Below are 57,461 nucleotides of genomic sequence, written 5' to 3'. Positions count from 1 at the left end.
AGCAGTTGAGCAACTTGGTGGCGATGTTGTCGGCATCGCTGGGTTGCTGCAGGCCGGGCAGCAGGATGATGAACTCGTCACCGCCCAGGCGTGCCACGGTGTCGATATCGCGCAGCTGCTCCTTGAGTCGCACGGCGATGCCCTTGAGCAAGAGGTCGCCGACCGGGTGACCGAGGCTGTCGTTGATGTGTTTGAAACGGTCCAGGTCGAGGAACAATACGGCGCCCTGGCCCCCGTTCTCTTTCTGGGTGTTGAGTGCGGTCAGCAAACGGCTCTCGAACAGCGTGCGGTTGGGCAGACCGGTCAGCGGGTCGTGGTGGGCCTGGTAGTCAAGCTTGGCCTGGGCGTGCTTGAGGCTGGAAATGTCGGCGAACACCGCCACGAAGTGGGTGATGAACTTGTCCCGGTTGCGCACGGCGCTGATGGTCAGCCAGCTCGGGTACAGCTCGCCGTTTTTGCGCCGGTTGGAAATCTCGCCCTGCCAATGCCCTTCGGCGGTCAATTGATGCCACATGGCGGCGTAGAACGCGCTGTCATGCAGCCCCGAGGCAAGCAGGCGCGGGGTATGGCCCAGCGCTTCGCTTTCGCTGTAACCGGTAATTTCTGTAAATGCACGGTTGACGGCGCTGATGTGCTGCTGGGTGTCGGTGATCAACACGCCTTCGGCGGTGCTCTCGAACACGGTCGCGGCCTGTTGCAGTTTTTCCTGCATCAGGTGGCGCTCGGTGATGTCCCGGGCGATGGTCAGCATGCAGTCTTCGTCGCCGATCGGCAGTGGACGACTGGACACTTCGCAGAGCCGGATCTGCCCGTCGCTGCGGCGGATATGGCAGCTGAAGTCGCGGACGAAGCCATCGCGGTGCAGCAGGTCGAGCATCTGTTTGCGTTCATTGAGGTTGACCCAGATCCCCAGGTCCAGGGCCGAGCGATCCACCGACATCGCGCTGTTGAACCCGGTGATGCGGCTGAAACCTTCGTTCACCTCCATCAGCAAGCCATCGCTCTGCCGGGATAGCAGCAAGCCGTCCGGTGAGGCGTGAAAGGCCTTGGCGAATTTCTCTTCGGAGGTCTGCAACTGCTGCTGGGTTTCCTTGAGCTGGGTGATATCGCGCACCACCACCACCAGCGCGGGGGTTGTATCGAGGTCGAACGGTTCGGCCGAGATCAGGCCGGTAAACACCTGGCCATTGCTGCGGCGAAAGGGCATTTCCAGGTTGCGGATGCTGCCGGCCTGCAAGCGCTGCAATAAACCCGGTCCAACACCGGGAATGCCCCAGATATTGAGATTTGTAGCCGTCTGGCCGATGACTTCTTCGGCGCTGAGGCCGATCTGTTCTTCGAACGCTTCGTTGACCTCCAGCAGGCAGCCGTCGGAGAGCCTGGCGATGACCAGGATGTCCGGGCATTGCTGGAACACCGAAGCAAATTTCTGCTCCGACAAACGCAGCGCTTCTTCGGTACGTTTCGTTTCGCTGATGTCGATCATCAGCCCGCGCATGACCGGTTCATGGCCGTGTTCGATCAGGCTGACGATATCGCGAACCCACAAACAGCGCCCGTCAGCGGTAATGACCCGGTAATCGAGGCTGTGATCACGTCCGGCCAACACTTCGTGATCGCAAAAATTTTGTGCGCGGGTGAGGTCGGCAGGGTGGATGATGTTGCGCCAGAAGCCCGGTATCAGCCAGTGAGACAGGGGATACCCGAGCAACTCCTCGGCATGTGGCGACACATAGCTGTAGGTAAAGTCACTCATCCGCGCTTCCCAGGCGATGGCCGACAGGCTCTCCACCAGTCCGCGGTAGTGATATTCGCTGCTGCGCAGTTCCTGTTCCAGATCGACCCGGCGGGCAATTTCCGAACTCAGGCGGCGGTTGATCCGGATCACCACGGCCAGCACGGTGATCAGCAAGAGTAATCCAGGCAGGCCATAGACCAGCAGATCGGACCAGAACGTCCGGTGATCGAGGACGTTGCCGACCCAATGCTCCTGAATGGCGCTGATCTCGGCCGGGGTCATGTCCGCGAGGACTTTGTCGAGGATGCCCACCAGCACCTTGTTGCCCGGCGGCACGCCCATCGCCAGTTGATAGCGATAGGGGGTTTCGCCGCTGACATACAGCCCGTCCAGCTTGAGCTGGCGCAGGCTCCAGACGCTGGAGGCGAGGTCGCCCACCACGGCATCCACCTCATCGGTCGCCAGTGCCTGCAACGCCGAGCTGACGTTGGGCATGGCTACCAGATTGAGATCGGGATTGTGGGTGCGCAACAGTTCATGGGGCGCGTAGTTTTCCACCACGGCGATTTTCAGGCCGTACAGTTCCTGGATTTTGCGCGGCTGAGGGCCGCCGACATGGGCCAGGATCACAATCGGGAAGTCCAGGTAAGGACGGGTGAACGACAGGAACGCCTGGCGTTCCGGGGTCGACATGATGCCGGGCAACAGGTCGATCTTGCCGTTTTTGGCCTGATCCAGCACCACCGTCCAGCTCACGGGCTCAATGGGTGTGAGCTTGATGGCCAGTCGCTTGCGGATCAGGTCGATATAGTCAGCCGCAAGGCCCTGGTAACGCCCCTGTTCGTCGCGGAACTCGAAGGGGGGCCACGATGCATCGACACCCAGGCGTAAATCCGGGTGGGCCGCAAGCCAGCTACGTTCTTCGTCGGTTAGAGTCAGCGCGCCAGCCGTTGCGGTCCAGGTCATCATCGACAGCAAAAAAAGCACGGTCGGCAGTCTGGGCATAACGGTCTCGTTATGGCTCTGGGAATGCTTCGAGTGTAGACGGGCAAATCGGCGGAAGGGGAGTCGCGGGGGATTTAATCTGCATAAAGCAAAACCCCCGGCCTGGGCCGGGGGTTTTGTGATCACTCGTCGAGGAAGGAGCGCAAATGCTCGCTTCTCGTCGGGTGGCGCAGCTTGCGCAGCGCCTTGGCTTCGATCTGACGAATCCGCTCACGGGTCACGTCGAACTGCTTACCCACCTCTTCGAGGGTGTGGTCGGTATTCATGTCGATACCGAAGCGCATGCGCAGTACCTTGGCTTCACGGGCAGTGAGGCCGGACAGCACTTCGCGAGTCGCTTCTTTCAGGCTCTCAACGGTTGCAACATCGATTGGCGACTGCATGGTCGAGTCTTCGATGAAGTCACCCAGATGGGAGTCTTCGTCATCACCGATCGGGGTTTCCATGGAGATCGGCTCTTTAGCGATCTTCAATACCTTGCGGATCTTGTCCTCAGGCATTTCCATGCGTTCGCCCAGCTCTTCCGGCGTCGGTTCACGACCCATTTCCTGCAACATCTGGCGGGAAATACGGTTGAGCTTGTTGATCGTCTCGATCATGTGCACCGGAATACGGATGGTGCGGGCCTGGTCGGCGATCGAGCGAGTGATCGCCTGACGGATCCACCAGGTGGCATAAGTCGAGAATTTGTAGCCGCGACGGTATTCGAACTTGTCTACCGCTTTCATCAAGCCGATGTTGCCTTCCTGGATCAGGTCGAGGAACTGCAGGCCACGGTTGGTGTACTTCTTGGCGATGGAGATCACCAGACGCAAGTTCGCTTCAACCATCTCTTTCTTCGCGCGGCGGGCCTTGGCCTCGCCGATCGACATGCGACGGTTGATGTCCTTGATCTCGGCGATGGTCAAACCGGTCTCGGTTTCCAGCGCGGTCAGCTTCTGCTGGCAACGAATGATGTCCGGTTGCAGGCGACCGATGGCTTCAGCGTATTTGCTTTTGCCTTTGGCCAGTGCATCGGTCCAGCTTTCGTCGATTTCATTGCCCGGGAACTGGCGCAGGAAATCGGCACGCGGCATGCGCGCATCACGAACGCAGAGCTGCATGATTGCACGCTCTTGCTGACGCAGACGATCCAGGGCGCTGCGAACACGCTCGACCAGGCCTTCGAATTGCTTCGGCACCAGCTTGATCGGCATGAACAGCTCGGCCAGGGCCAACAGCTCGGCAATCGCTGCCTTGTTGTGGCGACCGTGCTTTTTCAGGGCCTTGCGAGTGATTTCCATCTGATCGGCAACGGCGCCAAAGCGCTGGGCTGCGATGATCGGATCGGGACCGCTTTCGGCTTCTTCTTCGTCATCCGAGGCTTCGGCGTCTTCGTCGTCCGAGTCGTCATCCGCTTTCACGGCCTTCGCATCGATCGGCGGTGGCACTTCAGCCGCAGGTGGCGCAATGCCGTCGTCCGGGTCGATGTAACCGCTCAGGACGTCGGACAGGCGGCCACCTTCGGTGGTAACGCGAGTGTACTCGGAGAGAATATGGTCAACCGTGCCAGGGAAGTGCGCGATTGCGCTCATCACTTCACGGATGCCTTCTTCGATGCGCTTGGCGATTTCGATTTCGCCTTCACGAGTCAGAAGCTCGACCGTACCCATTTCACGCATGTACATGCGCACCGGGTCAGTGGTGCGACCGATATCGGTCTCCACCGCTGCCAACGCGGCGGCTGCTTCTTCCGCAGCGGCCTCGTCGGTATCGGCGTCGGCCAACATAAGGGCGTCCGCATCCGGAGCACTCTCGTGTACGGGGATCCCCATGTCGTTAATCATGCGGATGATGTCTTCCACCTGCTCTGGATCTGAAATATCCTCGGGCAGGTGGTCGTTGACCTCGGCGTAAGTCAGATACTTCTGCTCACGACCCAGTTTGATCAACTCAATAATACGAGACTGCTGTTGCGCTTTTCCGGACATAACACCCTATCCACTGAAGGTCTTGGCGGGCAAAAAACAAGCCGAGGATTATACCTGAGCTATGACCTCACGCGCCAGTTGAGGTCGGGTTTGATGCGGAAACATTCTGTTTTAAGAGGTCGCGCATCTGTTTTGCTATCTGGGTTTGCTCTTCAGCCGATAATCCCGGCTGCCTTGCTTTCTTGATGAGTTCGTCGAGGGTCTGCGTGTGCTGGCCCGCGGATAACCTAGTTATGGTGTCTAAAAACTGCTGTTCAAGGTTGTCGCCGTCAATTAGCCATTCCTTTTCTGCGAGTGCCCTCAACAGGCGTCCTTGCTCGGTACCGTGCCAACGGGCCATCAACTGAATAGAGTTTAGCTGAGGATTTTTCTGCACAGCCTCGATCAGGGCGATTAGTACCTGGGCGTAGGTGTTGCTCTCGTTGGCAAAATGATCGGCACTCTCGACCTTGCCGGCCAGTTGCGGGTAATGGATGAGCGTGCGCAATGCGATAAGCGTCGGCGCTTCTACCGCCACTGGCGTGCGTGGGGCATAGGGCTCGTCGCGATCACCGCGCTTGCCGTTCTTGCTCCAGGGTTTCTTGTCCCATTTCTTGCCGCCGGCACCGGGTTTCTTCGGCGTCCATTCCTGCTGGGGCGCATAGGCTTCCTGGGGTTGGTGGAAGTCGGCGTAATCCGGCATGGCGTCGTAATCCATGCCCGGGTCATAGGTTGGCGGCGCGTCCTGGGGCGCGCTGTGCACCAGCTGGCTGACCGCTTCACCGCTCAATCCGGTGATTTCCAGCAGGCGATGGCGCATCAGGGTGCGCAGGTTGGCACCCGGTACTTTGTCGATCAGCGGCGCGGCGAGGGTGGCCATGTGGGCCTTGCCTTCGAGCGAGCGCGGATCGGCTTCTTCAGTCAGTTGCTGGAAGAAATAATCCGCCAGTGGCTGTGCATGCTGATTGATCCGCGCGCGGAAGGCGTCGGTGCCTTCGGAGCGGATCAAGGTATCCGGGTCTTCGCCTTCGGGCAGAAACAGGAATCGAGCGCGGCGTCCGTCCTGCAGGCTCGACAGTGTCGCTTCCAGGGCGCGCCAGGCGGCATTTCGACCGGCCTGGTCGCCGTCGAAACAGAACAATACGCTGGGCACGACGCGGAACAGTCGCTTCAGGTGTTCTTCACTGGTGGCGGTGCCGAGGGTCGCGACAGCATTGCGCAGCCCTTGCTGGGCCAGGGCGATGACGTCCATGTAGCCTTCGACGACGATTATTTCGTCGAGGTTGCGATTATTCTTGCGGGCTTCATACAGGCCATAGAGTTCCTGGCCTTTGTGAAAAACCGGCGTTTCGGGCGAGTTCAGGTATTTCGGCTTGTCGTCCCCAAGCACCCGGCCGCCGAAGGCAATGATGCGTCCACGGCTATCGCGGATGGGGAACATCACGCGATCGCGAAAGCGATCGTAACGCTTGCCCGTTTCGGCGTTCTCGATCAGCAGGCCGGCATCGATCATGGCCTTTTGTTGCAGGGTGTCGCTGCTCAGGTGCTTGAACAGATTGTCCCAGCCAGGCGGAGCAAAGCCGAGGCCGAAGTCCCGGGCGATTTCGCCAGTCAGGCCGCGCCCTTTCAAGTAATCCACGGCAGCTTTTCGCGCCGGATGGCTTTTCAGGGCTTGACGGTAGAAGTCGGCGGCGGCGGTGAGCAGCGGGTACAGCGGCGAATCGGTCGGCTGTCGCGGCTTGTGCGAACGACCACTCTCTTCGCGAGGGATTTCCATGCCGGCGGCTTTGGCCAATTCTTCGACAGCCTGGGGGAAATCCAGGTTGTCGTGGTCCATGATGAAGCCGAGGGCATTGCCGCCCGCGCCGCAGCCGAAACAGTAATAGAACTGTTTGTCGGGGCTGACGCTGAAGGACGGGGTTTTCTCTTTGTGAAACGGGCAGCAGGCCGTGTGGTTCTTGCCGGCTTTTTTCAGTTGCAGGCGCGAGCTGACCACGTCGACGATGTCGGTGCGGTTCAGAAGGTCGTCAATAAAGCTCTGGGGAATTAGCCCGGCCATGGCGTTCTCGTCATCTGCGCTGAAAAGGGCCCAAAACGAAGGGCGGCCGAACGCGGGTCATTGTGAAGGGCGCGCAGGGTGTGCGGCTCGACCAGTGTCGTCTGCTTAATCGCTGTCGGGAAGTGTATCTGCCGAAAATCCACTGACGTTAGTGACAATCAGTATTCGACTATTTGAAAGTGTTGCGCTAAATCCGGGGGCGACCAGTCAATGATCTCGGAAAGCTCATCTTTGGCACGCAAGCGGTGCCTTGGGCTGATACTCGTGAGAGAAATCAGTGGGGTGTGCTCGTCAGTAGCCTTGAAAGGCTCGTCAGAAAAGACGTGCACCGCTGGCAAAAGAGCCAGGTCTGACGCGGTGAAGCAGATTTGTCTCGGTCGCGTCTGCGGCTTTGACAGTGAAGCATCAAGCGTTTTACGCAAATGCCATAAGCCCGGCTTGGAGCCGGGCTTGGCAGAAGCTTGCTACGATCGTCTGTGTATTAGTACAGACGAACGGCGCGGCGCTGTTCGCGCTGAACTTTCTTGGCGTGACGCTTAACAGCGGCTGCTGCTTTGCGCTTACGCTCAGAAGTTGGCTTCTCGTAAAATTCGCGGCTACGAACTTCAGCCAGTACACCGGCTTTTTCGCAGGAGCGCTTGAAACGACGCAGAGCTACGTCGAAGGGTTCGTTCTCTTTTACTTTGACGGCTGGCATCCAGAGCTACCTTCATTCATTACCGGGGTCAACATCCTCGCGGCAAAAGAGCACTTGAAGACGTCGGTTTTTAAGGGTTGCGGATGTTAACCCCTCATCGCTCGGAATGCAAAGCCTCTGATCGAAAACCGCTGGTCGGGGCATCACGCGACGACTATTATGCGCGCCTTCGAATTCAGCCTAAACAAGGCGCAAACCCATGCTAGTACTGGGATTAGAAACCTCCTGCGACGAAACCGGTGTCGCACTTTACGACAGTGAGCGCGGCCTGCTGGCCGACGCGCTGTTCAGTCAGATCGACCTGCATCGCGCCTATGGCGGTGTGGTGCCGGAACTGGCCTCGCGCGATCACGTCAAGCGCATGCTGCCCCTGATTCGTCAGGTGTTGGCGGAGGCCGGCTGCGTGCCGACCGAGATCGACGCGATCGCCTACACCGCGGGTCCTGGCCTTGTCGGGGCATTGTTGGTGGGTGCTTCCTGCGCCCAGGCGCTGGCCTTTGCCTGGGGCATTCCGGCGTTGGGCGTGCACCACATGGAAGGTCACTTGCTAGCGCCGATGCTGGAGTCGCAACCACCGGAATTCCCGTTCGTCGCTTTGTTGGTGTCCGGTGGTCATACACAGCTCGTACAGGTCGATGGAATCGGTCAATACACACTGTTGGGCGAGACCCTCGACGATGCCGCGGGCGAGGCGTTCGACAAGACCGCGAAGATGATGGGGCTCAATTATCCGGGTGGCCCGGAAATCGCTCGCCTGGCGGAGCAGGGCGTCGCAGGACGTTATACGTTCCCGCGTCCGATGTGCGACCGTCCTGGGCTGGCTTTCAGCTTCAGCGGCCTGAAAACCTTCGCCCTGAACACCTGGCAGCAGAGTGTCAGCGCCGGGGACGACAGCGAGCAAGCCCGTTGCGACATCTCGCTGGCGTTCCAGGAAGCCGTGGTGGAGACTTTGACCATCAAGTGCAAGCGTGCCCTCAAGGCCGCTGGCATGAAGCGATTGGTGATCGCCGGTGGCGTGAGTGCCAACAAGGCTTTGCGCACTTCACTGGAAAAGATGCTCGGCGACATGAGGGGCGATGTTTTTTATGCCCGCCCGCAGTTCTGTACCGATAATGGCGCAATGATCGCGTTTGCCGGTTGCCAGCGCTTGCAGGCCGGTCAGCACGAAAGCCTGGCAATCAGCGTGCAGGCACGCTGGCCGATGGAGCAGTTGTCGGCGCTGTAATGAGCGGTGCTCATGCCGGGCATTTAAAAATGCCGTTCGCGCCCTGCAAACAGGTCGCGTAGATTGCCGCGATGACGCCAGACGATCAAACCCGTAAGCGTGCTCATGGGCAGCAGTGCCGCCGGTTCCTGCCAGGCGAGCAGCGGCAGGGTCAGCGGCGTGGCAATGAGGGCGGCCAGCGAGCTGGTGCGTGTCAGGTAGAATGTCAGCAGCCAGGTGCAGACTGCCAGCAAAGCGGCAGGCGGATACAGGCCCAGCAACATGCCGGCCGCGGTGGCAACACCCTTGCCACCGCGAAAGCGGAAGTACAGCGGGAACAGGTGGCCGATGACGGCACTTACGCCGATCCAGGCCTGATCCTGCAACGAAAGACCTGCAACGCCGGCGATCAGGACCGGTAACAGGCCTTTGCAGAGATCGCCGAGCAAGGTCAGGATGGCGAGTTTCTTGCCGGCCAGGCGCAACATGTTGGTGGCGCCGGCATTGCCTGAACCACTCATTCGCGGGTCGGGATTACCCGTCAGGCGGCTGAGCAAAATGGCGAAGGACAGAGAGCCGAGCAGGTAGGCGAGGATCGCCAATAACCAAAACATGCTAACTATTCCGGGCGAGGACGCCCTGATTCTAACGGCGCAAAGCGCCCTTGTCGTGTAGCGGAGAAAAGTGCTTGGACAGAGTGTTTATCGAAGGCCTGGAAGTCGACACCGTGATCGGTGCCTACGACTGGGAGCGAGGCATCCGACAGTGCTTGCGTCTCGATCTGAGTTTCGCCTGGGATAATCGTCCGGCAGCCGCCGGCGACGACCTGACCCTGGCGCTCGATTACGCGAGCGTTTCGTCGCGTATCCAGGCCTTTGCCGAGCAGGCGCAGTATCAATTGGTCGAGACCTTTGCCGAGCGCCTGGTTGAAGTGCTGATGAGCGAATTCAAGATCACCTGGATGCGCCTCAAGCTGACCAAGCCGGGTGCGGTTCCTGCCGCTACAGGCGGCGTGGGCGTGGAGATCGAGCGCGGATGTCGCTGACTCAGGTGTACCTCGGGCTCGGTAGCAACATTGAGCGCGAATCCCATTTGCGGGCCGGCCTGGATGCCTTGGCCGGGTTTCTTGTGGATATCCATTGCTCGCCGGTTTTCGAAAGCCAGCCAGTGGGGATCAAGAGCGGACCGTTTTTCAATTTCGTGGTGTCGGCCTTCACCGATCTGCCTTTGATGGAGCTGGATCGCCGGCTGAAATTCATCGAGGCCGACAATGGTCGCTACGCGCCGGATCGCAAGGGATTGCCGCTGGACATCGATGTACTGCTGTTTGGCGATCTGGTGGGCAACTTCGATGGCTTGATCCTGCCGCGGGCGGAAATCCTGAAAAATGCCTTCGTGTTGTGGCCGTTATCGATGATTGCGCCAGATCGGGTGCATCCGGGGGTAGGAAAAAACTTTGCCACCCTTTGGAGTGAAGCGCGGATCGATCAGGTGTTGGCGCCGGTTGCGTTTGAATGGCGTGGGGAGCCATTGACCCCTTCGGGTTTGCTCTAGAACAAAGAATCGGCTCCTACAGGGATTAGAGGTGTTCAACCTGTAGGAGCTGCCGAAGGCTGCGATCTTTTGATTTCGTTTAGCTGTTTTCCTTATACGCCTTCAAGGCCTTGAGCCGCTCGCGCTTGATGGCCTCGCCCAACTCCGGCCCCTTGAACCCCTTCTCCAGCAATGGCTGAACCGCCACGCCACGCGCCGCATTGGCCGCTCCGCGTAAATAATCCGCTTGTGGATAACTGCGCTGCTCCAGGCCTTCGCGCCCACGGGCGTCCATCTCGCACGCCGCAATGAATTCCTCGAACCGCTGTGGTCGACGGTAAACGTCGAAGCGTTGCAGCAATTCGAGCAAAGTCGATGGCTTCAACTCCAGGGCGCGGTGACCGTGGGTGTGATATTCGCCCACCAGCAGCGCCAGTTCCTGGCAATCCCTGGGCGCCTTGAAGCGTTCGTTGACCGCTTTGATCAACTTGAGCCCCTTGAACTCGTGGGCAATGTGCCGTGGCCATTCCTCCTCCGGCGTCAGCCCTTTGCCCAGGTCATGCAGCAGGCAGGCCCAGCGCACTGTCAGCGGTTGTTTGTGCTGTGCCGCCTGTTTAAGCACGCTGAGGGTGTGTACGCCCGTGTCGATTTCCGGATGATGAACCTCCGGTTGCGGTACGCCGAACAGCGCATCGATCTCCGGCATCAGTACCTTGAGCGCGCCACACGCGCGCAGCACTTCAATGAACACCTGGGGCTGGTTTTCCATCAGTGCGCGACAAATCTCTTTCCAGCTCCGTTCCGCTGTCAGGGCTTCAAGTTCGCCTGATTCGCTGAGTTGGCGCATCAGCTCCAGTGTTTCCGGGGCAACCTGAAAACCTAACTCGGCATAGCGCGCAGCAAAGCGGGCAACACGCAGGACCCTGAGGGGATCTTCGGCAAATGCAGGGGAAACGTGACGAAGCACGCGTGCTTCGAGGTCGCGTTGTCCGTGGTAGGGGTCGGTCAGGTTCTGTTGATCGTCCTCCGCCATGGCGTTGATCGTCAGGTCGCGGCGGATCAGGTCTTCTTCGAGGGTGACTTCGGGGCTGGCGTGAAAAGTGAAACCACCGTAACCGCGTCCGCTTTTGCGTTCAGTTCTGGCGAGGGCGTACTCCTCACCGGTCTTGGGGTGAAGAAATACCGGGAAATCCGCGCCTACCGGGCGAAAGCCCTGGGCGAGCATCTCTTCAGTGGTGGCGCCGACCACGACCCGGTCGACGTCGGTGACAGGTATGCCTAGCAGGCGGTCGCGTACCGCACCGCCGACTTTATAGATCCGCATAAAAAACCTCCGTTAGCTCGACAGGATAACCGTTGCGTCGAGCTTTCGGAGGCGCTGACGGTATCAAAGATGGATGACGGCCAGGTCTAGCCGGCCGTAATCGCCTTCGCTGTGCTCGCTTCTGGGGGGTACATGATGGGTTTTCATCACCTGGTCTCCTTGCAGGGTCTCCAGGTGAATATCGAAGCCCCAGAGGCGGTGCAGGTGCTTGAGCACCTCCTCGGTGGATTCTCCCAGCGGTTTACGGTCGTGTTGCTGGTGGCGCAGGGTCAGAGAGCGATCGCCGCGGCGGTCGATGCTGTAGATCTGCACGTTGGGTTCGCGATTGCCCAGGTTGTACTGGGCTGCCAGGGTTTCACGGATGGTCCGGTAGCCGCCCTCGTCGTGAATGGCCGGCACCAGCAAGTCGTCTTTCTGGTCGTCATCAAGGATGCTGAACAGCTTCAGATCGCGGATCACTTTGGGTGACAGGTACTGCAGGATAAAACTTTCATCCTTGAAGCTGCTCATGGCGAACTTGATGGCCGCTAGCCAGTCGGTGCCGGCGATATCCGGGAACCAGCGATAGTCTTCTTCAGTGGGCTCCTCGCACATGCGCCGGATGTCGCGATACATGGCGAAACCCAGTGCGTACGGATTGATGCCGCTGTAGTAAGGGCTGTCAAAGCCGGGCTGGAACACCACGCTGGTGTGAGATGTCAGGAACTCCATCATGAAGCCATCGGTGACCAGGCCTTCGTCGTAGAGGTCGTTCATCAGGGTGTAGTGCCAGAATGTGGCCCAGCCCTCGTTCATCACCTGGGTCTGGCGCTGAGGATAAAAGTACTGGGCGATCTTGCGCACGATACGCACGATTTCCCGTTGCCAGGGCTCCAGCAGCGGCGCGTGTTTTTCGATGAAGTACAGGATGTTTTCCTGGGGTTCGGCGGGGAAGCGCGCGTTATCCTTGTCGCTGTACTTGTCCGCGCCCTTGGGAATGGTGCGCCACAGGTCATTGATCTGTTTCTGCAAGTGTTCTTCCCGGTCCTTTTGCCGACGACGCTCTTCTTCGGCGGAAATCGGATAGGGGCGTTTGTAACGGTCGACACCGTAGTTCATCAGGGCATGGCAGGAATCGAGCAGATCCTCGACCGCGTCGATGCCGTGACGCTCCTCGCACTGCATGATGTACTGCTTGGCGAAAACCAAATAATCGATGATCGAACTGGCGTCAGTCCAGGTGCGGAACAGGTAGTTGCCTTTGAAGAAGCTGTTGTGTCCGTAGCAGGCATGGGCCACGACCAGTGCCTGCATGCAGATGGTGTTTTCTTCCATCAGGTAGGCAATGCAGGGGTCAGAATTGATCACGATCTCGTAGGCCAGCCCCATCTGGCCGCGGGAGTATGACTTTTCGGTGCTAAGGAAGTGTTTGCCGTAGGACCAGTGGTGATAACCCAGCGGCATGCCGACAGAGGCGTAGGCATCCATCATCTGTTCGGCGGTGATCACTTCGATCTGGTTAGGGTAGGTATCGAGCGCGTAGCGAGCCGCGATACGACTGATTTCACGGTCGTAGGCCTGAATCAGCTCGAACGTCCACTCGGAGCCGGTGGAAATGGGTTGGCGCTTCTGCTCTTTGGCGGTCATGTCACTAACCTGCGCTGGAAGAGTTCACGGAAGACCGGGTAGATATCGCCGGCCGAGACCAATTGTTGCTGGGCAAAAGTGTCGGAAAAGGCTTCGGCGATGCGCTCGTATTCGAACCACAGGGCCTGGTGTTCGCGTGGCGTTATCTCAACATAAGTGTAGTACTGCACGAACGGCATGATCTGGTTGATCAGGATGTCGCGGCAGATCGGCGAGTCATCGTTCCAGTTATCGCCGTCGGAGGCCTGGGCGGCGTAGATGTTCCATTCGTTGGCGGGGTAGCGCTCGGCCATGATCTCCTGCATCAGTTTCAGGGCGCTGGAAACGATGGTCCCGCCGGTTTCGCGGGAGTAGAAAAACTCCTCTTCGTCCACTTCGCGGGCGCTGGTGTGGTGGCGAATGAATACGACGTCGATCTTGTCGTAGTTACGCTTGAGAAACAGATACAGCAAGATGAAGAAGCGCTTGGCGATATCCTTGGTGGCTTGGGTCATGGAGCCGGACACGTCCATCAGGCAAAACATCACTGCCTTCGAACTGGGGTTGGGTTGTTTGATCAGCAGGTTGTACTTCAGATCGAAAGTGTCGAGAAATGGCACGCGATGGATGCGTGCGCTGAGTTTCTCGATTTCTGCTTCGAGCGCCTGAATATCGCCGAAGTTGTCGGGTTCTTCCTGCTTCAATCGCAGGAGTTCTTCCTTGGCTTCGCGCAGTTTCGCCCGGCTGCTGCCGGACAGGGCGATACGCCGTGCATGGGCTGAACGCAGGGTGCGGATGATGTTGATCCGCGACGGGTTGCCCTCGTTGCTGATCCCGGCGCGAACAGTCTTGAAGGTGTCGGTGCCGGTCAGGTTGCGCTTGACCAGATTGGGCAGTTCGAGGTCTTCGAACATGAACTCGAGGAATTCTTCCTGGGTGATCTGGAAGACGAATTCGTCCATCCCTTCGCCCGAGTTGCCGGCCTTGCCAGGTCCCCTGCCTCCGCCGCCTCCGGGCGGACGGGCAATGTGCTCGCCGCTGGTGAACTCCTTGTTGCCCGGGTGCACGACGGTCTGCTTGCCGCCACGGCCGTGGTGAAGCACCGGTTCATCGATGTCCCGCCCGGGAATGCTGATTTGCTCGCCGTGTTCCATATCTGTGATGGAACGCCGGCTGACCGCCTCTTCGACAGCCTTTTTGATGTGATCACGGTAACGCCGCAGAAACCGCTGGCGGTTCACCGTGCTCTTGTTCTTGCCATTGAGACGTCGGTCGATCACATAGCTCATGACTGCTCCTTGGAAGCTGTCCTGAAAGGGGCAAGCGCTCAAGCAGCAGCGAACCACGTGCCAAGGGATAATCACGCTCCCCCGAGCGCTGAGGATACTGCCTGGACCTCGCTACCGACTTTCGAACACTTCCAGAGGCCTGTGTAGCAGAAAAAGCGTAAACAGGCCCCTGGCTGACGACAACCGGTCTGACCGGCAGCGGGTTATTGTGATTTTCTGACCCGCAGGTACCACTCGGAGAGCAGCCGTACCTGTTTGTCGGTGTAACCCCGCTCGACCATCCGTGTGACGAAGTCGTTGTGTTTTTGCTGGTCTTCTTTGCTGGCCTTGGCGTTGAAGCTGATGACCGGCAGCAGGTCTTCGGTGTTGGAGAACATTTTCTTCTCGATAACCACCCGCAGTTTTTCGTAGCTGAGCCAGGTCGGGTTCTTGCCGTTGTTGTTGGCACGGGCGCGCAGAACGAAGTTGACGATTTCGTTGCGGAAATCCTTCGGATTGCTGATACCGGCCGGTTTTTCGATTTTTTCCAGCTCCTCGTTCAGTGCCACGCGATTGAGGATTTCGCCGGTTTCCGGGTCGCGGTATTCCTGGTCCTGGATCCAGAAGTCGGCGTACAGCACATACCGATCGAAGATGTTCTGGCCATATTCGCTGTAAGACTCGAGGTAGGCGGTCTGGATCTCCTTGCCGATGAATTCGATATAACGCGGTGCCAGGTACTCCTTGAGGAAGCGCAAGTAGCGTTCGCGGGTCTCAGCCTGGAATTGTTCCTGTTCGATCTGTTGTTCCAGCACGTAGAGCAGGTGCACCGGGTTGGCGGCGATTTCGTGCGGGTCGAAGTTGAAAACCTTCGACAGGATCTTGAACGCGAAGCGGGTCGACAGACCATTCATGCCTTCGTCGACTCCGGCATTGTCACGGTATTCCTGGATCGACTTGGCCTTAGGATCGGTGTCCTTGAGGTTTTCGCCGTCGTACACGCGCATCTTGGAGTAGATGTTCGAGTTTTCCGGCTCTTTCAGGCGAGAGAGTACGGTGAACTGGGCAAGCATTTTCAAGGTGTCAGGTGCGCAATGGGCCTTGGCCAGTGAGCTGTTGAACAGCAGTTTGTCGTAGATCTTCACTTCGTCGCTGACCCGTAGGCAGTACGGCACTTTGACGATGTAGATCCGGTCGATAAACGCTTCGTTGTTCTTGTTGTTGCGGAAGGTATGCCATTCCGATTCGTTGGAGTGGGCCAGCAGGATACCGGTGAACGGGATCGCCCCCAGGCCTTCGGTACTGTTGTAGTTGCCTTCCTGGGTAGCGGTCAGCAGTGGGTGCAGCACCTTGATCGGCGCCTTGAACATTTCGACGAATTCCATCAGGCCCTGGTTGGCCCGGCACAGTGCACCCGAGTAGCTGTAGGCGTCGGCGTCGTTCTGCGGGAATTCTTCCAGTTTGCGAATATCGACCTTGCCCACCAGTGCCGAGATGTCCTGGTTGTTTTCATCGCCCGGTTCGGTTTTGGCCACGGCGATCTGGTTGAGGATCGACGGGTAAAGTTTCACCACGCGGAACTGGCTGATGTCGCCACCGAATTCAGCGAGGCGCTTGGTCGCCCAGGGCGACATGATGGTATTGAGGTAGCGCCGTGGAATACCGAAATCTTCTTCGAGGATCGCGCCATCTTCGGTGGCGTTGAACAGACCCAGGGGCGATTCGAAGACCGGCGAACCCTTGATTGCGTAAAAGGGCACTCTTTCCATCAGTTGCTTGAGTTTTTCGGCCAGGGACGATTTACCACCCCCGACGGGGCCGAGCAGGTAGAGGATCTGTTTCTTCTCTTCCAGACCCTGGGCCGCATGACGGAAATACGACACGATCTGGTCGATGCATTCTTCCATCCCGTGGAAGTCTTCAAAGGCCGGATAGCGGCGGATGACCTTGTTGGAGAAGATTCGCGACAGCCTCGAGTTGGTCGAGGTGTCGAGCAGCTCCGGTTCACCGATGGCCAGGAGCAAACGCTCGGCGGCGGAAACGTAGGCGCTACGGTCCTGTTTGCACAGTTCCAGGTACTCTTGCAGCGAGAGTTCTTCCTGGCGTGTGGACTCGAAACGTTGTTGGAAGTGGCTAAAGATACTCATGACGTCACCTCGCTCGATACGTGGAGCCGACGCCGGATCACTCAGTCGATGCTGGCAGCAACCGAACAGGCAGTCGCTGTTTACCCCCCAGAACTCTTTCGAAGCTCACTGCTGCGAAAGCTACTCCCGATGATCCGCGCGCCGGTGTACCGGCTCTCCCCTGTTTTGGATGGCCTGCGCTTAAGGATAGTTGGGAATTCGGGAGGTAAAGGCGAGATACGCAATTAGTTGTGGCAGACCGTTCGTCTGCCACCGCGCTAGCCCGCGCAACTCGGGGGGTTGCGCGTTACAAAAATATTATTCGGAGGTGCCTTGCGCTGTTTCTGAAGGAAAAGTCGTACGCCACAATTCAAAACCGCCATCCAGGCTGTAGACGTCGGAGAAGCCTTGGCTGATCAGGTAGGCGGCGGCGCTCTGGCTGGAGTTGCCGTGGTAGCAGACCACCACGATCGGTGCGTCAAGGTCGGCAGCGCGGATGAAGTCAGAGATCGAATGGTTGTCCAGATGCGTCGAACCGCTGATGTGCAGGGCGGCGTAGGTGGCCGGGTCGCGGATATCGACCACGACGGCGCCTTGTTCGCGCAAGGCATGTGCCTGTTCCGGGGGAATGCGTTTGAATTCGCTCATGGCGGGCTCCTGTGGCTCGGCTGAAAGCGCAGTCTAGCGCGGGGCGCTGACTGACGATGGTTCGGAAATTCGTGGGGCGACTGGTGGCTGGACGGCATGGCCGTGCTCATCGCATTGGCAGGACACGCGCTCGAAGGTGTCGACATTCATCAGGGTCAGGGCGCCGCCCCAGACGCAGCCGGTATCGAGGGCCGAAATACCCGGCTCAAGCACTTTGCCTTCCAGTGCTGCCCAGTGGCCAAAGATGATCTTCAGGCCCTTGGTCTTGCGGTCCTTGTGCTGGAACCAGGGCTTGTAACCCGGTGGCGCACTGTCCAGGCCTTCCTTGCTCTTGAGATCAAGCTTGCCTTCGGCGGTACAGAAACGCATCCGGGTGAAATAGTTGGTGATCACCCGCAAGCGAGTCACGCCTTTGAGGTCGCTGTCCCATTTGGCCGGATCGTTGCCGTACATGCCGTCGAGGTAGGGCGCAAACAGGTTGTCATCGCGCAGGGCTGCCTCGACCTCGGCGGCGCACTTCAGGGCTTTGCGCAGCGACCACTGTGGCGGAATGCCGGCATGGACCAGGGCGACATTACGTTGCTCGTCGTAATGCATGAGTTTTTGCTGTCGCAGCCATTCCAGCAACTCGGCGCGATCCGGTGCTTCGATGATCTCGCGCAGGGTGTCGGCTTTCTTCAGGCGTTCGATGTTCTGTCCGGCGGCCAGCAAGTGCAGGTCGTGATTGCCAAGTACGACAACCAGCGATTCGCGGATGCTATAGAGAAAACGCAAGGTATCGAGCGATTGCGGACCACGGTTGACCAGATCGCCGACCAGCCACAGGCGGTCCTTCACCGGATCGAACGCCACTTGCTTGAGCAGGCATTGCAGGGCTTGCAGGCAACCCTGCAGATCGCCGACGGCATACGTCGTCATTAGTGCAGGGCTCCGGGCACCGCCAGACGGAACGGCGCGATGATGGCATCGAAATGTTTTCCGTCGTCGGCGATCATCTGATAGCTGCCTTGCATGGTCCCCACCTTGGTGGTCATGACTGTGCCGCTGCTATAGGTGTGACTCTTGCCAGCCTCGATCAAGGGTTGCTGGCCAACCACGCCCGCCCCACGAACCTCTTCGACATGCCCGTCGCCATCGGTGATGACCCAGTGTCGTGACAACAGCTTGGCGGGTATCAGGCCATTATTTTGCACGGTGATGGTGTAGGCGAAGGCAAAGCGGTCTTGATCGGGTTGCGATTGTTCTGCCAGATAGCGGGTGACGACGCTGACGTCGACCTGATAACGAGGATCGGACATGCAAGAGGCCTTAAAAACGAAGCGGGACGCGGGGCGTAGCTGATGGAACTCAGTCTAGGCCAAGTACCGGGTAGTAAACCAGACATGGGCGCTGGTGTCCTACCCGATAACGCATCAGGCCTGTCAGGCGTCCGCAGGTTTTTGTAGGGATTGTTCGCTGAGCTTGTCAGCGAGGCGCACAAAGGCTGCCAGGTCGAGCTGCTCGGGACGTAGGCTGCCGTCGACGCCGGCGGCTTCGATTTCGGCGTTGCTCAGCAGCAGCTTGAGGGTGTTGCGTAACGTCTTGCGCCGCTGGTTGAAGGCTTCGCGCACGACGCGCTCCAGCAGTCGGTGGTCCTTGGCCGGGTGAGGCAGTACCGCGTGGGGCACCAGGCGCACGATGGCCGAGTCGACTTTCGGCGGCGGGTTGAACGCGCCCGGGCCGACGTTGAACAGATGATCGACGCGGCAGTGGTACTGAACCATGATCGACAAACGGCCCCAGTCACCACCACCAGGCCCTGCCGCCAGGCGCTCAACCACTTCTTTCTGCAGCATGAAATGCATGTCGCGAATCAGGTGGGCGTTGTGCAGCAGGTGGAAAATCAGCGGTGTAGAGATGTTGTAGGGCAGGTTGCCGACCACGCGCAGGCTGTTGGGCGCAGCGTTCAGGCTATTGAAGTCGAACTTCAGCGCATCACCCTGATGCAGGTTGAAGTTGCTCTTGTCGGCGAACTGCTGGTTGAGGATCGGAATCAGGTCTTTGTCCAGCTCGACCACGTCCAGCTGGGCGCCACTGCCGAGCAGGCCCTTGGTCAGCGCACCCTGGCCCGGGCCGATTTCCAGCATCCGGTCTTCGGGTTTGGCGTGGATGGAGCGCAGGATGCGGTCGATAACGCCGGCATCGTGCAGGAAGTTCTGGCCAAAGCGTTTGCGCGCCTTGTGTTGGTATTGCTCGGTCATAAACGGGTCTCGGCCATCTGATAGGCGGTTTCCAGGGCGACTTGCAGGCTGCCGGTGTCGATTTTGCCGCTGCCGGCCAGATCCAGGGCGGTGCCGTGGTCGACCGAAGTGCGGATGATCGGCAAGCCCAGTGTCACGTTGACTGCCGCGCCGAAACCTTTGTATTTCAGCACAGGCAAGCCCTGGTCGTGGTACATCGCCAGCACTGCGTCGCAGTGCTCCAGATATTTGGGGGTAAACAGCGTGTCGGCGGGCAGGGGGCCACGCAGGTCCATGCCTTCGCCGCGCAGGCGCTCTAATGTGGGTTCGATGATATCGATTTCTTCATGGCCCAGGTGTCCGCCTTCACCGGCGTGGGGATTGAGCCCGCAGACCAGGATGCGTGGCTGGGCAATGCCGAATTTTTCTTGCAGGTCTGTGTGCAGGATTCGGGTAACCCGCTCCAGGCGCTCCGGCGTGATCGCATCGGCAATCTCGCGCAGGGGCAGGTGGGTAGTCACCAGTGCCACGCGCAATCCGCGAGTGGCAAGCATCATGACCACTTGCATGGTATGGGTAAGGTCGGCGAGGAATTCCGTATGCCCGGAAAAGGCGATGCCGGATTCGTTGATCACGCCCTTGTGCACCGGGGCGGTGATCATGCCGGCGAAATGCCCGTCCAGGCAGCCCTGGCCGGCTCGGGTCAGGGTTTCCAGAACGAAAGCGGCATTGGCCTTGTCCAGTTGCCCGGCAACGACCCTGGCGTTCAGCGGTGTATCCCAGACATACAGGCTATTGGCGGGCGCGGGCGCGTCCGGCCAGTTATCCGGTGTGACCGCCAGCAAGTCGACAGCCACCCCCAGTTGCGCGGCCCGCTCAAGGAGCAGGTCGCGACTGGTAATCGCTATCAGGGGGTGTGGCTGGGCTTGCGAGGCGAGCAGCAGGCACAGGTCGGGACCTATGCCGGCTGGTTCGCCGGGTGTCAGCGCGAAACGTTTAGGTTTCACTGCGCTGCCTGGTCGGCGCCAGGGAGTTTGATTTCTACGTACGCTTCATCACGGATCTGACGCAGCCAGGTTTGCAGCTCTTCGTCGTACTTGCGATTGCGCAGTACGGTCATGGCTTGCTGCTCGCGAGCCTGAGTCGTGCTGTCGGTGGCGCGACGGCCGAGCACTTCCAGCACGTGCCAGCCATATTGCGTCTGGAACGGCTTGGACAGCTGACCTTGCGGGGTCTTGGCCATCACTTCGCGGAACTCCGGAACCAGTGCGTTCGGGTCGATCCAGTTCAGGTCGCCGCCGTTGAGGGCCGAGCCCGGGTCTTCCGAGAAACTCTTGGCCAGCTCGCCGAAATCTTCGCCTGCTTCAATGCGGGCATAGAGCGATTCAGCCAACGCCTTGGTCTTGGCTTCGTCGCGAATCGGGCTCGGCTTGACCAGAATGTGCCGTACATGCACTTCATCACGCACCTGAGCTTCACCGCCACGCTTGTCGGTGATCTTCAGGATGATGAAGCCGCCCGGTGTGCGCATGGGCTGGGTGATATCACCGACGGCCATGGTGCTCAGCAGGCGATCGAACGGAGGCGGCAGTTGAGCGGCTTTACGCCAGCCCATGTCACCACCTTCCAGTGCGGTTTCGCTGGCGGATTTGGCAATGGCCAACTGACCGAAGTCAGCGCCTTGCTTGAGTTGCTGGTAAACCGCGTCAGCCTGCTTGGCGGCATTCTGAATCGCGTCGGAATTGGCGCTTTCCGGCGTAGGAATCAGGATGTTGGACAGGCGGAACTCTTCAGACAGCTGCATCTTGCCAAGGTCAGACGCCAGGAAGTTCTTCACTTCCTGCTCGGACACCTGGATGCGCTCGGCCACACGGCGCTGACGCACACGGCTGATGACCATTTCGCGACGAATCTGATCACGCGCGTCGTCGTAAGACAGGCCGTCGCGGGTCAGGGCTGCGCGGAATTGCTCAACCGACATGTTGTTGCGCTGGGCGATAGTGCCGACAGCCTGGTTCAGCTCTTCATCGGTGATACGGATACCGGAACGCTCGCCGATCTGCAGTTGCAGGTTCTCGACGATCAGGCGCTCAAGCACCTGTTGCTCCAGCACGCTGGCCGGCGGTACCGCCGAGCCACGTTTGGCGATGGTTTGCTGAACTTCATGAACCCGTTGGTCCAGTTGACTCTGCATGACCACGTCGTTGTCGACGATGGCCACCACTTTATCGATGGACTGTACCGCGGCGCTGGCCGCGGTGCTCAGGAACAGCGCGCCCAGCATCAGCGGGCGCAGACAATCAGAAAGCTTGGTCTTCACGTTCACGATAACCTTGAATGCCCTTGTCTAGGAAACTCTCAACTTTGGAGCCAGTGAGGCCGCCGAGTCCCTTCAGAACAATTTGGAGGAAGACGCCATGGTCGCCTTTTTCGTTTTGCGGTGCTTCCTGGCTGAACTCTTCATAATCGACCCAGTAACGGTTGATCAGGCGCAGTTTCCAGCAGCAGTTGTCGTACTCGAAGCCACCGAAGGCCTCCAGTGTACGGTTGCGGTTGTAGTCGTACTGCCAGCGGCTGATGACATTCCATTGCGGCACGACCGGCCAGATCACCGAGAAGTCGTGCTGTTCGATCTTGTAGTAGTCCTTCACGTAGCCAGGCTGGCCTGGAACGCCATAGTCGCCGCCGCCCACCTGCCATTGACCGGTGTTCTGGTCGTAGCGAACCTGGTCATTACGATAGCGATAGCCGGCGTTGATGACCTTGTTCGGGTTGTCTTCAGGCTGGTAATGGAACATCGCGCTGCCCGAGCGAGGGCTGTGGCTGTCCGGGTCCCAGTTGTAGTCGGCAGTGGTGCGCCAATCGCGGTTCCAGCGATATTCGTATTCCAGCGCATAAGGCGACACATTGGCGTGCGCATCATCGCGGGTTTTTGCATCGATACCCGGCAACTGGACTTCGCGATCCTTGAAGTACAGGGCCTGGCCGACGCTGATGCGTTGACGCTCGAAACCGTCGTCTTCGATCCAGCGGCTGGTCACGCCCAGCGACAGCTTGTTCTCGTCACCGACACGGTCAGAGCCAGAGAAGCGGTTATCGCGGAACAGCGATGCATAGTTGAAGGTGTATTCGCTGGTGTCGAACACTGGAATGTCTTCCTGGTCCTTCTCGGGTACGTAGAGATAGAACAGGCGTGGTTCCAGGGTCTGGCGGTAGTTCTTGCCGAACCAGTTGGTATTGCGGTCGAAGTACAGGCCGCTGTCGATGCTGGCGATCGGCACACCACGGCTCTGACTGCTGCCGAAGGTGCCGTTGAGGCGGTCCTGTTCTGCGGTTTGTGCGGCAACCTGGCCTTTACCGATGCTGTCCAGGTCCAGATCGTACTGCGTGTACTGGTACTTGAGTTTTGGCTTCAGGAAGCCATAAGTCCATTCCAGCGGCAGGGCGACGGCGGGCGCCACGTTGAGACGATCACCGTTGGCGCGAGCCAGGCCTTGAACGTTGGTGTCGAGACGCGGGGAGACGTTACCGTCTTCATCGGTGAAGTTGCCGTTCTTCAGGTCCCGGTCGAACCGCACGATTTCGGTGTTGTAGGAGAAATCCAGACCGTTTGGGTGATACGGCAGCGCACCGTCGAAGGTGATCTGCGGCAGGCGGTCATATGGCGTGATGTTCGACACGGTCGCCAGCTGGTAGGCCTGGGCGTTCACGCGGGCGGTGTAGCTGTCGCCACGATAGGTAACGGAGCCCTGCTGGTTCACGTAGTCGGCGCTTTTCACACCGATCTGGTCAGTCTGCAGATCCTGGAAGTAATAAGGATCGCTGATCTTGGTGTAATCGACTTGCGTGAGTACGCGAGAGTCGAGACCACCTTTGTGCTGCCAGTTATACATGTAGCGGGTTTTTTCGTAATCGGTCTGCAGCTTGCGATCGTCGTCCTCGTCGTTGAGGTAGGCGGCGCCGAACTGACCTTCGCTGGATTGGGTCAGGTAGCGGAATTCGCCTTCCATCAACAGGCCGCGCTTGCTCATGTAGCGCGGGTACAACGTGGCATCGTAGTTCGGTGCCAGGTTGAAGTAATACGGCGTTACGAGCAGGAAGCCGGTATCGCTGCCGCTGCCGATGGTCGGCGGCAGGAAGCCGGACTGGCGACGGTCGTCGATCGGGAAATAGATGTACGGGGTATACAGGACCGGAATGTCCTTGACCCGCAAGGTCACGTTGGTCGCGGTACCGAAACCGGTCGCCGGGTTCAAGGTGATGTTGTTGCCCTTGAGCTGCCAGGCATTGCTGTTCGGCTCGCACGTGGTGTACGTACCATCCTTGAGGCGGATGATCGCGTTCTCGGCACGTTTGGCGTACAGCGCGTTACCGCGGATGCGGGATTTGTGCATCACGTATTCGGCGTTATCGACCTTGGCTTCACCGGTATCGAGCTGTACGTCCGCGTGGTCGCCCACGATCAGGGCACCGTTGTCACGAATGCGCACGTTGCCGGCCAGTTCGCCACGGTTCTCCGCCTGGTACAGGTTGGCTTCGTCGGCTTCGACCTGCATGCTGCCCTGGCGCATGACCACGTCACCGGCCAGGGTGGCTACTTGCTCATCCTGCTTGTAGCGGGACGCTTTCGCGCCGATAAAGGTAGGCGCGTCACTTTTACTCGTCTTGTCATTCATGCCAGGACGAATCGGTTCGATATAGGAACCAGAGCAGTAAGGACCGGTTTCGGCCAATTGAGCTGCAGTGAGTTGCTCGCGGGGAACCCAGTCGAGGTGACTGTAGTCTTCGCTACGCGACTTCAGGCCGCGGCCCTTGGACTCGGTAACGAGCACGGTCTTGGCACCGGTGTCTTCACTGGTGCCTTCCTGTGCCGCAGCCTCGCCGGTAGCGCTGACTGCACTGCCTTCATGGACGGGACGCGGTGGCAATGCAGCCGCCGGCGACTTGGGCGCACAGTCCCAGGCACCCGAAGCAGAGACTGAGCAGTCATACTGTTCCGCGGCGACCACGAAGGAAGTGGCTAGAGGTTGCAGGGCCAGCAAACTGCCGGTCACCAACAACGGAAATTTTTTACGAAACGCGGGGGATTTCAATGCCATCTTATTAGTCCGGGCTTCCTGCGTGCCATCTGCCCGCGGTGTGGGCCGCACGCCTCTCGATGGTCTGAAAAAGATGCTGGATAATAAAGCATGCCCCGCTTGACGGCTAGCGCCGTCGGAGACCCTTGCAATGCCTGACCAAGATGTACGTTTGCAACACCTGAAAGTTTGGCTCGATGAACAATTGGCGATCCTTTTTGCAGAACAGGCTTGGGGTGTCGTACCCCCGGCCACGTTGACCGCGGCCAGTAGTGACGCGAGTTTCCGGCGGTATTTTCGTTGGGAGGGCGGTGGTAGAAGTTTCGTCGTGATGGACGCGCCGCCGCCGCAGGAAAACTGCAAACCCTTCGTGGATATCGCTTTTTTGCTGGCGAAATCCGGAATAAATGTGCCAGGAATTTATGCCGAAGACCTGGAACGCGGTTTTCTTTTGCTCAATGACCTGGGCAACAAGACGTATCTGGACGTGATCGACAGCGAAAACGCCGATGATTTGTTCAGCGATGCCCTGGAGGCGCTGCTGGCTTTTCAGCAATTGCCTATGGTTGCACCCTTGCCGAGTTACGACGTGGCGCTGCTGCGTCGTGAGCTGGAATTGTTCCCGGATTGGTATGTGAAGCGTGAACTGGGTATCGAGTTCGACGCGGCACAGCAAGTGCTCTGGCAACAGGTCTGCGACCTGCTGATCGACAGCGCGCTGGCCCAGCCGAAAGTCCTGGTGCACCGTGACTACATGCCGCGCAACTTGATGCTCAGCGAGCCGAATCCCGGTGTGCTGGATTTCCAGGACGCCGTCTACGGCCCGGTGACCTATGACGTGACTTGCCTGTTCAAGGACGCTTTTCTCAGCTGGCCCGAAGAGCGTGTGCGCGGTTGGCTGGAACGCTACTGGCAACAGGCCGCTGCGTTGAATATTCCGGTGCAGCCGGATTTCGAAGACTTCCTGCGCGCCAGTGACTTGATGGGCGTGCAGCGTCACCTGAAAGTGATCGGTATTTTCGCGCGCATCTGTCATCGCGATGGCAAGCCGCGTTATCTGGGTGATGTGCCGCGCTTCTTTGCTTATATAGAAGCCGTGATCGCGCGCCGTCCCGAACTGGCTGAACTGGACGTGTTGCTGGCCACTCTGCGTGCTGGAGTGAAAGCATGAAGGCCATGATTCTGGCGGCAGGCAAAGGCGAGCGCATGCGCCCGCTGACCCTGACCACGCCAAAGCCGCTGGTTCGAGCGGGCGGGGTGCCGTTGATCGAGTATCACCTGCGTGCGCTGGCCGCCGCCGGGTTTACCGAGATCGTGATCAACCATGCCTGGCTTGGCCAGCAGATCGAAGATTATCTGGGCGACGGTTCGCGCTTTGGGGTGAGCATTGAGTATTCGGCGGAGGGAGAGCCGCTGGAAACCGGCGGCGGGATTTTCCGTGCGCTGCCGTTGCTGGGGGATGAAGCCTTTGTCGTGGTCAATGGGGACATCTGGACCGATTATGACTTCAGTGTGCTGCATCAGCCCATCGTCGGCCTGGCGCATCTGGTACTGGCCAACAACCCGGCCCATCACCCGTCCGGGGACTTCCAGCTGATCGACGGACAAGTCCGCGACGGTCAGGCGGACACCGCCAATCTGACGTACAGCGGCATCGCGGTACTGCATCCGCAACTGTTCGAAGGTTGCTCTGCCGGTGCGTTCAAGCTGGCACCGTTACTGCGTGCCGCGATGGCGAGCGGGCAGGTGTCCGGCGAACGTATGAACGGGCAGTGGGTCGATGTCGGTACTCACGAGCGCCTGGCCGAGGCTGAAGCATTGATTGAAGCGAGACGCTGACATGCTGTGGCCAGGGACTCTGATCGGAGCCGGAGCGGGCTTTGCCATTGCCAGCATTCCGGGGGCCATGCTCGGCGCCTTGTTGGGTCAGGCGCTGGATCGACGCCTGCATTTGCAGAGTTGGGCGCACCTGCGTGAAAAGCTCGGTGGTCGTCCGGTACTGCGCAATGATGAGTTGCTGTTCGTGCTGCTGGGACGGCTGGCCAAGTGCGACGGACGGGTAGTGGAAGGGCATATCCAGCAGGCGCGCCAGGAAATGAGTTCGCTGGAAATGAACGAACCGGCTCGTCGCCGGGCGATTGCCGCGTTCAATCGCGGTAAGTCAGGCAGTGACCGCCTGCGCGGTTATCTGCGTCGCCTGAGCCACCAGCCCCATGCGGCGGAAGGGGTGTTGCGTGCCTGTTGGCGGATGGTGTGGGCTGATGGCCGGGCGGGCAACAGTGAACGCGAGTTGATCGCGCAATGGGGCAAATGGCTGGGCTGGACGGCGCATCAGGTGCAGGCTTTGGCGTCTGACTATGAACCGCACAGGCGTCCACAGGTCAGCAGCGCGGTGACCTATCAGGACGCATTGCGACTGCTGGGAGTGTCTGCCACCAGTGAGCCGGCCCAGATCAAGCGCGCCTACCGGCGACTGCTCAGCCGTCATCATCCGGACAAGATTGCCGGCAGCGGGGCGACCGCGTTGCAAGTGCGTGAGGCTACCGAGCGGACACGGGAATTGCATAACGCCTACACGTTGATTCGTCAGCGGCGGGACTTTCGTTAGCAGGAAAGCGTTGTGTATTCCATGACGCCCTCTTCGCGAGCAAGCCCGTTCCCACATTTGATTTGTATACACCACAGGTCAAATGTGGGGGCGGGCTTGCTCGCGAATGGGAAGGCCCGGTCTTCTATCAATCCGTCGCATTCTGCGGATTCAGCCAACCCCGCACCCGACGCACCAGCTGCTCCTGTTGCGCCTTGGCATCACCCGGCAACGCCTTGAGCGAAACCTGGCTGAATGCCGGGCTTTTCAAGCGTTTGCTGGCCTGCATCCGGGCCAGCGCCGCGTTGCGGTCCAGCGGCTTGTCCATATAGAAGATGTCTGCGGTGGGCAACTTCAGGGTCGGCGCGAGTGCGTCCAGCGCCGGCTTCGCCTGGACGGGCGTCTGCGCAGCAATCATGACGAACCGTTCGACTTGCGACGGCTGTTTCTCGCTCAGATAGCGTGCAGCCCAATAAGCGCCGGTGCCATGGCCGAGTACGACGATTCGGCGAGCACTTTGCTCTTCGGCAAACGCGATGGCCGCATCGACGCGGGCGAAAATTCGCTCGGCATCGGCGTTGACCTGTTCTTCGCTGGTTTCCGCGACGGGCTTGTCAGCCACTTCGGCTTCTCCGCCGGCGACCTGTTCAATGGGCGCCGCAGTGGTCGAGTCCTTGCTGGCGGCTTCCGGTGCCTTCGGCGTTGGTGGCACCTCGACGACTCGTGGCGCAATGGCATCGCTTTGCACGTCCGGCAAGGTGATACTCAGGCTGCTCCACTCGGCGTTCGGCAAGTTACGCCGCAACGGACCGATTGCTTGCGGCCAGTCAGCGGTTTCGCCGGCGCCCGGGATGATAATCACCGCACCTTTCGGGTCGGCGGTATTGGCCGGTTTCCACAAAGCCAGGAAGGTATCGCTGCCCGCTTGCAGTGGTTGTTGCTCCTGGGCCGGGATTTTTCGTTCCAGTGCCGCCGCTTCTTCCTGACTACGCTCAGGCAAAGGCTGGCGTTCCAGCGGCTTTTCTTCAGCGGGTGCTTGGGGGGTAGCAGGTGCCGGTTCGTCAGCCTTGACGGAAAAAGCGCATGGCAAGAGCAGCGACAGGCACAATGCTGGCAGTGCCAGGCGGTAGACAAGGGGCATCGGTTATTCCAGGCCAGAAGTGATTCCGGCAGCCTAATGGGTTGGTCAGTGTTTGTCAGTGTGTGAGAGTTCGATGATGCGTTTTCGCTGCCTGTGGGTTATCGGCTGTTTGTGGTTTCCCTTGATGGGTTGGGCGGCGGCCGCGCCCCCGGCACACGTTGCGACCTTGTCGCCCAAGCAACAACAGTGGCTGGCACAGCAGAGCGAGTTGCGCGTCGGGCTGGTGTTGCAGGCGCCCTACGCGACATACGATCGTCGCTTGCAGCGTCTGTCCGGGGTCAATGTCGAGTTGATGAAGTGGTTGGCCAAGGCGCTCAAGGTCGAGCTGAGCTGGCGTAACTTTCCCGACCTTGAACAACTGGAGGCCGCGGCCCGCGCGGGTGAGATCGACCTTGCCCCGGGATTGAGCCAAACCCCCGGCGGCCTGCGCCTCTGGCAGTTTTCCGATCCGTACATGCGGGTGCCGCAACTGGTGGTCAGCGACCAGAAAAGCACCGGTGCGGTGGAACTGGAGAAGCTCGACGGCCAGACCCGCGTCGCCGTGCGCATGCCCAGCACCACCGCCGATTATCTGCGCGCAAACTTCCCGCACCTGAACCTCCAGGGCGTTCCGGTCGAACGTCAGGCGCTGCAATTGTTGTTGAGTCAGCAAGCCGCTTACGCCGTGGTCGACGAGGCGCAATTGGGTCGCCTTTCCGTCGAGCCGGAATTCGCCGGGCTGTTGGTGGTGGGGGATATTGGCTTGCCGCAACTGTTGCGGGTGGCCACCCGGCGTGACAAACCGGAGTTGGCCGGCATCGTCGAGAGCGCGCTGCGGGCGATCCCGGCCAAGGATCTGGAAGCGCTGCACAACCAATGGCTGCAACCCAAGTACCCACGGCTCACCGAGTCGCCGGGTTTTTGGCAAAACCTCTGCCTGCTGCTGGTGGTGCTGGCGCTGAGCAGCATGGCCATCGTGTTCTGGCAGCGCCGCCAACAGCACAATCTGGAGCAACGACTGACGGCCGCGCAGGAGGACATTGCCTTGCGCGTCGCCAGCGAAGAGGCGTTGCGACTGACCCAGTTTTCCATCGACCAGAGCACCGTCGGCATCCTTTGGGTCAACTGGGACAGTCACGTGCGCTACGCCAACCGCGCGGCCGAGACCATGCTCGGCTATCCCCCGGGCGGCATCATTGACCGGCCATTGATCGACTTCGAGCCCGGCCTGCACATGGACCGCTGGTTGAACCTGTGGAAGCGTGCCCGGGCCAGCGACGAGTCTCCGCAAAGTTTCGAAACCAATTGCCTGCGGGCCGATGGCAGCATCCTGCCAACGGATGTCTCGCTGAGCTTCCTGCGTTTCCGCGATGGCGAATACCTGGTGGTCTACCTCACCGACGTCACCGAGCGCCGTCGTGCCCTGGCCGCCTTGCAGGAAAGTGAAGCCCGCTTGCAAGGGATCGCGGCGAACGTGCCCGGCCTGGTCTTTCGCCTGGAGCGGGCACCGGTGACAGGGCAGATCGACTTTGCCTACATCAGTGAAGGCAGCGAAAGCCTGGTGGGTTACTCACCCGCAACCCTCGCTCATCGCGACAAAGGCTTGCGCAGCCTGGTGCACCCGGACGACAAGGCCAGCTATCACCACACCCAGGACCATGCGCTGGACACCGACAGTGACTGGTCCTGGCAAGGGCGGATTCTCACGCGCCAGGGCGAGCAGCGCTGGGCGGAAATCAAGGCGATTACCCGGCAACTCGAGGACGGTGCCTACGTCTGGGACGGCATTGTCTGGGACATCAGCGAGAGCAAGCGCATCGAACTGGAGTTGGCCAGCTCGCGGGAGCAGTTGCGGGAGTTGTCCGCGCACCTGGAGAGCGTGCGCGAGGAAGAAAAAGCGCGCATTGCCCGGGAAGTTCACGATGAGCTGGGTCAGATGTTGACCGTGCTCAAGCTGGAAACGTCCATGTGCGAACTGGCTTACGCGCAACTCGATCCCGGCCTGCACGAGCGCTTGAACAGCATGAAGCGCTTGATTGCCCAGCTGTTCCAGTTGGTGCGTGATGTGGCGACGGCCTTGCGCCCGCCGATCCTCGATGCCGGCATCGCCTCGGCCATCGAGTGGCAGGCTCGCCGCTTCGAGGCACGAACGCAGATTCCGTGCCTGGTGCAGGTGCCGGACAATTTGCCGGTGCTCAGTGATGCCAAGGCAATCGGCCTGTTTCGAATCCTTCAGGAAGCGCTGACCAATGTCATGCGTCACGCCCAGGCGCATACTGTTGAACTGACACTCGCCCTTGAAGGCGACGAGTTGTGCCTGACGGTGAGCGATGATGGCGTAGGATTTGTCGCAGCGGCTGGCAGGCCGACATCCTTTGGGCTGGTCGGCATGCGGGAGCGGGTGCTGATCATGGGCGGGCAGTTGTCGCTTGAAAGTGAGCTGGAAGAGGGCACGACACTGATCGTGCGCGTGCCGTTGGATGAGGAGAAGTAAGTGATCCGTGTACTGGTAGCCGAAGACCACACCATCGTTCGCGAAGGCATCAAGCAACTGATCGGCCTGGCCAAGGACCTGCTGGTGGTGGGGGAGGCGAGCAATGGCGAGCACCTGCTGGAGACCTTGCGGCATGTGCCCTGCGAAGTGGTGCTACTCGATATCTCCATGCCGGGGGTGAACGGTCTGGAGGCGATTCCACGTATTCGCGCACTGAACAACCCACCGGTGATCCTGGTGCTGTCGATGCATGACGAGGCGCAGATGGCCGCCCGGGCGTTGAAGGTCGGCGCGGCTGGCTACGCCACCAAGGACAGCGATCCGGCGCTGTTGTTGACGGCCATCCGACGGGTTGCCGCGGGTGGGCGCTACATCGACCCGGACCTGGCCGACCGCATGGTTTTCGAAGTCGGCCTGACGGATTCGCGACCGCTGCACTCGTTGCTCTCCGAGCGTGAGTTTTCTGTGTTCGAGCGCCTGGCCCAGGGCGCCAACGTCAACGATATTGCCCAGCAACTGGCGTTGAGCAGCAAGACCATCAGCACCCACAAGGCGCGGTTGATGCAGAAGCTCAACATCACCTCGCTGGCGGAGCTGGTGAAGTATGCGATGGAGCACAAACTCCTCTGAGTGCCACCGATCTGCCCTTGTGGGAGCGGGCTTGCTCGCGAAAGCAGTGTGTCAGGCCCGGATAGTTCGGCTGACACGCCGCTTTCGCGAGCAAGCCTGCTCCCACAGGTTTTGTTGTGACATGCCCATTTGCGACACATCCAAAGGTCGTGCTGGCGTGTTCTTGTGGCTTGTAGCTTGAAACTCGCAGCTGTCCCTATCCAATCCCGCCATCCTTGTAGGGCAATCCCTACCCCCAACCTTCCATCCGGCTGAGGCGATTCTCTCCTGCGTCCCGATTTGCGCAGGTTCCAGCGTCCACTAGGCTTAGTCCACAGCAGTCATCACAACAAAGGTGTGGGTATGAGCCAGGTCGATTCAAGTGCAGGGGCCAATGATGTTCTGGTCAGCTTTCGTGGAGTGCAGAAGAGCTACGACGGCGAGAACCTGATCGTCAAAGACCTCAACCTGGACATTCGCAAAGGCGAATTCCTCACCTTGCTCGGGCCGTCCGGCTCCGGCAAGACCACCAGCCTGATGATGCTCGCCGGTTTCGAAACACCGACCGCGGGTGAAATCCTGCTGGCCGGGCGTTCCATCAACAACGTGCCGCCGCACAAGCGCGACATCGGCATGGTGTTCCAGAACTACGCATTGTTCCCGCACATGACGGTTGCCGAGAACCTGGCGTTCCCGCTGACCGTGCGCGGCTTGAACAAGAGCGATGTCAGCGACAAGGTCAAAAAAGTCCTGAGCATGGTCCAGCTCGATGCCTTTGCTCAGCGTTACCCGGCACAACTGTCGGGCGGTCAGCAGCAGCGTGTGGCACTGGCCCGCGCTTTGGTGTTCGAGCCGCAACTGGTGCTGATGGACGAACCGCTCGGCGCGCTCGACAAGCAACTGCGTGAACACATGCAGATGGAAATCAAACACCTGCACCAGCGCCTGGGCGTGACCGTGGTCTACGTGACCCACGACCAGGGCGAAGCCTTGACCATGTCCGACCGTGTGGCGGTCTTCCATCAGGGCGAAATCCAGCAGATCGCGCCACCGCGCACGCTCTACGAAGAGCCAAAGAACACCTTCGTGGCCAACTTCATCGGCGAAAACAACCGTCTCAATGGCCGTCTGCACAGCCAGACCGGCGACCGCTGCATTGTCGAACTGGGTCGGGGTGAAAAAGTTGAAGCGCTGGCGGTGAATGTCGGCAAGACCGGCGAGCCGGTGACTTTGTCCATCCGCCCGGAGCGCGTGAGCCTCAATGGTTCCAGCGAGTCTTGCAGCAACCGCTTCTCGGGACGGGTGGCGGAATTCATCTATCTGGGCGACCACGTCCGGGTTCGCCTGGAAGTCTGTGGCAAGACCGACTTCTTCGTGAAACAACCGATTGCCGAGCTCGATCCAGGGTTGGCGGTCGGCGATGTGGTACCGCTTGGCTGGCAGGTCGAACACGTTCGTGCACTCGACCCACTTTTAGAGGCGAACTGATCGCCCCGGCTACAACAACACCAACCCTGCACGTGGAGAGAACAATAAATGTTGAGATCCCTGAAATTCACCGCTCTGGCACTGGGCATGATGGGGGCAGCGAGCGCAATGGCTGCTGGCCCGGACCTGACCGTGGTGTCCTTTGGCGGGGCGAACAAGGCCGCGCAGGTCAAGGCTTTCTACGCACCGTGGGAAGCGGCAGGCAACGGCAAGATCGTGGCGGGCGAGTACAACGGCGAGATGGCCAAGGTCAAGGCCATGGTCGACACCAAGAGCGTGTCCTGGGACCTGGTGGAAGTTGAATCGCCAGAACTGTCCCGTGGTTGCGACGAAGACATGTTCGAGCAACTCGATCCTGCGCTGTTCGGCAAAACTGAAGACTACGTAAAAGGCGCAATCCAGCCTTGCGGCGTGGGTTTCTTCGTGTGGTCGACCGTGTTGGCCTACAACGCCGACAAGCTGAAAACCGCACCGACCAGCTGGGCGGATTTCTGGGACACCAAGCAGTTCCCGGGCAAGCGTGGCCTGCGTAAGGGCGCCAAGTACACCCTGGAATTCGCACTGATGGCCGACGGCGTTGCGCCTAAAGACGTCTACAAAGTGCTGGCCGGCAAGGACGGTCAGGACCGCGCGTTCAAGAAGCTCGATGAACTCAAGCCAAACATCCAGTGGTGGGAAGCCGGTGCGCAACCGCCGCAATACCTTGCCTCCGGTGACGTGGTCATGAGCTCGGCCTACAACGGCCGCATCGCTGCCGTGCAAAAAGAAAGCAACCTGAAAGTGGTGTGGAACGGCGGCATCTACGACTTCGACGCCTGGGCCATCCCAAAAGGCCTGGATAAAGCACGTGCTGACGCGGCGAAGAAATTCATCGCCTTCTCGGTGCAGCCGCAGCAGCAGAAGACCTACTCGGAAAACATCGCCTACGGCCCGGCCAACACCCAAGCCGTACCGTTGCTGGCCAAGGATGTCCTGAAAGACATGCCGACCACCCCGGAAAACATCGCCAACCAGGTGCAGATCGACGTCAGCTTCTGGGCTGACAACGGCGAGCAACTGGAACAGCGCTTCAATTCCTGGGCTGCGAAGTAAGACCGCACCGCGGGCTTACGCTGTAGGAGCTGCCGAAGGCTGCGATCTTTTGATCTTCAGCGGTCTCAAAGCCGCGAAAAGATCGCAGGCTGCGCCAGCTCCTACGGGGGCCGGTGCCTGGTCAAAGAACATTGATGCAATGCGGCATCGCGCAGTTTGATGCCGCCCATCCAAAGATTTCCGGAGTACGCCATGGCTATCGCCGTTCCCGTGAACGCGGGCACTGACCCCACCTTGAAGCAGCGGCTCAAGCACGCCGAGCGGGTCAACCGCTGGAAGGCCCAGGCCTTGATCGCGCCGCTGGTGCTGTTTCTGTTGCTGGTGTTCCTGGTGCCGATCGTGGCGCTGCTCTACAAAAGCGTCGGTAACCCGGAAGTGGTCGGCGGCATGCCGCGCACCGTGGCCGCCATCGCCAGCTGGGACGGCCGTGGCCTGCCCGCCGAGCCGGTCTACAAGGCCGCCAGCGAGGACCTCGCCGAAGCCCGCAAGAATCAGACCTTGGGCGACCTGTCCAAGCGCTTGAACATGGAGTTGGCCGGCTACCGCAGCCTGCTGACCAAGACCGCCCGCGCCCTGCCGTTCGCCACCGAACCGAGCTCTTATAAAGAAGCACTGGAAGGTCTCGACGAGCGCTGGGGCGACCCGGCCTACTGGCAAGCCGTACGCCGCAACACCAGCAGCATTACCCCGTACTACCTGCTGGCGGCCGTCGATCACCGCATCGACGACCTCGGTGAATTGGCGCCGGCCACCCCCGACCAGGCGATTTACCTCGACATCTTCGCCCGCACCTTCTGGATGGGCCTGATTATTACCGTGATCTGCCTGGTGCTGGCCTATCCATTGGCTTACCTGCTGGCGAACCTGCCATCGCGGCAGAGCAACCTGCTGATGATCCTGGTGCTGTTGCCGTTCTGGACGTCGATCCTGGTGCGCGTCGCGGCGTGGATCGTCCTGCTGCAATCGGGTGGCTTGATCAACAGTGGCCTGATGGCCATGGGCATCATCGATAAGCCGGTGGAGCTGGTGTTCAACCGCATCGGCGTCTACATCTCCATGGTGCACATCCTGCTGCCGTTCATGATCCTGCCGATCTACAGCGTGATGAAAGGCATCTCGCCGACCTACATGCGTGCGGCGATTTCCCTGGGTTGCCACCCGTTCGCCAGTTTCTGGCGGGTGTACTTCCCGCAGACCTATGCCGGTGTCGGCGCCGGTTGCCTGCTGGTGTTCATCCTCGCCATCGGCTACTACATCACCCCGGCGTTGCTCGGCAGCCCGAACGATCAGATGGTCAGTTACTTCGTCGCCTTCTACACCAACACCAGCATCAACTGGGGCATGGCGACCGCGCTTGGCGGGCTGCTGCTCCTGGCGACCGTGGTGCTTTATCTGATTTACAGCTGGCTGGTGGGCGCTAGCCGCCTGCGCCTGAGCTAAGGGGAGAATGAAATGCTGAGTCCTTATATGTCGCCCATCGAGCGGGTGTGGTTCTACAGCTTGCGGATTCTCTGCGGCCTGATTCTGTTGTTCCTGATCCTGCCAGTGTTGGTGATCATTCCGCTGTCGTTCAACTCCGGTAGTTTCCTGGTGTACCCGCTGCAGGGCTTCTCGCTGCAGTGGTACCACGACTTCTTCGCGTCGGCGGAGTGGATGCGGGCACTGAAGAACAGCATCATCGTCGCCCCGGCAGCCACGGTGCTGGCCATGATCTTCGGTACGTTGGCGGCGATTGGCCTGACCCGTGGCGACTTCCCGGGCAAGGCGCTGGTCATGGCGCTGGTGATTTCGCCGATGGTGGTGCCGGTGGTGATCATTGGTGTGGCCAGCTACCTGTTCTTTGCGCCTTTGGGCCTGGGCAACAGTTTCTTTTCGTTGATCGTGGTCCACGCAGTGCTGGGCGTACCGTTCGTGATCATCACGGTGTCGGCGACCTTGCAGGGGTTTAACCACAACCTGGTGCGTGCCGCTGCCAGCCTGGGCGCCTCGCCGCTGGTGGCGTTCCGTCGGGTGACCTTGCCGCTGATTGCTCCCGGTGTGATTTCCGGTGCGCTGTTCGCCTTCGCGACTTCGTTCGATGAGGTGGTAGTGACGTTGTTCCTCGCCGGCCCTGAGCAAGCGACCCTGCCACGGCAGATGTTCAGCGGTATCCGCGAAAACCTCAGCCCGACCATCGCCGCCGCCGCGACGCTGCTGATCGCCTTCTCGGTGATCCTGCTGCTGACCCTGGAATGGCTGCGGGGTCGTAGCGAGAAACTGCGTACCGCGCAGGTCTAAAACACACGCTGTAAACAATGTGGGAGCGGGCTTGCTCGCGAAGGCGGAGTGCCAGTCGACAATATGTGTCTGCTGACACTCCGCCTTCGCGAGCAAGCCCGCTCCCACATTTGATTGGTGTTGTTGCCCGTATTGGGGGTGGTCATTCACGACCTGAATACCAGACAACCCCAAATCCCCAGCTACTATTGTGCCCAGCTCCCCTATCTATAAGAGGCTGCGCGCATGAGTCTGTCTTCTTTCAAAATCGCACACAAACTGATCACCGGTGCCGGGGCCATCGAGCAACTGGCGGCGGAATTGACGCGGCTGGACATCGACAACCCGCTGATCGTCACCGATGCCATCCTGGTCAAATCCGGCACCGTGGAGCTGGCGCTGGCGCAACTGGGGGGCCGCACTTACGAGATCTTCGACCGGGTATTGCCCGATCCGGAAATCGCCATCGTTGAAGACTGCATGCGGGTGTACCGCGAGGGCGGGCATGACGGGTTGATCGGCCTGGGCGGCGGCAGTGCCATCGATATCGCCAAGAGCGTGGCCGCCTATGCCGGTTACCACGGGGCACTGGAGGATTTGTTCGGCATCGATCAGGTGCCGCGCAAAGGCCCGCCGCTGATCGCGATCCCGACCACCGCCGGCACCGGTTCGGAAGTCACCAACGTGGCGATCCTTTCCGACAAGGTCGCGCAACTGAAGAAGGGCATCGTCAGCGACTACCTGTTGCCGGATGTGGCGCTGGTCAGCCCGCAAATGACCCTGACTTGCCCGCGCAGTGTCACCGCTGCCAGCGGAGTCGATGCGCTGGTGCATGCCATCGAATCCTATCTGTCGGTCAATGCCTCGCCGATTACCGACGCGTTGGCCATTGGTGCGATCAAGCTGATCGCCAAGGCATTGCCCAAGGCGTATGCCAACCCGTCCAACCTGCAGGCCCGTGAAGACATGGCCACCGCCAGCCTGATGGCCGGCATGGCGTTCGGCAACGCCGGGGTCGGTGCGGTGCATGCCTTGGCCTACCCGTTGGGCGGGCGTTTCAACATTGCCCATGGCGTGAGCAATGCCTTGCTGCTGCCCTATGTCATGACCTGGAACAAGATGGCCTGCGTCGAACGCATGCAGGATATCGCCGAAGCCATGGGGGTGAAGACCGCTCATCTGAGTACCAGTGAAGCGGGCGACAAAGCCGTGACGGCCATGAGCGACTTGTGCGCCGCTGTGGAAATCCCGTCGGGGCTGCGCAGTTTCGGGGTTCCCGAGGATGCGATCCCGGCCATGGCCGTGGAGGCCGCGGGTATCGAGCGTCTGATGCGCAATAATCCGCGCAAGCTGAGTGCTGTCGATATCGAGAAGATCTACCGAGCGGCCTACTAGGGTCTGCCATCCATTATTTTTGTGCCGCGCCGGGTCTGCTGTTGCGCAGGGCAAGGCGCGAGGAGCGTGGTCTGGTCATTCCAAATAAGCTCCGAGCAACGCAGCCCTGCGCAACAGCAGGCCCGGCCCTTCGGGTTGTGTCTGAAAGCGGGCCAGGCTGCGTTGCAGTCCCCTTGGCAAGGGAACAACCATTACCAGCGGACTGCGCCTTGCCTGGCCCGCTTTCAGACGACAACGCGGCACAGAAAATAATGGATGGCAGACCCAATCATCGCGGTCACGGTGCGCGCGTCAAAGCATGAGGTATACAATGCGCGCCATCGTGATTTAGCTCAGAAAAGGTGCGTCATGCAGCCCTTCGTAATTGCTCCGTCGATTCTCTCCGCCGACTTCGCCCGCTTGGGTGAAGAAGTGGACAACGTCCTGGCCGCTGGCGCCGACTTCGTGCACTTCGATGTCATGGACAACCACTATGTGCCCAACCTGACCATCGGCCCGATGGTTTGCTCTGCGTTGCGCAAGTACGGCGTGACCGCGCCAATCGACGCGCACCTGATGGTCAGCCCGGTGGACCGGATCGTCGGTGACTTCATTGAAGCCGGCGCGACTTACATCACCTTCCACCCGGAAGCCACCCAGCACATCGACCGCTCCCTGCAACTGATCCGCGAAGGCGGCTGCAAGTCGGGCCTGGTGTTCAACCCGGCGACGCCGCTGGACGTGCTCAAGTACGTAATGGACAAGGTCGACATGATCCTGTTGATGAGCGTCAATCCGGGCTTTGGCGGTCAGAAGTTCATTCCTGGCACCCTCGACAAGCTGCGCGAAGCACGTGCGCTGATCGATGCGTCCGGTCGCGACATCCGCCTGGAGATCGACGGCGGCGTGAACGTGAACAACATTCGTGAAATCGCAGCGGCGGGTGCCGACACCTTCGTCGCCGGTTCGGCGATCTTCAATGCGCCTGACTACCAGGAAGTCATTGAAAAAATGCGTTCCGAACTGGCGCTGGCTCGCCCATGAGTGGTTTTGAGCAGCTGTTCCCGGGAAGTCTGCCAAGGCTGGTGATGTTCGATCTGGATGGCACCTTGATCGACTCGGTCCCTGACCTCGCGGCGGCTGTGGATAACATGCTGCTCAAGCTCGGGCGTCAACCTGCCGGCATCGCATCGGTGCGCGAGTGGGTGGGCAACGGCGTGCACATGCTGGTGCGCCGGGCCTTGGCCAATCACATCGACGCCGAGGGTGTCGATGAAGCCGAAGCCGAGCAAGCGCTGGAGCTGTTCAACGGCTTTTATGAAGGCGGTCACGAGCTGACCGTGGTCTACCCCGGTGTGCGCGATACCCTGAAATGGCTGCACAAGCAGGGTGTCGAGATGGCGCTGATCACCAACAAGCCGGAGCGCTTCGTCGCGCCGCTGCTGGATCAGATGAAAATCGGTCGGTATTTCCGTCTGATCATTGGCGGCGATACGCTGCCACAGAAAAAACCGGATCCGGCCGCGCTGTTTTTCGTGATGAAAATGACCAACATCCCGGCCTCGCAAGCCTTGTTCGTCGGCGATTCGCGTAGCGATGTGCTGGCGGCGAAAGCGGCGGGGGTCAAGTGCGTGGCGTTGAGCTATGGCTATAACCATGGCCGACCCATTGCCGAAGAGTCGCCAGCGCTGGTCATCGACGATCTGCGCAAGCTAATTCCCGGTTGCCTGGATCTTGCCGCTGAGATAACGTTGGCCGACGCTGTTCAATCCCCTCCTGGAAATCCCATCGTGGTGGTCACTCGCAAACTCTGGATGAAAGTCATCAAGGCCCTGGCCCGCTGGCGTTGGCGCGCCTGACTTGTTCCTGGCCGGTTATCCGGCGCGTTTGCATACCTGACTGTTAGACCCTCAAGCCACGAGGCACCTCATGATCCGCGAAGAATTCCTGCGTTTGGCCGCTGCCGGCTACAACCGCATCCCGCTTGCCTGCGAAACCCTGGCCGACTTCGACACGCCGCTGTCGATCTACCTGAAACTGGCCGATAAGCCCAACTCCTACCTGCTGGAGTCGGTACAAGGCGGTGAAAAATGGGGCCGTTATTCGATCATCGGCCTGCCGTGCCGTACCGTGTTGCGGGTTCATGATCATCACGTCAGCGTGACCGTTGACGGCGTCGAGACTGAAAGCCATGACGTCGAAGATCCGCTGGCCTTCGTCGAAGCCTTCAAGGCCCGTTACAACGTGCCGACCATCGCCGGCCTGCCGCGTTTTAACGGCGGCCTGGTGGGTTACTTCGGTTACGACTGCGTGCGTTATGTGGAAAAGCGCCTGGGCAAATGCCCGAACCCGGATCCGCTGGGCGTGCCGGACATTCTGCTGATGGTTTCCGACGCGGTGGTGGTTTTCGACAACCTCGCCGGCAAGATGCACGCGATCGTCCTCGCCGATCCGGCGCAGGAAGACGCCTTCGAGCAAGGTCGCGCACGCCTGGAAGAACTGCTGGAAAAACTCCGCCAGCCGATCACCCCGCGCCGTGGCCTGGATTTCAGCAAGCAGCACTCGGCCGACCCGGTGTTCCGTTCGAGTTTCACTCAGGACGATTACGAAAAAGCCGTCGACACCATCAAGGAATACATCCTGGCCGGTGACTGCATGCAGGTCGTGCCGTCCCAGCGCATGTCGATCGACTTCAAGGCTGCGCCCATCGATCTGTACCGGGCACTGCGCTGCTTCAACCCGACGCCGTACATGTATTTCTTCAACTTCGGCGACTTCCACGTCGTCGGCAGTTCGCCGGAAGTGCTGGTGCGGGTCGAAGACAACCTGATCACCGTGCGCCCGATTGCCGGCACTCGCCCGCGCGGGGCCAACGAAGAGGCGGACCTGGCGCTGGAAAAAGACCTGCTGTCGGACGCCAAGGAAATCGCCGAACACTTGATGCTGATCGACCTGGGTCGCAACGACACTGGCCGGGTGTCGGAAGTCGGTTCGGTGAAGCTCACCGAGAAAATGGTCATCGAGCGTTATTCCAACGTGATGCACATCGTGTCCAACGTCACTGGCCAGTTGAAGGCCGGGCTGACGGCGATGGATGCACTGCGGGCGATCCTGCCGGCTGGCACCTTGTCTGGCGCGCCGAAAATCCGCGCCATGGAAATCATCGACGAACTGGAACCCGTCAAGCGCGGTGTCTACGGCGGCGCCGTCGGCTACTTCGCCTGGAACGGCAACATGGACACCGCCATTGCGATCCGCACGGCGGTGATCAAGAACGGCGAGCTGCATGTGCAGGCCGGTGGTGGCATCGTCGCCGACTCGGTGCCCGCGCTGGAATGGGAAGAAACCCTGAACAAGCGCCGCGCAATGTTCCGCGCCGTTGCCCTGGCTGAACAAACTCCGCAAGGCTGACCCGTGAACTGAACCGCCTGCTGGCCGCCTTGACCGATCAAGTGCAGGCCGCGGCGGGTGTTCACCCGAAGGCTGCACTAGAAGTCAGTGAATTCAAGAGGTTCTAAACGCCATGTTGCTGATGATCGATAATTACGACTCTTTTACCTACAACGTTGTGCAGTACCTTGGTGAGCTGGGCTCCCAGGTCAAAGTCGTGCGCAACGATGAACTGACCATTGCTGAAATCGAAGCCCTCAACCCTGAGCGCATCGTCGTGTCCCCTGGTCCTTGCACCCCGACCGAAGCCGGCGTGTCGATTGACGTGATCAAGCACTTTGGCGGCAAGCTGCCAATTCTCGGCGTCTGCCTTGGCCATCAGTCCATCGGCCAGGCCTTTGGTGGTGATGTCGTCCGCGCCCGCCAGGTCATGCACGGCAAGACCAGCCCGGTGTTCCACGAAGACAAGGGCGTCTTCGAAGGCCTGAACAATCCATTGACGGTTACCCGCTATCATTCATTGATCGTCAAGCGCGAAACCTTGCCCGAATGCCTCGAACTGACCGCCTGGACCCAGCTCGAAGACGGTTCGGTCGACGAGATCATGGGCCTGCGCCACAAGACCCTGAACATTGAAGGCGTGCAGTTCCACCCCGAGTCGATCCTGACCGAGCAGGGCCACGAGCTCTTCGCCAACTTCCTCAAACAAACCGGCGGCACGCGCTAAGGACTTCCCATGGATATCAAGACAGCCCTGAGCCGTATCGTCGGCCATCTCGACCTCAGCACCGAAGAAATGCGCGATGTGATGCGCGAAATCATGACCGGGCAATGCACGGACGCGCAGATCGGTGCGTTCATGATGGCCATGCGCATGAAGAGCGAAAGCATCGATGAAATCGTTGGCGCCGTGTCGGTCATGCGCGAGCTGGCGGACAAGGTCGAACTCAAGACCCTCGACGGCGTCGTCGATGTGGTGGGTACCGGCGGTGACGGCGCCAATATTTTCAACGTGTCGACCGCCTCTGCCTTCGTGGTCTCGGCGGCCGGTTGCACGGTGGCCAAGCATGGCAACCGTGCAGTCTCGGGCAAAAGCGGCAGTGCCGACTTGCTGGAGGCGGCCGGTATCTATCTGAACCTGACCCCTGTCCAGGTGGCGCGCTGCATCGATAACGTCGGCATCGGGTTCATGTTCGCCCAGACGCACCACAGTGCCATGAAGCACGCCGCCGGCCCGCGCAAGGATCTTGGCTTGCGTACCCTGTTCAACATGCTTGGCCCGCTTACGAATCCGGCTGGCGTGAAACATCAGGTGGTAGGTGTATTTACCCAGGCCTTGTGCCGGCCGTTAGCCGAGGTTTTGCAGCGCCTGGGCAGCAAACACGTGCTGGTGGTGCACTCTCAGGACGGTCTGGATGAATTCAGCCTGGCGGCTCCGACCTTCGTCGCCGAGCTGAAAAATGACGCAATAACCGAATATTGGGTTCAGCCAGAAGACCTCGGTATAAAGAGCCAGAGCCTGTTCGGCCTGGTGGTTGACAGTCCGGCACAATCGCTTGAGTTGATTCGCGATGCACTGGGCAAGCGCAAGACCGAGAACGGTCAGAAAGCCGCCGAGATGATCATGCTCAATGCAGGTGCCGCTCTGTACGCCGCGGATGTGGCCAGCAGTCTGAAGGAGGGCGTTGCCCTGGCGCATGATGCGCTGCACACAGGTCTGGCTCGGGAGAAACTCGAGGAGCTGGGTGCGTTTACCGCGGTATTCAAAGTGGAGAATGAGGGATGAGTGTACCGACGGTTCTGGAAAACATTCTGGCGCGCAAGGTCGAGGAAGTTGCCGAGCGTAGCGCTCGCGTCAGCTTGGCCGAGCTGGAAAGTCTGGCCAAGGCGGCCGATGCACCCCGTGGGTTTGCGCAGGCACTGCTGGCTCAGGCCAAGCTGAAACAGCCGGCCGTGATTGCTGAAATCAAGAAAGCTTCGCCAAGCAAAGGCGTGATCCGCGAGAACTTCGTTCCCGCCGACATTGCCAAAAGCTACGAGAAGGGCGGTGCGACCTGTCTGTCGGTGCTGACCGATATCGATTACTTCCAGGGTGCCGATGCCTACCTGCAGCAAGCTCGCGCGGCATGCAAGCTGCCGGTGATCCGCAAGGACTTCATGATCGATCCGTACCAGATCGTCGAAGCCCGCGCCCTGGGCGCCGATTGCGTGCTGTTGATCGTCTCCGCCTTGGACGACGTGAAAATGGCTGAGCTGGCCTCCGTGGCAAAAGGCGTCGGACTTGATGTACTGGTGGAAGTCCACGACGGCGATGAGCTGGAGCGGGCCTTGAAAATCCTCGACACGCCATTGGTCGGCGTGAACAACCGTAACCTGCACACTTTCGATGTCAGCCTCGAAACCACTCTCGACCTGTTGCCGCGCATTCCTCGTGATCGCCTGGTAATCACTGAAAGCGGGATTCTCAATCGCGCCGATGTCGAACTGATGGAAATCAGCGACGTGTACGCGTTCCTGGTTGGCGAAGCGTTCATGCGTGCAGAGAGCCCGGGTACTGAGTTGCAGCGTCTGTTCTTCCCTGAACGTGGCGTTCCGGTCAGCGGCTCGACCCTCGACTGAAAAACAGTTTGCAGGCAACCCGATTCCCTGTGGGAGCGGGCTTGCCCGCGATGGTGCCCTCAAATTTCCCAATGACCTTGAGTCTGCCGGAGTAGTCCATGCCGCTTCCAACCTCCCTGACCATCGAAGCCGGCCTGCAAGCCGAACAGGATCTGCTGGCATCGGTCTGCGCCGGCGGCACTGAATTCGGCCTGCTCTTCTGGCAGCCGAGCGATCGGGCGCTGGTCATGCCGCGCCGCTTGAATCGCCTGCCCGGCTTCGATCACGCCTGCGAAGTCTCCGCTGCTGCCGGTTGGCCAGTGCTGTTACGCGAAACAGGTGGCGAACCAGTGCCGCAATCAGCGTCTACGATCAATATCGCACTGGTTTACGCGCTACCGCGCAGCGAAGGTGATCTGAACCGCATCGAGTCCGGTTACCGGCGTCTGTGCGATCCAATCTGTCAGTTGCTGGATGAGCTGGGTGGGACGGCGTCGCTGGGCGAAATCGAAGGCGCGTTTTGCGATGGCCGCTTCAACGTCAATCTGGATGGGCGCAAGATGGTTGGCACTGCTCAGCGCTGGCGCCAGAGTCAGGGCGGGCAGCGCCCGGTTGGACTGGTGCACGGTGCAATGCTGCTGGATAACGAGCGTGAGTCGATGGTCGCTGCGGTCAATCGGTTCAACGAGGCTTGCGGTCTGGAGCCACGGGTGCGGGCTGAAAGCCACATCGCCCTGCATGAGAAATTCGCGGCACCGGATGCACTGGCACGCCTCGACGAACTCTTCCGGAAAATGCTGGCACAAATGTTCAACGCTTAGCGTGTTCCGAAGACCACCATGGTCTTGCCTTTGACGTCCACCAGGTTGCGTTCCTCCAGGTCCTTGAGCACGCGACCGACCATCTCCCGCGAACACCCGACAATCCTGCCTATTTCCTGGCGCGTTACCTTGATCTGCATGCCGTCGGGGTGAGTCATTGCGTCGGGTTGCTTGCACAGTTCCAGCAGGCAGCGCGCAACGCGACCGGTCACGTCGAAAAACGCCAGGTCACCCACCTTGCGGGTCGTGTTTCGCAGGCGTTGTGCGATTTGTCCGCTCAACACGTAAAGAATGTCTGGATCCTGCTGTGACAGTTCACGGAATTTTGCATAGCTGATTTCCGCAACCTCGCATTCGACCTTGGCGCGCACCCAGGCGCTGCGTTCCTGCTCCAGGCCTGCTTGTTCGAACAGCCCCAGTTCGCCGAAAAAGTCCCCGCCGTTCAGATAGGCGATGATCATTTCCCGGCCGTCATCATCCTCGATCAGGATCGTGACCGAACCTTTAATGATGAAGAACAGTGTGTCCGAACGGTCACCGGCACAAATGATGTTGCTCTTGGCCTGATAGCGACGGCGCTGGCAATGCATCAGCAGTTTGTCGAGGTTCTTGATCTTGGGTGTGGGGGCAATAGCAACCATGGTTGTATCCCGAAAAGACTGCACGGTATGTTTGGTTTTTTATGAATTGTGGCAGCTGCAGCGAAGCTGGCTATGCGCCAGCGAATTGGCGTCAGCTTAACAGACACTTCCTGCAACATTCGAGCATTTACCTGCACGATGGTTGGATATGACCCAGGAAGGCAAACGCTGTCAATCATAGGGCCTGTGCTAAGCTGGCGACCCTTTTTTATACAGTGGAGTCTTGGCGATGAAGGCACGCATCCAATGGGCTGGCGAAGCCATGTTCCTGGGCGAATCCGGCAGCGGTCATGTGGTGGTCATGGACGGCCCACCCGATGCCGGTGGTCGTAACCTGGGTGTCCGGCCGATGGAAATGCTCCTGCTGGGTGTTGGCGGTTGCAGCAATTTCGATGTGGTCAGCATCCTCAAGAAATCCCGCCAGGCTGTGGAAAGCTGCGAAGCCTTCCTCGAAGCAGAGCGTGCAACCGAAGATCCGAAGGTCTTCACCAAGATCCACATGCACTTCGTGGTCAAGGGGCGCGGGCTGAAAGAAGCCCAGGTCAAGCGCGCCATCGAGCTGTCTGCTGAAAAATATTGCTCGGCGTCGATCATGCTGGGCGCCGCCGGTGTCGAGATCACCCACGACTACGAAATCATCGAACTCGGTTGAATCGACATTCAACTATCATAAAAGCAGTGCAGACTCTGGCGATCCCCTGCTGACGTCTGCATAATGCGCCACTTTTTTCAGGGTCGTGGCCTATCAGCCGACAGGCCGCACACCCGAACAGACAACCAAAATCGCCATCGCGAAGAGGTGTTAACCGTCCTACGCAGGTGCGTCGTTCGCATCTGACGGGCATGCTTGATCACGCGGCCGGGCCGCAATACATAGAGAGTTTTTAACGGTGAAAAGCAAACTCAAGCTCCACGGGTTCAATAACCTGACAAAGACCTTGAGCTTCAACATCTATGACATCTGCTACGCGGAAACCCCGCAAGACCAACAGGCTTACGTCGAGTACATCAATAAAGAGTACAACGCCAAGCGCCTGACGCAGATCCTCACAGAAGTTGTCGATATCATTGGTGCCAACATCCTGAACATCGCCAGTCAGGACTACGAGCCACAGGGCGCCAGCGTCACGATTCTGATCTCTGAAGAGCCGGTAACCCCGACCGACAGCCAGATCGAAGAGTCCCCGGGCCCGTTGCCCGAAATCATCCTGGCCCACCTCGACAAGAGCCACATCACGGTGCACACCTACCCGGAAATCCATCCGGACGACGGTATTGCCACCTTCCGTGTGGATATCGACGTGTCGACTTGCGGGGTCATTTCACCGCTCAAAGCGCTCAACTTCCTGATTCACCAGTTCGATTCGGACATTGTGACCGTGGATTACCGTGTGCGCGGCTTTACCCGTGACGTTGAAGGCAAGAAGCACTTCATCGACCACGAGATCAATTCGATTCAGAACTACCTCTCCGACGACACCCGCGACGCGTACCAGATGACCGACGTGAACGTGTACCAGGAAAACCTGTTCCACACCAAAATGCTGTTGAAGAACTTCGAACTGGATAACTACCTGTTCGGCGACGCCACCAGCAACCTGTCTGTCGAGCAGCGCGCTCAGGTGACCGATCGTGTGAAACACGAAATGCTCGAAATCTTCTACGCACGCAACATGCCGAACTAAGATTTTGATGCACAAAAAAGGCGACTCCCTCACGGTAGTCGCCTTTTTTATTGCGGTTGATCTGATGGACCCTGCGATGGCTATCGCGAGCGAGCCGCTCCCACATTGGAACGCATTTCAGCGTAGGAGCGGGTTTGCTCGCGAAGAGGCCCTCAAGAACGACGCATTGTCAGATCCGATACGTACTCTTGGTCATCACCTTGGCCATCAAACTCATCCCGAATTTCACCGGCGCCGGAAAACGAAACCCGCCGGCATCCAGCGCACTTTCGGCATGCTGCTCTTCATCAATGCGCATCTGCTCAAGAATCGCCCGGGACTTTTCATCCTCAGCCGGCAGTTGCTCAAGGTGTTCGTTCAAGTGTTTGCACACCTGATCTTCGGTCGCCGCGACAAAACCCAGGCTGACCTTATCGCTGATCAGCCCCGCGACCGCGCCGATTCCGAAGGACATGCCGTAGAACAGTGGATTGAGAATGCTGGTGTGACTTCCCAACTGTTTGATGCGTTGCTCGCACCAGACAAGATGGTCGATCTCTTCTTCGGCGGCATGCTCCATGGCGGCACGCACTTGCGGCAGCTTGGCGGTCAACGCCTGCCCTTGGTACAACGCCTGGGCGCACACTTCACCGGTATGGTTGATGCGCATCAGGCCGGCAACGTGCCGGGTGTCTTCGTCGCTCATTTTGGCGTCAGGCTGGACAATGGCGGGAGACGGACGGTATGGCTGGCCACTGAAGGGCAGCAAGGTACGCATCGCGGCATCGGCTTGCAGCAGAAGGCGGTCAATGGGCGAGTAGTGACGTTGGGTAGTCATGCTGACCTCCGGGAAAAATCTCGACGGCCAGTTTAACTCAATCGGCGGGGGAAGGTTTGCGCTGGGTCATTGAGGTCGGCTGAATCAAGATCAAAAGATCGCAGCCTCCGGCAGCTCCTACATGGGACCGCGTACAACTGTAGGAGCTGCCGGAGGCTGCGATCTTTTGAGGGGCGCGCTATCAGCCCGGCGGCCAATGCATCTGGCGCTGACCCAGCACGTGCATATGAATGTGATAGACGGTCTGTCCACCTTCGTCATTGCAGTTCATGACAACGCGGAAGCCTTTTTCGCAACCCAGCTCGAGTGCAAGGCGCTGGGCGGTGAACAGAATGTGCCCGGCCAGTGCCTTGTCGTCCTCTGTCAGGTCGTTCAAGGTGCGTACATGCTTTTTCGGGATGACCAGAAAATGCACGGGGGCCTGTGGGGCGATATCGTGGAAGGCCAGTACCTGGTCGTCCTCGTAAATGATCTTCGCCGGGATTTCCCGGTTGATGATCTTGGTGAACAGAGTATCCACAGCTGTTTTCTCCGTTGTATGGGCTGGCCTGAGTGTACTCATGGGGAATGCACCAGCCCAGTAATTTACCGTAGGACATTTCAGCGCGGACAGTAAGCCTTGTTAACCATGCCGGTGATGGTCCGGATCAGCCAGCGCGAGCCGAAGCGAGGCAGGGCCGCGAACCAGCGGTTGCGTCGTCCGGGAATAATGATCGCGCGATTTTTCTCCAGGGCGCGGACGGTATAGAGCGCAACTTCTTCCGGGCTCATCAGCAGTTTGCTGTCGGCCAATTTGTCCGCGTTCAACTGCGCCGTTCGGAAAAACGCTGTGCGGGTCGGGCCAGGGCAGAGCACGGAGACTTTAACTGCGCATTTTTTCAGTTCGACGCGCAACCCTTCGGAAAAGTGCAATACATACGCCTTGCTTGCGTAGTAAGTGCTCATCCACGGGCCGGGGTGGAAGGCGGCGACCGAGGCGACATTCAGGATCTGCCCTCCGCCCTGCAACGCCATGCTGTTACCGATGGCATGGCACAGGCGGGTGAGTGCCAGGATGTTCACTTCGATCAGGTCTTGTTCGGTCATCCAGTCCTGCGCGAGGAACGGGCCACAAGTGCCGATGCCGGCGCAGTTCACCAGCAAGTCGATCTGCCGGTCGCCTTCTTCAAGTTCCAGGAGGAATCCGGAAAGCCGCAGGGGTTCGCCCAGGTCGCAGGCACGAAACAATACTTCCACACCGAAACGTTGAGTCAGTTCGATTGCAATACTTTCCAGCTGATCACGCTGTCGGGCCAGCAGTATCAGGCTGCGGCCACGCCGAGCCAGTGCTTCGGCCATCGCCAGGCCGATGCCGCTGGAAGCGCCGGTGATCAGAGCGTAACGGGTCATGCTGTTCTCCATCGCAACAGCTCCGCGCCGTGTCGCAGGTGTCACGGGCAGGGAGCGCTGTTCATTCTTGCGCGGAGTCTACAGGGGGCTGGGCTTGTTCGGCTGCATCCTCGGCTGAATTTGCTGGCGATTGTGTCTCCACGTCGATTTCGTCGACGGTGACCGAACCGCTCTGATAGCTGCTTTCCAGGCTGCTTTCATATTCCTGCTGGATCGTGGAGATGCCCCCGAGCATTGCGCCGACGAAAAACAGGCCAATGAACACAATCCACAATGAGCACAGCACTTTGACGGCTGTGCTGTTGGGCGGGGGAGGCGGCCCGTAGCGGTTGGTCCCGGTATTGCCTGGCATAACCATGATCACCAGCGGGAAAAAACTGCCCACGAAGGGGACGAGATTCAGTAGCCAGAGCCAGCCCGACCAGCCGATATCGTGCAGGCGCTGAACGGTGAACAGGATGCTGACAATTACGAACGTGAGGAACAGGAAGAACGCAAAGATGCCGCCGATGATCAAGCCAGTGGTCGAGTCGCTGCTGACCAGTCCGAGGCCGATGAGCGCGAGCACACCGACAATGGGCAGGGTCACCAGGCTCAGCACCAGGGTCCAGGCCAGAAAGCGCAGGCGGCCGATCCGTCCTTCAACGCTAAACGGCTTGAGGGCGGCGAACCCGGAGGCGTTTTCGCCGACGCTGGCCCGGGGCGGAGCATAGGGTGAGTCATGTTCCTGTGCCGCGTAGCCGTGATCATCCACGTCCGACAGGTTCAATTCGATCACCGTTTCGGGTTCGATTCGCGCGTCGATGCCGGTTTTACTCAAGGCCTGAAGATAGGTTTGTGCATCGCTTTGAGACAAATCACGCTTGAGTGCGACGACGCGACCATTGAACAGGCGCTCGATGGCGGCTACATCGCTTTTGAACAGTTCGGCCAGGTTGAGCTTGGCCGTGTTGATTTCGACGCCGGGTTGCAGAGCACCGTCGAAAACTATTTTGTAACGGGGTTCGCTCATGGTCGAGGCATCCTTGTCGCGAGTCTTCAAAGCAATGAGTGTAGGGCCAGCCAGGCGCCGCTAGCCCGATTTCTTTCAGCGCGGCCAGCGCTGCCGCAGTTGCGTGGCCTGTTCCAGCGCCTTGCGATACTCGGCGTCGAGGCGCGCCACCAATTGATCGACGCTCGGCAAGTCATCAATCTCGCCGACACCCTGGCCCGCTGACCACACGGTTTTCCAGGCTTTGGCTTCGTCGCTCAACGGTTTGAGCTTGGAGCCGAAGTTGACCTCGCCCTTGTTTTGCAGCGCCAGCATGTCGAAACCGGCGGCTTCCAGGCTCTGGCGCATGAAACTCGCCGGCACGCCCGAGACGGCGGGAGTATGGATGATGTCGGCGGCTCTTGAAGTCAGCAGCATCTCTTTGTAGGCGTCAGGCGCATGACTTTCGGTGGTTCCGATAAATCGCGTTCCGAAGTAGGCCAGGTCCGCACCGAGCAATTGCGCCGCGAGAATTTCGTGGCCGTGGTTCAGGCACCCGGCCAGCAGCAACGTCTTGTCGAAGAATTGGCGGATCTCGGCAACCAGGGAGAATGGGCTCCAGGTCCCGGCATGTCCGCCGGCGCCCGCGGCGACGGCGATCAAACCATCCGCGCCGGCTTCAGCGGCTTTCTCGGCATGGCGGCGGGTCGTCACGTCGTGAAACACCAGGCCGCCGTAGCTGTGGACGGCATCGACCACTTCTTTCACGGCGCCAAGGCTGGTGATCACGATTGGCACTTTGTGCTCGACGCAGATCTCCAGGTCCGCCTGCAAGCGCGGGTTACTGTTGTGGACGATCAGGTTGACTGCATACGGCGCGGGATTGTCCAGTGTCGCCAGCCCGGCTTCGATTTCTTCCAGCCATGCCTTGAAACCGCTGCTCTCGCGCTGGTTCAGCGCCGGAAAGCTGCCAACTACACCATTGCGGCAGCAGGCGAGTACCAGTTGCGGATTGGAAATAAGAAACATCGGCGCTGCCACCACGGGCAGGCGCAAACGTTGTTCGAGCAGAGCGGGCAGCGACATTGGAATACCCCCGGTGAGTGGTGCCTGTTGGATTTAGAACGGTCGAACGACGACCAGAATTACGATAGCCAGCAATATCAGCACCGGCACTTCATTGAACCAGCGATAAAAGACATGGCTGCGGGTGTTCTCGCCACGGGCAAAACGCTTCACCTGGGCACCGCACATGTGGTGGTAGCCGATCAGCAACACCACCAGGGTCAACTTGGCATGCATCCAGCCGCCCTGGCTGAAATACGCGCCCGGATTGAGGCTGATCAGCCATCCGCCGAAGATCAGTGTCGCAATCATTGCCGGGCCCATGATGCCGCGATACAACTTGCGCTCCATGACACTGAAGCGTTCCTTGCTGACCGTATCCTCGCTTTGTGCGTGATAAACGAACAGGCGCGGCAGGTAAAACAGGCCGGCAAACCAGCACACGACGCTGATGATGTGAAAAGCTTTGAGCCACAGATAGAGCATTTTTAGTTATTCCCAGGTTCACGGTAGCCCGGATAGTAGGCGCTTGAGCCTCCGGTCGTCACCTTGCCGGTTGTCGCAGGCGCGCGCGGCCCCTATTATCGACGGCTTTCCAGTGGGTTCGTTGAGGGCAGGTTTATGGTCAAGGTCGGTATCGTCGGCGGCACGGGTTACACAGGTGTCGAACTGCTGCGTCTGTTGGCACAACATCCGCAAGCTGAAGTGGTTGTCATCACTTCCCGATCCGAGGCTGGCCTTGCCGTGGCCGACATGTACCCGAACCTGCGAGGCCACTACGACGGCCTGGCGTTCAGCGTTCCGGACATCAAGACCCTGGGCGCTTGCGACGTGGTGTTCTTTGCAACACCTCACGGCGTCGCGCACGCCCTGGCGGGTGAACTCCTGGCGGCCGGAACCAAGGTCATCGACCTGTCTGCGGACTTCCGCCTGCAAGATGCGGATGAATGGGCCAAATGGTATGGCCAGCCGCACGGTGCGCCACAGTTGTTGGAAGAGGCGGTCTACGGTCTGCCGGAAGTCAATCGCGAGCAAATCAGGCAGGCACGCCTGATCGCGGTGCCGGGATGCTATCCGACCGCTACGCAATTGGGTTTCCTGCCACTGCTCGAAGCGGGCCTGGCTGATGCTTCGCGCCTGATCGCCGACTGCAAGTCCGGTGTCAGCGGTGCCGGGCGTGGTGCGGCTGTAGGTTCGCTGTACTCCGAGACCTCGGAAAGCATGAAGGCCTACGCCGTCAAAGGGCATCGTCACTTGCCGGAAATTCGCCAAGGGCTGCGTCGTGCCGCTGGCAAGGACGTTGGCCTGACCTTCGTTCCGCACCTGACGCCAATGATCCGTGGTATTCACTCGACGCTTTACGCAACCGTAGTGGATCGCTCGGTCGATCTGCAGGCACTGTTTGAAAAGCGTTATGCCAATGAGCCGTTCGTCGACGTCATGCCGGCCGGCAGTCACCCGGAAACCCGCAGCGTACGTGGAGCCAACGTATGCCGTATCGCGGTGCATCGTCCACAGGATGGTGATCTGGTGGTGGTGTTGTCGGTGATCGACAATCTGGTCAAAGGTGCGTCGGGCCAGGCGGTGCAGAACATGAACATTCTGTTCGGGCTGGATGAGCGCTTTGGTCTCTCCCACGCCGGCATGCTGCCGTAAGCTTTACGCCTCACAGCAAAAAGGCCCGTTGAACGGGTCTTTTTGCATTCCGGGCTGGCGATTGGGATGGTTGATATACCATAACAATAGTTGACCGATTTTCTAGGACAAGCGGATAATGCGCGTCATCACGCATTATGGCGGCGTAACGCCGGGAGATAGTCAGCATGAGCGTCGAATCCTTCACCCCCACGGCTTTGCAATTTACCCACGGTGCCGCGCACAAGGTGAAGAGCCTGGTCGATGAAGAGGGGAATGATCGCTTGAAGCTGCGCGTATTCGTTACGGGCGGCGGTTGTTCAGGTTTTCAGTACGGCTTCACCTTCGATGAAGAAGTGGCCGATGACGACACCATCGTCGAGCGCGAAGGTGTGAGTCTGGTTGTCGATCCGATGAGCTTCCAGTACCTGGCAGGAGCCGAGGTGGATTACCAGGAAGGCCTGGAGGGTTCGCGTTTCGTCATCAAGAACCCGAATGCAACCACCACCTGTGGCTGTGGCTCTTCGTTCTCGATCTGATCAGCGCAACGGTTCCATCAAAACGCCGCATGGCCTCACGGTCTTGCGGCGTTTTGCTGTCCGGTGATCAGGCGGGGTAGATCGCGCCCAGTACGCGCAGACCGCGGGCACCGGTAACGCTTGGTCGATTGGCCGCGATGCCTTCGAGGCAGCAGTGGGCCAGCCAGGCGAAGGCCATGGCTTCTACCCAGTCCGGGTCTACACCGTAGGCGGAGGTGCTGCTGACTGTTGCATTCGGCAGCAGGGTGGCCAGGCGATTCATCAGCGCCGTGTTGTGCGCGCCGCCGCCGCAGACCAACAGTTCTTGAGTGTCCGTTTGGGCGTTTTGGAGCGACTCGATGATGGTCAGCGCGGTCAGGTCAAGCAGGGTTGCCTGTACGTTTTCGGCTGCAAAGGCCGGCAGCGGTGCAAGGTGCTGCATCAGCCAAGGCAGGTTGAACACTTCGCGCCCAGTACTTTTCGGGCCCTTGGTGACAAAGAATGGATCGCTGAGCAGCGCCTTCAACAAGACCGGTTCAACCTTGCCGGCGGCGGCCCATTGGCCATCATGATCATAGTTGTCGCCGCGCTGTTGGTGAATCCAGGCGTCCAGCAGCACGTTGCCCGGGCCGCAATCGAAGCCGGCTACAGCCTTGCCGGGCTCGATCAGGCTGAGATTACTGAAGCCGCCGACGTTGAGCACTGCGCGATTACCAACCCGTTCTTCGAAAAGGGCTTCGTGAAAGGCCGGAACCAGCGGCGCGCCTTGCCCGCCGGCAGCGACATCGCGGCTGCGAAAGTCGCTGACCACCGTAATGCCGGTCAACTCCGTCAGCAGGGCAGGGTTGCCGATTTGCACGGTGAAACCGCGCGCCGGTTCGTGGCGGATGGTCTGCCCGTGGCTACCGATCGCGCGAATGTCTTCAGGTTTGAGATGCTGCTGAGCCAGTAGGTTGTGAATGCCCTGTGCTGCCAGTGTTACCCAGTTCTGCTGTGCGATGGCGGAGCGGGCAATCTCGTCCGGACCGCTGGCGCACAAGCCAAGCAGCTCGGCGCGCAGGGATTCGGGCATGGGGATGTAGTGCGTGGCGATCAGCCGGATCGCCGGCGACTGCTCGATCAGCGCGATGTCCAGGCCATCGAGGCTGGTTCCGGACATCACACCTATATAGAGCGCCATGGCTTAACGTTTGCTCGAGGCCAGTTGGGTGGATTTCTCCTGGTCCATGCGGGCCATCAGCGGCTGGCTCTGCGCTAGGAAGCGTGCGCGTTCTGCCTTGGAGATCGGATCGGCCATGGCCACCTTCTGGCCCAGCGGGTCGACGTGCACGCCATTGACCTGGAACTCATAGTGCAGGTGCGGGCCGGTAGACAGGCCCGTGGTGCCGATATAGCCAATCACCTGGCCTTGCTTGACGCTGCTGCCGGTCTGGACGCCTTTGGCGAAGCCCTGCATGTGACCGTACAGCGTGCGGTAGGTATTGCCATGCTGGATGATCACTGTGTTGCCGTAACCGCCGCGGCGGCCGGCCAGCAATACTTTGCCGTCACCGGCCGCCTTGATTGGCGTGCCGCGTGGGGCTGCGTAATCGACACCTTTGTGGGCGCGGATCTTGTTCAGGATCGGGTGCTTGCGGCCCATTGAGAACTTCGAGCTGATGCGTGCAAAGTCCACCGGGGTGCGGATGAACGCCTTGCGCATGCTGTTGCCGTCAGCCGTGTAGTAGCTGCTGTTGCCTTGTTTGTTGGTGTAACGCACGGCCGTATAGGTCTTGCCGCGGTTGGTGAAGCGCGCGGAAAGGATCGGGCCGTTGCCGACGGCTTTACCGTTGACGACCTTCTGTTCGTAGATCACGTCAAACTCGTCACCCTGGCGAATGTCCTGGGCGAAATCCACGTCGTAGCCAAATACACTGGCCATGTCCATCGTCAGGCTGTGAGACAGGCCGGCGCGAGCGGCGGACTGGGACAGCGAGCTGTTGATCACGCCGTGTACATAGGCGGAACGTACGGTGGGTTTGGCGGTAATGCGATTGAACGTGTAGCCCTTGTCGTTCTTGGTCAGGGTAATGGTTTCGAGGTCGCTGACTTTGCTGTGCAGGTTGGTCAGCTGGCCTTCGGGGCTCAACTCGAATTCGAGTTTCTGTCCGTGTTTGAGCTGGCTGAATTGCTTGGCCTGCTTGTCGCTGGCCAGCACTTCATGCACCGATGTGGCTGGCAGGCCAACTTTCGCGAACAGCGTGGAGAGGGTATCGCCCTTGGCGACTATCACTTCCCTGTGGTTTGGCGCCTTCTTTTGTTCAATGACCGGTTCAGGCGCTGCCTGAACGGTTTCCTGAGCTTCGTCTGCGCTGTTATCGATCTGTGCGAAAGGAGAAGCTGCCGACTCGGTTGTGGCCTGGACGGCTTCGGCAGCGTCTTGGTCTTGTGTCAGTTGTTCGGCAGGGCTTTCCAGTTCAAGACTCAGGGTCGTCTTTTTGGCTTCGACATCACTGGAAGGGAACACCAGAAGCGCCAGGCTCAGTAGGGCGGCAATGCCGCTTGCTGCGAGCAGATGGGTCTTCGGGTAAAGCGGCGGCGCTTTAGACGATTCTTTGGTCATAGGTAATTTGACTTTGAAAAAGATGAATTGGAAAAGATGAATGACATGATGAATATGAAATAACTGTATAAAATATAACCAAATCATCTCTGAAGCAAGTCTGCGGACACTCTGACCGTGGATTGGCGTCCGTGCGCCGGGCAAACCTTGTATTTGACGCCCGTTCTTGTATGGTTGGTTCCCTTTGAATCTGAGCCTTGCGGGTCTGTTATGAAGTCGGTTGAAGAGCAGCTAGCGCTGATCAAACGTGGTGCGGAAGAACTGTTGGTCGAGTCCGAGCTGATTGAAAAGCTCAAGCGCGGCCAGCCGCTGCGTATTAAGGCAGGCTTCGATCCGACCGCGCCGGATTTGCACCTGGGTCACACCGTGCTTATCAATAAGCTGCGCCAGTTCCAGGAGCTGGGTCATCAGGTGATCTTCCTGATCGGCGACTTCACTGGAATGATCGGTGATCCAAGCGGGAAGAGTGCGACGCGTCCTCCGCTTACCCGTGAACAAGTCCTCGAAAATGCCGAGACCTACAAGACTCAGGTCTTCAAGATTCTTGATCCGGCCAAAACCGAAGTGGCATTCAACTCCACCTGGATGGATCAGATGGGGCCGGCCGACTTCATTCGGTTGACTTCGCAGTACACGGTTGCGCGCATGCTGGAGCGTGATGACTTCGATAAGCGCTACACCACCAATCAGCCTATCGCCATCCATGAGTTCCTTTATCCGTTGGTTCAAGGGTATGACTCGGTCGCCTTGCGTGCGGATGTCGAGTTGGGTGGTACTGATCAGAAGTTCAACCTGCTGATGGGGCGTGAGTTGCAGCGCGGTTATGGACAGGAGGCTCAGTGCATTCTGACGATGCCGTTGCTCGAAGGTCTGGATGGCGTGAAGAAGATGTCCAAGTCCTTGGGCAACTACGTGGGTATTCAGGAAGCGCCGGGCGTGATGTACGGCAAGCTGGTGTCCATTCCTGATGTGCTGATGTGGCGATATTTCGAATTGCTCAGCTTTCGCTCCATGGATGAAATCAACGCCTTCCGCGCGGACGTGGAGGCGGGTGCCAATCCGCGTGACATCAAGATCAAGCTGGCTGAAGAGATTGTGGCGCGTTTTCACGGTGAAGAGGCTGCGGCCAATGCGCATCGTGCGGCGGGTAACCGTATGAAGGATGGCGAGCTGCCGGATGATCTGCCTGAGATCGAATTGACTGCTGCCGAAGACATGCCGATTGCTGCCGTCCTTAATAAGGCTGGCCTGGTGAAGAACTCCGCTGTGGCGCGGGATCTTCTCGGTTCCGGTGGTGTGCGTATAGATGGTGAGGTTGTCGATCGCACCTTTATATATGCATTGGGCGCTACCCATGTATGTCAGGCCGGGAAGAAGGCATTTGCGCGGATTACGCTCAAATCCGAATAAGTCTGAAATAAAGGTTGACGGCGAATTTTAGATGTCTATAATTCGCCCCACTTCCGGCGCAGTCGAAACGGAAAACTCCTTGGTAAACAATGAGTTACGTAGGTTTCGACAGCAAGTTGCTTCAGGTCATCGAAGCCGAAAGGGAGTTGAAAAAGAGGTGTTGACAGCAGCGTGTAACGCTGTAGAATTCGCCTCCCGCTGACGAGAGATCGGAAGCGCAAGTGGTTGAAGTTACAAAGGAAACTTTGAAAACTTCTGAAAATAACCACTTGACAGCAAATGAGGCTGCTGTAGAATGCGCGCCTCGGTTGAGACGAAAGATCTTAACCAACCGCTCTTTAACAACTGAATCAAGCAATTCGTGTGGGTGCTTGTGGTATCAGACTGCTAGTCAACAGATTATCAGCATCACAAGTTACTCCGCGAGAAATCAAAGATGTAACCAAC

The 57,461-nt window shown here is 59.4% G+C and carries 51 protein-coding genes (1 of these 51 running past the window's edge); 25 read left to right on the top strand and 26 right to left on the bottom strand.

Features of this window, described 5'->3' with window-relative positions; genetic code table 11:
* The 4 genes from F8N66_RS29915 to rpsU form a co-directional block, all read right to left on the bottom strand.
* A protein-coding gene (locus tag F8N66_RS29915; RefSeq protein ID WP_150773503.1) for an EAL domain-containing protein crosses the window boundary here: on the bottom strand, positions 1-2,743 show its 5' portion. 1,004 nt of this gene lie to the left of the window's left edge; only the first 2,743 of its 3,747 coding nucleotides appear in the window; the start codon lies at positions 2,741-2,743; its stop codon lies beyond the left edge, outside the window.
* 122 nt (positions 2,744-2,865) lie between these two features.
* Positions 2,866-4,713: an RNA polymerase sigma factor RpoD gene (gene rpoD / locus F8N66_RS29910; protein ID WP_150773502.1), complete on the bottom strand. Its 1,848-nt coding sequence runs from the start codon at positions 4,711-4,713 to the stop codon at positions 2,866-2,868.
* 67 nt (positions 4,714-4,780) lie between these two features.
* Entirely contained in the window at positions 4,781-6,751 is a 1,971-nt protein-coding gene (gene dnaG / locus F8N66_RS29905; protein ID WP_150773501.1) for a DNA primase, read from the bottom strand.
* A 481-nt stretch (positions 6,752-7,232) separates the two neighbouring features.
* Positions 7,233-7,448 (bottom strand): 30S ribosomal protein S21, encoded by a 216-nt coding sequence (gene rpsU / locus F8N66_RS29900; RefSeq protein ID WP_002551877.1) that lies wholly within the window; start codon positions 7,446-7,448, stop codon positions 7,233-7,235.
* Positions 7,449-7,647: 199 nt separating this feature from the next.
* On the opposite strand from rpsU, the gene tsaD reads away from it, so the two are divergent.
* Positions 7,648-8,673 carry a tRNA (adenosine(37)-N6)-threonylcarbamoyltransferase complex transferase subunit TsaD gene (gene tsaD / locus F8N66_RS29895; RefSeq protein WP_150773500.1) on the top strand — a complete coding sequence of 342 codons (1,026 nt, stop codon included), beginning with the start codon at positions 7,648-7,650 and terminating at the stop codon, positions 8,671-8,673.
* Positions 8,674-8,696: 23 nt separating this feature from the next.
* On the opposite strand, the gene plsY is transcribed toward tsaD, so the two are convergent.
* Positions 8,697-9,266, bottom strand: a complete 570-nt coding sequence (plsY, locus tag F8N66_RS29890; protein WP_150773499.1) for a glycerol-3-phosphate 1-O-acyltransferase PlsY — start codon at positions 9,264-9,266, stop codon at positions 8,697-8,699.
* Between the two features lie 74 nt (positions 9,267-9,340).
* On the opposite strand from plsY, the gene folB reads away from it, so the two are divergent.
* Positions 9,341-9,697 (top strand): dihydroneopterin aldolase, encoded by a 357-nt coding sequence (gene folB / locus F8N66_RS29885; RefSeq protein WP_015097071.1) that lies wholly within the window; start codon positions 9,341-9,343, stop codon positions 9,695-9,697.
* Positions 9,688-10,206 carry a 2-amino-4-hydroxy-6-hydroxymethyldihydropteridine diphosphokinase gene (gene folK, locus F8N66_RS29880; RefSeq protein ID WP_150773498.1) on the top strand — a complete coding sequence of 173 codons (519 nt, stop codon included), beginning with the start codon at positions 9,688-9,690 and terminating at the stop codon, positions 10,204-10,206. Before folB ends, folK begins: the two co-directional genes overlap by 10 nt.
* Before the next feature lie 79 nt (positions 10,207-10,285).
* Here folK and F8N66_RS29875 read toward each other — a convergent pair whose 3' ends face one another.
* The 11 genes from F8N66_RS29875 to F8N66_RS29825 form a co-directional block, all read right to left on the bottom strand.
* Entirely contained in the window at positions 10,286-11,509 is a 1,224-nt protein-coding gene (locus F8N66_RS29875; RefSeq protein WP_150773497.1) for a multifunctional CCA addition/repair protein, read from the bottom strand.
* A 63-nt stretch (positions 11,510-11,572) separates the two neighbouring features.
* A complete protein-coding gene (locus F8N66_RS29870) occupies positions 11,573-13,135 on the bottom strand; it encodes a SpoVR family protein (RefSeq protein ID WP_150773496.1) in 1,563 nt (520 codons plus the stop codon).
* On the bottom strand, positions 13,132-14,403 hold the full coding sequence (locus F8N66_RS29865) for a YeaH/YhbH family protein (RefSeq protein WP_150773495.1): 1,272 nt from the start codon (positions 14,401-14,403) through the stop codon (positions 13,132-13,134). Before F8N66_RS29865 ends, F8N66_RS29870 begins: the two co-directional genes overlap by 4 nt.
* A 203-nt stretch (positions 14,404-14,606) precedes the next feature.
* Positions 14,607-16,529 (bottom strand): PrkA family serine protein kinase, encoded by a 1,923-nt coding sequence (locus F8N66_RS29860; protein WP_150773494.1) that lies wholly within the window; start codon positions 16,527-16,529, stop codon positions 14,607-14,609.
* 297 nt (positions 16,530-16,826) lie between these two features.
* Entirely contained in the window at positions 16,827-17,156 is a 330-nt protein-coding gene (gene glpE, locus F8N66_RS29855; RefSeq protein WP_150773493.1) for a thiosulfate sulfurtransferase GlpE, read from the bottom strand.
* A 33-nt stretch (positions 17,157-17,189) separates the two neighbouring features.
* Positions 17,190-18,074, bottom strand: coding sequence for a symmetrical bis(5'-nucleosyl)-tetraphosphatase (locus F8N66_RS29850; RefSeq protein WP_150773492.1), 885 nt, complete (start codon positions 18,072-18,074; stop codon positions 17,190-17,192).
* Positions 18,074-18,454: a Co2+/Mg2+ efflux protein ApaG gene (apaG, locus tag F8N66_RS29845; protein WP_150773491.1), complete on the bottom strand. Its 381-nt coding sequence runs from the start codon at positions 18,452-18,454 to the stop codon at positions 18,074-18,076. The genes F8N66_RS29850 and apaG overlap by 1 nt, the downstream gene beginning before the upstream one ends.
* Before the next feature lie 123 nt (positions 18,455-18,577).
* Positions 18,578-19,396, bottom strand: coding sequence for a 16S rRNA (adenine(1518)-N(6)/adenine(1519)-N(6))-dimethyltransferase RsmA (rsmA, locus tag F8N66_RS29840; protein ID WP_150773490.1), 819 nt, complete (start codon positions 19,394-19,396; stop codon positions 18,578-18,580).
* A complete protein-coding gene (gene pdxA, locus F8N66_RS29835) occupies positions 19,393-20,382 on the bottom strand; it encodes a 4-hydroxythreonine-4-phosphate dehydrogenase PdxA (protein ID WP_150773489.1) in 990 nt (329 codons plus the stop codon). The genes rsmA and pdxA overlap by 4 nt, the downstream gene beginning before the upstream one ends.
* Positions 20,379-21,695 (bottom strand): peptidylprolyl isomerase SurA, encoded by a 1,317-nt coding sequence (gene surA / locus F8N66_RS29830; RefSeq protein WP_150773488.1) that lies wholly within the window; start codon positions 21,693-21,695, stop codon positions 20,379-20,381. Before surA ends, pdxA begins: the two co-directional genes overlap by 4 nt.
* Positions 21,676-24,474 (bottom strand): LPS-assembly protein LptD, encoded by a 2,799-nt coding sequence (locus tag F8N66_RS29825; protein ID WP_150773487.1) that lies wholly within the window; start codon positions 24,472-24,474, stop codon positions 21,676-21,678. The genes surA and F8N66_RS29825 overlap by 20 nt, the downstream gene beginning before the upstream one ends.
* A 130-nt stretch (positions 24,475-24,604) precedes the next feature.
* On the opposite strand from F8N66_RS29825, the gene F8N66_RS29820 reads away from it, so the two are divergent.
* The 3 genes from F8N66_RS29820 to F8N66_RS29810 are packed head-to-tail and all read left to right on the top strand — an operon-like array spanning position 24,605 to position 27,061.
* A complete protein-coding gene (locus F8N66_RS29820; RefSeq protein ID WP_150773486.1) occupies positions 24,605-25,624 on the top strand; it encodes an aminoglycoside phosphotransferase family protein in 1,020 nt (339 codons plus the stop codon).
* A complete protein-coding gene (murU, locus tag F8N66_RS29815; RefSeq protein ID WP_150773485.1) occupies positions 25,621-26,292 on the top strand; it encodes an N-acetylmuramate alpha-1-phosphate uridylyltransferase MurU in 672 nt (223 codons plus the stop codon). The genes F8N66_RS29820 and murU overlap by 4 nt, the downstream gene beginning before the upstream one ends.
* A gap of 1 nt (position 26,293) precedes the next feature.
* A complete protein-coding gene (locus F8N66_RS29810) occupies positions 26,294-27,061 on the top strand; it encodes a TerB family tellurite resistance protein (protein WP_150773484.1) in 768 nt (255 codons plus the stop codon).
* 127 nt (positions 27,062-27,188) lie between these two features.
* On the opposite strand, the gene F8N66_RS29805 is transcribed toward F8N66_RS29810, so the two are convergent.
* Entirely contained in the window at positions 27,189-28,181 is a 993-nt protein-coding gene (locus F8N66_RS29805) for an alpha/beta hydrolase family protein (protein ID WP_150773483.1), read from the bottom strand.
* Positions 28,182-28,254: 73 nt separating this feature from the next.
* On the opposite strand from F8N66_RS29805, the gene F8N66_RS29800 reads away from it, so the two are divergent.
* The 14 genes from F8N66_RS29800 (at position 28,255) to F8N66_RS29735 (ending at position 44,282) form a co-directional block, all read left to right on the top strand.
* Positions 28,255-30,654, top strand: coding sequence for a PAS domain S-box protein (locus F8N66_RS29800; protein WP_150773482.1), 2,400 nt, complete (start codon positions 28,255-28,257; stop codon positions 30,652-30,654).
* The gene (locus F8N66_RS29795; protein WP_150773481.1) at positions 30,655-31,284 is read left to right on the top strand and encodes a response regulator transcription factor; all 630 of its coding nucleotides are present in this window, start codon (positions 30,655-30,657) and stop codon (positions 31,282-31,284) included.
* A 342-nt stretch (positions 31,285-31,626) separates the two neighbouring features.
* A complete protein-coding gene (locus F8N66_RS29790) occupies positions 31,627-32,751 on the top strand; it encodes an ABC transporter ATP-binding protein (RefSeq protein WP_150773480.1) in 1,125 nt (374 codons plus the stop codon).
* A 48-nt stretch (positions 32,752-32,799) separates the two neighbouring features.
* Positions 32,800-33,843 (top strand): ABC transporter substrate-binding protein, encoded by a 1,044-nt coding sequence (locus F8N66_RS29785; RefSeq protein WP_008061579.1) that lies wholly within the window; start codon positions 32,800-32,802, stop codon positions 33,841-33,843.
* A gap of 192 nt (positions 33,844-34,035) precedes the next feature.
* The gene (locus F8N66_RS29780) at positions 34,036-35,283 is read left to right on the top strand and encodes an ABC transporter permease (RefSeq protein WP_150773479.1); all 1,248 of its coding nucleotides are present in this window, start codon (positions 34,036-34,038) and stop codon (positions 35,281-35,283) included.
* A gap of 12 nt (positions 35,284-35,295) precedes the next feature.
* Complete coding sequence (locus F8N66_RS29775) at positions 35,296-36,120, top strand: ABC transporter permease (RefSeq protein WP_130905963.1); 825 nt, start codon at positions 35,296-35,298, stop codon at positions 36,118-36,120.
* A gap of 225 nt (positions 36,121-36,345) precedes the next feature.
* Positions 36,346-37,494 carry an iron-containing alcohol dehydrogenase gene (locus tag F8N66_RS29770; protein ID WP_150773478.1) on the top strand — a complete coding sequence of 383 codons (1,149 nt, stop codon included), beginning with the start codon at positions 36,346-36,348 and terminating at the stop codon, positions 37,492-37,494.
* A gap of 348 nt (positions 37,495-37,842) precedes the next feature.
* Positions 37,843-38,517: a ribulose-phosphate 3-epimerase gene (rpe, locus tag F8N66_RS29765; RefSeq protein ID WP_150773477.1), complete on the top strand. Its 675-nt coding sequence runs from the start codon at positions 37,843-37,845 to the stop codon at positions 38,515-38,517.
* The gene (locus tag F8N66_RS29760; protein ID WP_150773476.1) at positions 38,514-39,332 is read left to right on the top strand and encodes a phosphoglycolate phosphatase; all 819 of its coding nucleotides are present in this window, start codon (positions 38,514-38,516) and stop codon (positions 39,330-39,332) included. Before rpe ends, F8N66_RS29760 begins: the two co-directional genes overlap by 4 nt.
* A gap of 70 nt (positions 39,333-39,402) precedes the next feature.
* Positions 39,403-40,884 carry an anthranilate synthase component I gene (gene trpE, locus F8N66_RS29755; protein WP_150773475.1) on the top strand — a complete coding sequence of 494 codons (1,482 nt, stop codon included), beginning with the start codon at positions 39,403-39,405 and terminating at the stop codon, positions 40,882-40,884.
* 112 nt (positions 40,885-40,996) lie between these two features.
* Positions 40,997-41,590: an aminodeoxychorismate/anthranilate synthase component II gene (locus tag F8N66_RS29750; protein WP_150773474.1), complete on the top strand. Its 594-nt coding sequence runs from the start codon at positions 40,997-40,999 to the stop codon at positions 41,588-41,590.
* Between the two features lie 9 nt (positions 41,591-41,599).
* The gene (trpD, locus tag F8N66_RS29745) at positions 41,600-42,649 is read left to right on the top strand and encodes an anthranilate phosphoribosyltransferase (RefSeq protein ID WP_150773473.1); all 1,050 of its coding nucleotides are present in this window, start codon (positions 41,600-41,602) and stop codon (positions 42,647-42,649) included.
* The gene (gene trpC / locus F8N66_RS29740) at positions 42,646-43,482 is read left to right on the top strand and encodes an indole-3-glycerol phosphate synthase TrpC (protein WP_150773472.1); all 837 of its coding nucleotides are present in this window, start codon (positions 42,646-42,648) and stop codon (positions 43,480-43,482) included. Before trpD ends, trpC begins: the two co-directional genes overlap by 4 nt.
* 98 nt (positions 43,483-43,580) lie before the next feature.
* The gene (locus F8N66_RS29735; RefSeq protein WP_150773471.1) at positions 43,581-44,282 is read left to right on the top strand and encodes a biotin/lipoate A/B protein ligase family protein; all 702 of its coding nucleotides are present in this window, start codon (positions 43,581-43,583) and stop codon (positions 44,280-44,282) included.
* Here the strand turns inward: F8N66_RS29735 and crp are convergent.
* The gene (gene crp, locus F8N66_RS29730) at positions 44,279-44,923 is read right to left on the bottom strand and encodes a cAMP-activated global transcriptional regulator CRP (protein ID WP_150773470.1); all 645 of its coding nucleotides are present in this window, start codon (positions 44,921-44,923) and stop codon (positions 44,279-44,281) included. The genes F8N66_RS29735 and crp overlap by 4 nt on opposite strands.
* A gap of 229 nt (positions 44,924-45,152) precedes the next feature.
* Here crp and F8N66_RS29725 point away from each other — a divergent pair, with 229 nt between their 5' ends.
* Positions 45,153-45,575, top strand: coding sequence for an OsmC family protein (locus F8N66_RS29725; RefSeq protein ID WP_008061600.1), 423 nt, complete (start codon positions 45,153-45,155; stop codon positions 45,573-45,575).
* A gap of 238 nt (positions 45,576-45,813) precedes the next feature.
* The gene (gene speD / locus F8N66_RS29720; protein WP_150773469.1) at positions 45,814-46,608 is read left to right on the top strand and encodes an adenosylmethionine decarboxylase; all 795 of its coding nucleotides are present in this window, start codon (positions 45,814-45,816) and stop codon (positions 46,606-46,608) included.
* A 169-nt stretch (positions 46,609-46,777) separates the two neighbouring features.
* On the opposite strand, the gene coq7 is transcribed toward speD, so the two are convergent.
* The 6 genes from coq7 to hemJ form a co-directional block, all read right to left on the bottom strand.
* Positions 46,778-47,425, bottom strand: coding sequence for a 2-polyprenyl-3-methyl-6-methoxy-1,4-benzoquinone monooxygenase (gene coq7 / locus F8N66_RS29715; protein ID WP_150773468.1), 648 nt, complete (start codon positions 47,423-47,425; stop codon positions 46,778-46,780).
* Between the two features lie 181 nt (positions 47,426-47,606).
* Positions 47,607-47,945, bottom strand: a complete 339-nt coding sequence (locus tag F8N66_RS29710; protein ID WP_150773467.1) for a histidine triad nucleotide-binding protein — start codon at positions 47,943-47,945, stop codon at positions 47,607-47,609.
* A gap of 80 nt (positions 47,946-48,025) precedes the next feature.
* Positions 48,026-48,814 (bottom strand): SDR family NAD(P)-dependent oxidoreductase, encoded by a 789-nt coding sequence (locus tag F8N66_RS29705; RefSeq protein WP_150773466.1) that lies wholly within the window; start codon positions 48,812-48,814, stop codon positions 48,026-48,028.
* A 61-nt stretch (positions 48,815-48,875) separates the two neighbouring features.
* A complete protein-coding gene (locus F8N66_RS29700; protein WP_150773465.1) occupies positions 48,876-49,826 on the bottom strand; it encodes a DUF805 domain-containing protein in 951 nt (316 codons plus the stop codon).
* A gap of 75 nt (positions 49,827-49,901) precedes the next feature.
* The gene (locus tag F8N66_RS29695) at positions 49,902-50,870 is read right to left on the bottom strand and encodes an NAD(P)H-dependent flavin oxidoreductase (RefSeq protein ID WP_150773464.1); all 969 of its coding nucleotides are present in this window, start codon (positions 50,868-50,870) and stop codon (positions 49,902-49,904) included.
* Between the two features lie 33 nt (positions 50,871-50,903).
* Positions 50,904-51,335: a protoporphyrinogen oxidase HemJ gene (gene hemJ / locus F8N66_RS29690; protein ID WP_150773463.1), complete on the bottom strand. Its 432-nt coding sequence runs from the start codon at positions 51,333-51,335 to the stop codon at positions 50,904-50,906.
* 135 nt (positions 51,336-51,470) lie between these two features.
* On the opposite strand from hemJ, the gene argC reads away from it, so the two are divergent.
* Entirely contained in the window at positions 51,471-52,505 is a 1,035-nt protein-coding gene (gene argC / locus F8N66_RS29685) for an N-acetyl-gamma-glutamyl-phosphate reductase (protein WP_150773462.1), read from the top strand.
* 167 nt (positions 52,506-52,672) lie between these two features.
* Positions 52,673-53,023, top strand: coding sequence for an iron-sulfur cluster insertion protein ErpA (erpA, locus tag F8N66_RS29680; protein WP_007906865.1), 351 nt, complete (start codon positions 52,673-52,675; stop codon positions 53,021-53,023).
* A gap of 67 nt (positions 53,024-53,090) precedes the next feature.
* Here erpA and F8N66_RS29675 read toward each other — a convergent pair whose 3' ends face one another.
* Positions 53,091-54,182, bottom strand: a complete 1,092-nt coding sequence (locus F8N66_RS29675; RefSeq protein WP_150773461.1) for an anhydro-N-acetylmuramic acid kinase — start codon at positions 54,180-54,182, stop codon at positions 53,091-53,093.
* A gap of 3 nt (positions 54,183-54,185) precedes the next feature.
* Positions 54,186-55,604, bottom strand: a complete 1,419-nt coding sequence (locus tag F8N66_RS29670; protein ID WP_150773460.1) for a peptidoglycan DD-metalloendopeptidase family protein — start codon at positions 55,602-55,604, stop codon at positions 54,186-54,188.
* Positions 55,605-55,814: 210 nt separating this feature from the next.
* Between F8N66_RS29670 and tyrS the strand changes: the two genes are divergently transcribed.
* On the top strand, positions 55,815-57,014 hold the full coding sequence (gene tyrS, locus F8N66_RS29660; RefSeq protein ID WP_150773459.1) for a tyrosine--tRNA ligase: 1,200 nt from the start codon (positions 55,815-55,817) through the stop codon (positions 57,012-57,014).
* Positions 57,015-57,461 lie beyond the last annotated feature (447 nt).

The sequence above is a fragment of the Pseudomonas fluorescens genome, assembly GCF_902498195.1.
Taxonomy (GTDB): Bacteria; Pseudomonadota; Gammaproteobacteria; order Pseudomonadales; family Pseudomonadaceae; genus Aquipseudomonas; species Aquipseudomonas fluorescens_BU.
The sequence above is the reverse complement of the archived record's forward strand: the minus strand, read 5'-3'. Positions and strand labels throughout refer to the sequence as shown.

Coding starts and splice junctions, on each gene's coding strand:
- rpoD (WP_150773502.1), bottom strand. CDS start 4,713: ATGTCCGGAAAAGCGCAACAGCAGTCTCGTATTATTGAGTTGATCAAA.
- dnaG (WP_150773501.1), bottom strand. CDS start 6,751: ATGGCCGGGCTAATTCCCCAGAGCTTTATTGACGACCTTCTGAACCGC.
- rpsU (WP_002551877.1), bottom strand. CDS start 7,448: ATGCCAGCCGTCAAAGTAAAAGAGAACGAACCCTTCGACGTAGCTCTG.
- tsaD (WP_150773500.1), top strand. CDS start 7,648: ATGCTAGTACTGGGATTAGAAACCTCCTGCGACGAAACCGGTGTCGCA.
- plsY (WP_150773499.1), bottom strand. CDS start 9,266: ATGTTTTGGTTATTGGCGATCCTCGCCTACCTGCTCGGCTCTCTGTCC.
- folK (WP_150773498.1), top strand. CDS start 9,688: ATGTCGCTGACTCAGGTGTACCTCGGGCTCGGTAGCAACATTGAGCGC.
- F8N66_RS29875 (WP_150773497.1), bottom strand. CDS start 11,509: ATGCGGATCTATAAAGTCGGCGGTGCGGTACGCGACCGCCTGCTAGGC.
- F8N66_RS29870 (WP_150773496.1), bottom strand. CDS start 13,135: ATGACCGCCAAAGAGCAGAAGCGCCAACCCATTTCCACCGGCTCCGAG.
- F8N66_RS29865 (WP_150773495.1), bottom strand. CDS start 14,403: ATGAGCTATGTGATCGACCGACGTCTCAATGGCAAGAACAAGAGCACG.
- F8N66_RS29860 (WP_150773494.1), bottom strand. CDS start 16,529: ATGAGTATCTTTAGCCACTTCCAACAACGTTTCGAGTCCACACGCCAG.
- glpE (WP_150773493.1), bottom strand. CDS start 17,156: ATGAGCGAATTCAAACGCATTCCCCCGGAACAGGCACATGCCTTGCGC.
- F8N66_RS29850 (WP_150773492.1), bottom strand. CDS start 18,074: ATGACGACGTATGCCGTCGGCGATCTGCAGGGTTGCCTGCAAGCCCTG.
- apaG (WP_150773491.1), bottom strand. CDS start 18,454: ATGTCCGATCCTCGTTATCAGGTCGACGTCAGCGTCGTCACCCGCTAT.
- rsmA (WP_150773490.1), bottom strand. CDS start 19,396: ATGACCGAGCAATACCAACACAAGGCGCGCAAACGCTTTGGCCAGAAC.
- F8N66_RS29825 (WP_150773487.1), bottom strand. CDS start 24,474: ATGGCATTGAAATCCCCCGCGTTTCGTAAAAAATTTCCGTTGTTGGTG.
- F8N66_RS29820 (WP_150773486.1), top strand. CDS start 24,605: ATGCCTGACCAAGATGTACGTTTGCAACACCTGAAAGTTTGGCTCGAT.
- murU (WP_150773485.1), top strand. CDS start 25,621: ATGAAGGCCATGATTCTGGCGGCAGGCAAAGGCGAGCGCATGCGCCCG.
- F8N66_RS29810 (WP_150773484.1), top strand. CDS start 26,294: ATGCTGTGGCCAGGGACTCTGATCGGAGCCGGAGCGGGCTTTGCCATT.
- F8N66_RS29805 (WP_150773483.1), bottom strand. CDS start 28,181: ATGCCCCTTGTCTACCGCCTGGCACTGCCAGCATTGTGCCTGTCGCTG.
- F8N66_RS29800 (WP_150773482.1), top strand. CDS start 28,255: ATGATGCGTTTTCGCTGCCTGTGGGTTATCGGCTGTTTGTGGTTTCCC.
- F8N66_RS29790 (WP_150773480.1), top strand. CDS start 31,627: ATGAGCCAGGTCGATTCAAGTGCAGGGGCCAATGATGTTCTGGTCAGC.
- F8N66_RS29785 (WP_008061579.1), top strand. CDS start 32,800: ATGTTGAGATCCCTGAAATTCACCGCTCTGGCACTGGGCATGATGGGG.
- F8N66_RS29780 (WP_150773479.1), top strand. CDS start 34,036: ATGGCTATCGCCGTTCCCGTGAACGCGGGCACTGACCCCACCTTGAAG.
- F8N66_RS29775 (WP_130905963.1), top strand. CDS start 35,296: ATGCTGAGTCCTTATATGTCGCCCATCGAGCGGGTGTGGTTCTACAGC.
- F8N66_RS29770 (WP_150773478.1), top strand. CDS start 36,346: ATGAGTCTGTCTTCTTTCAAAATCGCACACAAACTGATCACCGGTGCC.
- rpe (WP_150773477.1), top strand. CDS start 37,843: ATGCAGCCCTTCGTAATTGCTCCGTCGATTCTCTCCGCCGACTTCGCC.
- F8N66_RS29760 (WP_150773476.1), top strand. CDS start 38,514: ATGAGTGGTTTTGAGCAGCTGTTCCCGGGAAGTCTGCCAAGGCTGGTG.
- trpE (WP_150773475.1), top strand. CDS start 39,403: ATGATCCGCGAAGAATTCCTGCGTTTGGCCGCTGCCGGCTACAACCGC.
- F8N66_RS29750 (WP_150773474.1), top strand. CDS start 40,997: ATGTTGCTGATGATCGATAATTACGACTCTTTTACCTACAACGTTGTG.
- trpD (WP_150773473.1), top strand. CDS start 41,600: ATGGATATCAAGACAGCCCTGAGCCGTATCGTCGGCCATCTCGACCTC.
- trpC (WP_150773472.1), top strand. CDS start 42,646: ATGAGTGTACCGACGGTTCTGGAAAACATTCTGGCGCGCAAGGTCGAG.
- F8N66_RS29735 (WP_150773471.1), top strand. CDS start 43,581: ATGCCGCTTCCAACCTCCCTGACCATCGAAGCCGGCCTGCAAGCCGAA.
- crp (WP_150773470.1), bottom strand. CDS start 44,923: ATGGTTGCTATTGCCCCCACACCCAAGATCAAGAACCTCGACAAACTG.
- F8N66_RS29725 (WP_008061600.1), top strand. CDS start 45,153: ATGAAGGCACGCATCCAATGGGCTGGCGAAGCCATGTTCCTGGGCGAA.
- coq7 (WP_150773468.1), bottom strand. CDS start 47,425: ATGACTACCCAACGTCACTACTCGCCCATTGACCGCCTTCTGCTGCAA.
- F8N66_RS29705 (WP_150773466.1), bottom strand. CDS start 48,814: ATGACCCGTTACGCTCTGATCACCGGCGCTTCCAGCGGCATCGGCCTG.
- F8N66_RS29700 (WP_150773465.1), bottom strand. CDS start 49,826: ATGAGCGAACCCCGTTACAAAATAGTTTTCGACGGTGCTCTGCAACCC.
- F8N66_RS29695 (WP_150773464.1), bottom strand. CDS start 50,870: ATGTCGCTGCCCGCTCTGCTCGAACAACGTTTGCGCCTGCCCGTGGTG.
- hemJ (WP_150773463.1), bottom strand. CDS start 51,335: ATGCTCTATCTGTGGCTCAAAGCTTTTCACATCATCAGCGTCGTGTGC.
- argC (WP_150773462.1), top strand. CDS start 51,471: ATGGTCAAGGTCGGTATCGTCGGCGGCACGGGTTACACAGGTGTCGAA.
- erpA (WP_007906865.1), top strand. CDS start 52,673: ATGAGCGTCGAATCCTTCACCCCCACGGCTTTGCAATTTACCCACGGT.
- F8N66_RS29675 (WP_150773461.1), bottom strand. CDS start 54,182: ATGGCGCTCTATATAGGTGTGATGTCCGGAACCAGCCTCGATGGCCTG.
- F8N66_RS29670 (WP_150773460.1), bottom strand. CDS start 55,604: ATGACCAAAGAATCGTCTAAAGCGCCGCCGCTTTACCCGAAGACCCAT.
- tyrS (WP_150773459.1), top strand. CDS start 55,815: ATGAAGTCGGTTGAAGAGCAGCTAGCGCTGATCAAACGTGGTGCGGAA.